The organism is Hoylesella loescheii DSM 19665 = JCM 12249 = ATCC 15930, assembly GCF_000378085.1.
In the GTDB taxonomy this organism is placed as follows: Bacteria; Bacteroidota; Bacteroidia; order Bacteroidales; family Bacteroidaceae; genus Prevotella; species Prevotella loescheii.
In genome coordinates this window covers 115,343-173,013 of sequence record NZ_KB899215.1, presented here as the reverse complement: position 1 = coordinate 173,013, position 57,671 = coordinate 115,343, and the positions used below count along the sequence as shown (strand labels likewise).

The window sequence follows — 57,671 nt, the reverse complement described above, 5'->3', positions numbered from 1 at the left end:
CACATCGGCAGCCAATTGCCCCGTAACCACCACGTTTTTGCAAGCTGGCACTTGCAGCAGTAGCGCATCAAGGTCGGTAGGCTCTACCACTTCGAGGTCTTTGTCGGCAGCCGTTCCCGTGGTACGATTTACAGCCGTTGCCGTGTCGTATAAGCCCACACCCTTTTCGGTAAGAAAGGTCCTTAACTCGTCTAGTTTGAAGGTTTTGTTGGGCTCATCCACGAAGTGGGTTTTGTCGGCAAAGAACACCAAGCCAAAAATGCGCCACATGTCGTTGATGAAGTTGGGGTAAAAGAAGTGCATAGACCACCGCTTTTGCGAAGGTGGAAAACTACCTAACATCAACAGTTTGCAGCCGTTGGGCAAGAAGGGTTTTAAAGGATGGCGTTCTATCATTGTCGTCTAACAAGATGTTTACCGCATCGAGGCATGAGATTCGCTCGCTATTCTGTCTGTTTCACCAGATAAACCACTACGGGAAGGTGGTCGCTAAACCCATCGAGCCACACACCACCAGCCGTCGTTCGCTTAGGCATCCCTTTGTACTTACCTTCCGTTTGGAAGAGATAGTCGCGCCTGAAAATCTGGTTTTTCCAATATTTAAGTGAGGTATAGTCTTTCGAGCCATTGGCGTTGAGCCAGTTTTTAGAGAGCAATATCTGATCGAACAAGTTCCACGAGCCCTGGAATTGCAACGTGCCCACGCCCTCTTTGGTCAGCACATTGTACCATGGATTGTACATGTCGCCCTCGGCAACCTCGTTGATGTTAGCCTTTCCGCGCAATGCCTCGCTCATGCTTTTGTCCATCGGGTCGTCGTTCATGTCGCCCATCACCAGCACTTTGCAATTCTTATCCTCGCGTTGAATGGAGTCGCGAATGGCCAAAACCTGCCTTGCGCCTTGTTCGCGATAGAAAGAGTCGCTAAACCTACTGGGTAAATGGCACACCACCACCGTTACATGTTCGCCTGCCAGCACGCCGCTCACCGTGAGAAAACCACGTGTGAAGAAGGCACTATCTTTCTCCAAGCTTTGCACGTAGGGAACAAGCTTAACGTTGCGTACTTCAAAAAGCGAAGGATTGTAGAGCAACGCACAGTCGATACCACGGCGGTCGGGTCCCTCTATATGGCAAAACTTATACCCACGAGTGGCTAATTCGGGCTGTGCAGTAAGGTCTGTCAGCACCTTAGCATTCTCCACTTCGGCCAATCCAATAATGGCGCAGCCCACTCCAGGCAGTACGTCGGTACCCATATCGGCCAAGGCGCGTGCCATATTGTGCAGTTTGTGGGTGTATTTCATGCCGTTCCACTTGTACGAGCCACTTGGCAGAAACTCGTAATCGCGCTTGCCCTCATCATGGCAAGTGTCAAAAAGGTTCTCTTGGTTGTAAAAGCCCACGGCATACACCGTGAATTTCTTTTGTGCCGTTACTGACAAGGCAACCACAAGCAAGGCCGCCAAGGCAAGCATCCTTCTAAAATAGCTCATGTTTTTGCGTAATGTTGTTGTTTCTTTTCTCGTTCCTCAAAAAGTGCGTTCTCTCACCATGACAATGCCCAAGCAAACTTGGCGTTGCTCATTCGCATTAACGAAAGCACTCTTAGGTTTCTTTCTTTTTAGTTTTCGCCCACCACTAGTACTGCCAATTGTTACAACAAGAAGGCTTAGCGAGCATTAAATAGTATGCAAATATCGTCATTTTATTTCAAAGACGAAAGCCATTGAGCATTTTTTTGGTCGTTAGGTGCAAGAGAAATCAAGCCTTTGTCGCCTTTATTTCGTTAACGCCATACCGCTTATATTATCATGGACACGCACGCGTATGCACAAGAACTACACACAAAACACCCTTATACTACTTTCTTATTCATCTCAATCAAAGGGATTAAACACAAGAAATCGCAGGAAAAATGTCAGACTTTGTACAGCATCTTACATTCTCTTAAACAGCCATTAAAGGGATATCAAACACCGCTTTAATAACTCTTGCTGTACCACATCTGGGGGGATATTGTTACACACTAAGATAACGTGAGTTGATTTAAACGACAAAACAACGAGGTATCCGCACATTAGAGAAAAACAAACTGACAAAATTACACCTTTCTCTCCCCACTTAATTAAGAAAAGTTACGCATGGTAAGATTTTCTTTTCAAAAAGTTTGGAACATTGCAGATGTTTTCATAAATTTGCCAAAACGAAACAAGTCTTTGTCTTTAAGTGAGACAATGCACTGATGTAATTAATTCAAAATAGGCGATAACCCACCATACAGCGCCAAGGCTCGGTAGCTCGGTAACAGGTTGGAACCATTTGCATATTTGCAAGCCCTTGCGTACTATCCGGAGAAGACACACCCCGAAAGCACCAAAAAATAAATCCAGTATGGCTATAACCTACATACAGGCTGAAACGTCTGAACCTGATTTGAAACCAGATAGTAGTAATTTTAAAAAGAAGAATTATGACCAAAAGGCTAATCTTATTCTTTGTAGGCGTATTCCTCACTGCGGGAATGGCGCTGGCGCAAACACATGTGGGAGGTGTGGTAGTTTCACTACCCGACAATGAGCCCGTGGTGGGAGCCTCGGTAAAAGTGGTAGGCACAACCACGGGTACCGTAACAGACATCGATGGAAAGTTCTCGATTTCTGTACCCACAAACGCTAAACTTGAATTCTCGTACATTGGCATGAAAAGCAAGGTGCTTACAGCAAAGGCTAACATGCGTGTTGAACTGGAAACCGAAGACAACACCATCGATGAAGTAATGGTGGTGGCATTCGGTACACAAAAGAAATCGGCTTTTACCGGTTCTGCGGCTGTGGTTTCCTCTAAAGATCTTTCAAAGCGTATCTCTACAAATGTCAGTAGCACGCTTGCAGGAACCGTTCCTGGATTTCAGATGCGTGAGGCGTCGGGAGAGCCTGGTGCTAGCAATGGAAAGATGAACATCCGCGGTATATCTTCACTTAAGGCAAAGACCGACCCCTTAATTATCGTGGATGGTGCCCCTTATGCCGGTTCATTAAGCAACATTCCCCAACAAGACATAGAAAGTGTTACTGTACTTAAAGATGCAGCAAGTGCCGCGCTTTATGGTGCACGTGGAGCATCGGGTGTAATACTTATTACCACCAAACGTGGAAACACCAGCGAAGCTATAGTTACGGTAGACATGAAATGGGGCAGCAACAGCAGGGCCATACAAGATTACGATGTTATAAAAGACCCAGGGCAATATTATGAAACCTACTATGGCATGTTGCGCAATAAGTACTATTACAACGATGGCATGAGCGCTAGCGATGCCCATACGAAGGCTAACACAGAGATGCTTTCCCAATTGGGTTACAACGTCTATACTGTACCAACGGGCGAACAACTCATTGGAGAAGACGGTAAGCTAAATCCCAAAGCCACACTTGGTCGCACTTATAAGGCTTCGAATGGAGAAACCTATCATATGACTCCCGACGACTGGACGAAAGAGGCTTACCGAAGTTCGTTCAGGCAAGATTATAATGTAAGCGTAAGTGGTGGTAACACTCGTTCGTCGTTCTTTGCCAGTGCTGGCTATCTGAAAGACAATGGCGTGATACTTTACTCCGACTACGAGCGTTATACAGCACGCCTGAAGGCAGACTATCAAGCAAAGAAATGGTTAAAGGTTGGTGGAAATATAGACTACGTACACTCCAGCAAGAACCAGAACCCTAAAATGGACGATCAGCTCAATTCCTCCAACTTGTTGTATTTTACGTCCATGATAGCACCAATTTATCCGCTCTACGTGCGTACCCTCGATGCCAACGGGAACCCTGTCATACGTACCGACAAGAATGGGAATCCACATTACGACTATGGTGTGCCAGGAAACAACTTCGTAGACAATGCGCCACGCGCGTTTTCCTCACAAGGCAACCCGCTTGGTGCTAACCGCTACAACCAAAAGAATTTTTTGGTAAACCAATTCAATGGAACATTCAACATAGATATTGTTTTCACCGAGTGGTTGAAATTCAATGCCACAAGCAACCTGAACTTTCAACATATAACCCGTTCTGAATATGACAACAGCCTGTATGGACCCAAGGTGAATGTAAACGGCGAGCTTACAAAGTACCAATATTATTATCTGCGCACCAACAATGTACAGACCCTAGATTTCCATAAGGTATTTGGCGATCACGATGTAGACGTGCTAGCTGGTCACGAGTATTACAACGACCAATTGCGTTACCTCAATGGAACGGCGACGGGTGGATTCTCGCCTAAAATATTGGAACTAGATGCTTTTGCTACCAAATCAGACAACAGATCTTATGCAGAGCGATACAATGTAGAGGGTTGGTTTAGCCGCATGCTTTACAGCTATAAGGATAAATACTATGGATCGCTGTCTTATCGTAGAGACGCATCGTCACGATTCAAGAAAGAAAACCGATGGGGCGACTTTTGGTCAATAGGAGGCGCTTGGAACATAGAGAAGGAAAGTTTCTTCAATATACCTTGGGTAAATCACCTTAAGTTGAAACTCTCACTGGGTCAGCAAGGTAACGATGCTTTGGGAGAGAACTGGTTCTATGCCGACCAATATAGGCTTTCTAAATCGTCGGATACAACTATGTCACCCTCATTCAGGATGCCAGGAAATCCTGATCTCACCTGGGAAACAACAACCAACCTGAATGTTGGTGTGGAGTTCTCGCTTTGGAAGAATCTCTTGTCGGGCAGTATAGACGTATACAGCAAGAAAATTTCAGACATGCTCTTTTGGCTTTCTCTCCCTGAATTTTCTGGAACACGCGGCTATTACGCCAATGTTGGCGACATGCGCAACAGCGGTTTAGAACTTTCACTTACCGCTACACCTATTCGTACACGCGATATCACTTGGAGCATTACAGCCATGCTAGCCCACAATACCACCAAGATATTGAAGTTGCCTCAACAGAAAACGCAAGACTATGGTGGATACGTAGACAATGGGACAGGCCACGAATGTTGGTACGAAGTAGGGAAACCTCTTTATAATATGCTGCTACCCGAGTATGCAGGCGTAAACGAACATGGACAAGCCTTGTATTATGTAGACACGGATGTGGCTGTTAAAGACCGAAGCTCGTTCCCAAACAAAAAGCGTAATGGTACTACAACAAAAATTTCTGAAGCCTCTTTCTACGAGCAAGGGTCAGTACTACCCAAGGCTTCGGGTGGATTTAGTACAACAGTCGAAGCGTATGGCTTCGATGCCACATTCACGTTTGACTATCAACTAGGCGGTAAAGTTTACGACAGCAGATACGCTTCCTTGATGAACCCTGTGGAAAGCCAACCAACTGGCTCTAACTTCCACAAAGACGTCCTCAAATCATGGACACCTAACAATACGTCTAGTAACATCCCGCGCTTCCAGTATGGAGAAGACTATTCAGCGAAAAGTTCTAACAGGTGGCTCACCAATGCCAGCTATCTAAACTTCCAGTCGTTCACCGTAGGATATACTCTACCAAGGACACTTACTGGACGCTATAAGATTTCTACGCTACGTGTATACGTTGCAGGAGAAAACCTCTATTTCTGGTCGGCTCGTAAGGGCTTCGATCCACGCTATTCATTCGATGGTAACAAGTCGGTAGGCGTTTATTCGCCCACGCGTAATATCACGGGTGGATTGCAAGTGACATTCTAAAACAAACCTAATTTCAAAAGAGAAAGTTTATGAAACATATAGCAATCAAACTAATGGCTGCCTTTTTGGCATGCAACGTGGTTTCGAGTTGTATTGAAGAGGTAGACCCCCAAAGCAACATTATAACTGGAGGACAAGCCTCTGATGCACCTGGCGCATTCGACAATTTTGTGGATGCAATAACCTCCAACCTCGTTGGGCAATTCCTTTATAGACCCAATAGCACCAATGTGACGGACGCTGGCTACCCTTGCTTTTTCTTGGAACGCGACGCACTGGGACAAGACATCGCCGTGGTGGGTAAAAACAACCATTACGACTCGTGGTATACCGTTAGCGAGAGATTAGGGCCAGGCTATGCAGTTTGCCAAATGCCTTGGACATATTATTCCAAATGGATAAAGAATTGCAACATTGTTGTGGGATTGGCGGGCGATAACCCCGATCCTTCCAGACGCATTGGAGCAGGTATAGCACATGCCATGAGGGCCATGTTTTACATGGATGTAGCGCGTATGTATGCTGCAGAACCCTATTCGCTTAATAAGAAGGCAGAAACACTACCTTTGGTTACAGAAAAGACAACGCAAGCAGAAACGTATAACAACCCACGTAAAAGCAACGAAGATATGTGGGCTTTCATCATCTCTGACTTAGACAAGGCTGAAGAACTGCTAAAAGGATATGTACGCAAAGATATCCTGAAGCCTGATGTAAGTGTGGTTTATGGACTTAAAGCACGTGCCTACCTAGAAACACAAGATTGGGCAAATGCAGAGAAATACGCCAAACTGGCACAAGAGAACTATACATTGATGAACGAGGCAGACTATACAAGTAAAGACCTTGGCTTCAACACACCCAATGGCGCCTGGATGTTTGGCGTTAAGTACAAAGAGGAAGATCCTAATATCCGTTTAAACGACGCAGACTCCTCTTGGGGATCGGTGATGATTAACGAAAGTTTGTCTGGATGCGGGTACGCTTCCAACTATGGTGGATTGATGAACATCGACCGACACTTGTTCGAAACTATCCCCACTACCGATTGGCGACGTAAGGTATTTATCGACTTCGCTTTAGACACTCTTAAAGAGGGTAAACAGATAGAAGCTTTACGGACGTATGCTTTCCAAGAAGATGTGGCTTATGCCAAACAACTGAAAACAAGTGCGAATGCAGCACAGCTTAATGTAGGTGGCATACAAGTGAAGTTTAGGACCATTGGGGGTGTAGAAGGCCGCGCCAACCAACACAAGGGATTTGCCGTGTGGGTACCACTGATGCGTGTGGAGGAGATGAAACTTATTGAAATCGAAGCTGCTGGCATGCAAGATCAAGGGCGAGGCATCACCCTGCTTACTGAGTTTGCCAAGACGCGCGACCCAAACTTCGTGTACGGCAAACACAATGAGGCATACGGAAACACATCTACCTCAGCTTTCCAGAATGAAGTGTGGTGGCAACGCCGAGTTGAACTGTGGGGTGAAGGCTTTGCAACTTTTGACGTAAAGCGACTCAACAAAGGTATCATACGTAGCTATCCCCATACCAATCATACGGCAGGCTATCGATGGAACACCACCACCTACCCCAAATGGATGAACCTGTACATCATCGATACAGAAAACAGGTATAACAGGGCTTGCACCAATAATGATATTCCTTCACATCCCAGTAAGGACTCGCAGGAATACCAGTTCTGATGCCAGCAGAAGTAAAGGCGAATTATTATTTATTGAAACGCGCCTAATATAATTATGTCATAAACTAAACGAAGTATATACAATGAAACAAAATATTATCAATTTTGCATGGGCATTGTTGGGTTTGGCTTTCATTACTGCATGTGTAGACGAGCAAGGCAGCGAACCAGGCAACGACGGTGCACCCGTAGCAACAATATACCAACTTGATGTCAATGCTCCACTAGACCCAGATAACGACTTGGTTTTGCGTGTAGCAACCAATAACCAAACACAAGCTGTGTACTACGCCAACATTCCTAAGGATGAATATGAAGCGAAATTTCAGCAAGGTGGCGAAGATGGCATTAAAGATTTTGTAACGAAAAATGGGACAAAGGTTGAAGGTTTGTCGGGTACTTCAACAGCAGACATTACAATTGAAGGAATGCAAGCAGACTATAAAGTAGCCATAGTGGCCACCGGTGCGGGCAAAAGTATGCTCAAAGTGATTGACTTTGCGGGTTTAGCATGGGTCGATGTAGCCACAGGTTCTTACACGTTTGCATTGTTAACTTTCAACAAAGAAAAAACTGTGCAAAACGTAGTGTTGCAAAAGTGCACTAACCGCGAAGGTCTTTATCGACTAAACAAGGTCTATGGCGGCAAGCTGTCAATCAAGTTCAATTTGCTAAATACAAAGAAAGACGACTACCAATTTGTTTCCGTTCCTGTACAAATGACCGTCAGAAACGGCATTTACATTCGCGACCTTGCCACAAAAGAGAACAATCAAGACATTGCTATAGACGAAAATCGCGGTTGTAAACTTTACGATAACAATAAGGTTACACTGGTTATGCAATATTACAGCAGTAAAAAGTCGTTTGGTGATGTAAGTGAAACGTTCGTCCCCAATCCATAACAAGATGTTCGTTTGCAACAATTGCTAGCTTACGACACATTTTAAAGTTAAATGTATAATGGGCCTATCGTAACCTCAACAAGAGAAAGCGCTAGGCCCATCTTACGCATGTTGGTTTGTCAATCAGTATTATTGACAGCCCCCATTTAATTGTTTATTTGCTAACGTTCGTTAGTAGAAATTCTTAACCTGCAGCATACGTTCACTACTTCCGCTCTTCGGTACATGAAGAACCGCGCTAACTATCTATCCAAAAACGCCATTTGAGATTTTTTCTTGATACAATGCACCTGGCAAATGAGAAACAAACAGCTACATACTAATAAGAGCGACTATCCATTCAATAGGTATCTTCCTATCTCTCTCAATATGAATGGTTCAAACATTATGCGAGTTCGGGATAAATCACAATCGGTATGCTTTCTGTCGCTTAGCACTAGGCGGCAAGATAGCCATTTTTTTACTTGTCCAATCTTGTTCAGATAGCATGGTTTCTTGTCCCAAACTCGCCAATTAGCCATTCCGTCGTTCGCATTTTCATCGTTCCGAGAATGCGCCTTCTAAGCTCTGATTATGCATTAATAGATTAATCGCCGTGTTAAATATGTTTTGGACGGTTGTTCCAATTGAATTGGAATGCTGTTCCAGTTGAATTGGAACACTGTTCCAACTTAGCTGGAACAGGAGTCCAACTTAGCTGTAACAAGGCGGGAACTGAAAAAGCTCACTACAAGAGCTTATCGGGTGAGGGGTAAAAGGTGGCGTTTAGAGGTAGGAAGGGTGAGTTGGTGGCGGTGATAGGCCGTGGAACGAACCGCCTAGATAGTACGAAGCTACCATCAAACGTTACGTGAATTGGGGATAAGATACGATGCTTTCTTGGGCAAGATTAACGCGAGTTTGGGGATAAGAGGAATTCGTTATATCAGCTACCGCGTAACAGTAGGGGTAATATAGATATTCGTTTTTTATCTAATCTTGCTCAAGAAAGCATTGTATCTTATCCCGAACTCGCGTAAACATTCAGTTACATAGCCTCTTTCTTCTTGAAGTTAAGTTGGTAACTAAACGACAGCAGCACGTAGCTTTTTATCACGGGGCGATAGGTTTCGCTAAATCCTGAAGCAGAGGCGTTGCGTTCAAGACTTTGCCGACGATTAAGGATGTCGTTCCAACTAAGGGTTAGCGTGGCCTGCTTGGCACGTAGAAAGCTCCAAGCCAACGACATATTCCACAGCCATTGGTCGGCATCGCTGCTGGTCATTGTACCTCGATGCAGGTAACAAGAAGCATCGGTGGATAGTTCGAGGTCGAAAGGTAGGTCGACCATAGCATTAACGCTTAGCGAAAAGTCGTGATTTTGCACGCGCGTTTGCGTCTGACTATTGTGCGAGAAGCGTGGTTGCCAACGCGTACCAAGTGTTATGTCGCCCCATTTGGGTACAAAACCGCAGAGCAAAAACAGATCTCCCTCACGTACCTTGGTCACACTTTTCTTCACTGCCACATCGTCTTCATCGCCATTAAGCGACACTTCGCGCCGCCATCCCATAGACATGTCCAGTCCCAAGTTCCATAAACCCAGTTGTTTATTCCATCCCAAATTGGCATTAAGACTATTATTGCCGTTGATGTTCACCTGTCGATAGTGGCGCGCACCCGACTGGCGGTCTAGCCGCATCTCTTCGGCAAAGTCGTTAAATGTGGTTTGGAAGTTGGCGCTTAGCGAAAGTCCCCATTGCTCATGTTCCCATTCTAGGCCAAACATGCTATTGAACGCGGGCTTAAGGTTGGGGTTTCCTTCTCGAACTGCCAAGGGGTCGGTGGTGTTTCGAAAAGCAAGTAACATCTCTGCACTGGGTTGCGAGGTGTAGCCTGAATACTCCAAGCGTACGCTCATGCCCTTTCCACGCCATCGAACATGTGCCATGGGCTTAAAGTCGGCGTGTCGCAAGGTAGTATCTCTTGCCTCACCATGGTATCGTTGATGAAATCGTTTGTGCTGCGGAAGAAACGTGACGCCACCGTTAGCGCTGAAATGCTCGCCATCGTAGTTGAATATCAGTCGCAATTCTTGTCCTAGCGATGTCAGACGGCTTTCATTACTAAGACTGTCTACCCACTGTCCATTGTTTATGGCCTTGTCGTAGGTGTCTTGCTTGCGGTAGTTCTTGGCCGCAACAACACCCCACCCTGCTTGTAATCGCATTTTCTTGCCCAATGGTTGCGTAAGAAGTGCGGTAAGCGATGTTTGTCTTGACTGCGTGGGAGATAGCTGTTCCAAATCTCGAAGCTGTAAAGAGTCGGTGCCCAGCTTGTTTTTCAATTGACGATAATGCGTTGTACTGTGCGTATTACTGTTACTCTCGGCATTGTTTGCATCCATCCGAGCCACAATACTCAGTGCCGTACCACCTTCTGAGAATGTGTGGGTGAAGTCGGCTGAGGCGTTAATGCTGGCCGAATGACTGCGCGAGATGGCATTTTCCTTGCCCAACGTCACGGTATCTATACGCGCACGCTTGTCGAACAGTTGTGTTTCTTGCGCATTTTCGCTTTTGCTGCCATACAGGTTGGTAGAAAAATTCACGTTAAGCTGACTGCGTTTAGACAGTTCGTAAGTAGAAGACAACCACAGCGAGCCGTTGGTGTTGCGCCCATGCATATCGCTTGTGGAGGCATCTGCCCGTGTTCCTGTCGTCAGATATTCTTCGCTGTAACTCGAACCTTGCATTTCCTGGTGGAAATTGATAAGCGAAACACTGCCGTTAAGCTTCAATCGTTTGCCTAGATGCTTGTTCCCGTCTACAGATAGCGAGTTGGTATAATTGCCGTTGCCAGCCGTAGTACTTTCCAAGTTGCTACTTGCCAAGCCCAACGATAGGTTTTCGCCGTTCGAACGTAGCCAATTAAGCAGTGCACTGTCGTTGCGTCGGCTCTGCGTACCATGTTCGGCCTTAACGTTTGTGGTAAGGGCACCGTTAAATTCTTCCTTAGTCTGAATGTCGAGCGTAAGTTCTTGCAGTCCGTCGGTAACGCCCGTGGCCTTTTCAAGGGTAGAAAGCAAATCGTAGATTTTAAGTTGCGATACGGCTTCGGCTGGTAAGGCGGCCAAGGCTCGCGCAATATTGTTGCCCATGAAGGTAGATCCGTTAAGGTTGATTTTAACTAGCGGCTTGCCATTATAGGTTAATCGCCCCGTCACGCGGTCGTAACGCATGCCCGGAACCTTACGTAACAAATATTCCAAACTACCTCCACGCTTGGTATGCAGTCCGCCCACATTGATGAACGTGGTATCGTTGCGCATCTGAATAAGCTTTCGGCGAGCCACCACAACCACCTCACCAAGGTCTTTTCCCTGGCGTAGCGTGTCGGGATCGTTCGCCAAATGGCGCGGTCCCATTGGCGTGGCGGCACTTGTTGGCAAAGTGGCAAGAGCCAACAAAGCACCCACTATATATATAAGGAGTAACCTTATGCGCATCTAGTTGTTTCTTGTTTTCTTCCATAAGGCCTGCAAGCAAGCCAAATGCAAAGGTAGCCTACACTTTCGGGCTGTGCAACTAAATGGCTTATTATTTTACATCCGCACCGCCATTAAGCCTTGTTTTAATACGATTAGCCAACTTATAACACCCGCATATCCATCGCCACAAGTCGCGCAACTGGCAAGGCAAACACCAAAATCAGTCTTAAAAACTCTCTTTTGACAGGCGAATTATGAATGGGGCATTATTGAAATTCGATTAAAAGCCGTACCTTTGTGCCGTAATTGAACAAGAATTTATTGTGGGAGAAAACAGTTTCGAGCTATTAGACAAGATTAGGTACCCTGAGGACTTGCGCAAACTAGACGTTGAACAGTTGCCGCAACTGTGCCAAGAGCTGCGCCAAGACATTATAGAAGAGGTGTCGGTAAACCCCGGACACTTTGCTTCGAGCCTGGGCGTGGTAGAACTTACCGTTGCCCTGCACTATGTCTACGACACGCCCGAAGACCGAATTGTATGGGATGTGGGCCATCAGGCATACGCCCATAAACTGCTAACGGGCAGACGGGAGCAGTTTTTCACCAACCGTAAGCTGGGTGGCATTCGTCCTTTTCCCACACCAATGGAAAGCCCTTACGACACGTTCACCTGCGGACATGCCTCAAATTCTATCTCGGCAGCATTAGGAATGGCCGTGGCAGCCAAGCTCGACGGCAACCAACAACGCCACGTTGTGGCCGTAATTGGCGATGGAGCCATGAGCGGTGGGTTGGCTTTCGAAGGCATTAACAACGTTTCGTCTACAGATAACGACCTGCTTATCGTGCTCAACGACAACGACATGAGTATCGACCGAGCCGTTGGAGGGATGGAGAAATACCTGTTGAACCTCGACACTAACGAAACCTATAATCACCTGCGCTTTAGGGCTGCACAATGGCTACACGCCAAAGGCTGGCTCGACGACGACCGCAAGAAAGGTATTTTGCGACTGAACAACGCCTTAAAGTCGGCCCTGAGCCATCAACAGAACATCTTTGAGGGCATGAACATTCGCTACTTCGGGCCATTCGACGGTCACGACGTAAAGGAAGTTGTGCGAAAGCTACGCCAACTCAAACTGATGCGCGGGCCAAAGCTACTCCATCTGCACACCGTTAAGGGCAAAGGCTACAAGCCTGCTGAAGAATCGGCCACCATTTGGCATGCTCCTGGTAAGTTCGACCCAGCAACGGGCGAACGACTTGTATGCAACAACTCGGGCGAACCACCCCGTTACCAAGACGTTTTTGGTGAAACGCTGGTCGAATTGGCACAAACCAACCCCAAGATAGTAGGCGTTACGCCAGCCATGCCCACAGGATGCTCGATGAATATCATGATGAAGGCCATGCCTAATCGTGCTTTCGACGTGGGTATAGCCGAAGGCCACGCCGTAACATTCTCTGCCGGTATGGCCAAAGATGGTCTCATGCCCTTCTGCAACATATACAGTTCGTTCTCGCAACGCGCCTACGACAACATCATTCACGATGCGGCGCTGCTCAATTTGCCCATGGTGCTGTGCCTAGACCGTGCCGGACTGGTTGGCGAAGATGGTCCTACGCACCACGGGGCGTTTGATATCGCTGCCCTACGTGCTGTTCCCAACCTCACGATAGCTTCGCCAATGAACGAGCACGAACTGCGCAACCTGATGTACACAGCCCAATTGCCGGGCAAGGGCACGTTCGTTATACGCTATCCACGTGGCAATGGCGTATGCACCGATTGGCGTTCGCCCTTTGAAGAGGTAGCCGTTGGCACGGGCCGATGCATTAGAGCGGGTACAGACGTAGCCGTGATAACGCTCGGTCCGATAGGTAACGATGTGGCTAAGCTACTCGACGACATGCAGGATACGAAGCACGTAGCCCATTACGACCTGCGTTTTGTAAAGCCACTAGACGAAAATCTGCTGCAAGAAATTGGCAGTAAGTTTAACAAGATAATAACTATCGAAGACGGTGTGCGCAACGGAGGCATGGGTTCGGCCGTGATGGAATGGATGGCCGACCATGGTTTCCGTCCCCAAATTGTGCGCATGGGCTTGCCCGATGCCTTCGTAGAACACGGCTCGGTGGCAGAACTACGCCAACTCGTAGGCCTCGATCCAGAGTCAATAAGAAAGGAGATAGAAGCATGAAAATCGTTATAGCGGGTGCTTGCGACATCGGAATTTACCTAGCCACGCTGCTATCGCACAGCCACGAGAACATCACCCTTATCGATGAAGACGAAGAACGACTGGGCAGGATGGATGCCGAGGCCGACCTGATGACGCTGCAAGCATCGCCTAGCAGCATAAAAACGCTCAAAGAAGCAAACGCAGGCGATGCCGATCTGTTTATCGCCGTAACCGCCGACCAGCATCTAAACCTTAACATCTGCATGATTGCTAAGGCGCTGGGAGCAAAAAAAACGGTGGCGAAGATTGACGACGTAGAGCTTACGGAGCCTGGGGTGGCCGAACTTTTCGAACGTCTGGGCGTTAGTTCGCTCATCGTTCCCGAGACGCTAGCAGCCACCGACATTATCAACGGACTGAAAATGTCGTGGGTTCGCCAACGTTGGGATGTGCACAATGGTGCGCTTGTGATGTTAGGCATCAAGTTGCGCGAGGGTTGCGAAATACTTAACCAACCCTTAAAACAGCTCTGCGGACCCGACGATCCTTACCACGTGGTGGCCATTAAACGCGGATACGAAACCATTATACCAGGCGGTAACGATGAGTTGAAACTCTACGACTTGGCTTACTTTATGACAACGCGCCAATATATTCCTTATATTCGCAAGATTGTAGGCAAAGAACATTATGTAGATGTTAAGAACGTGGTCTTCATGGGCGGAGGAAACACCTGCGTTAGGGCGGTGAAAAACATCCCCAGCTACATGGAAGCCAAGATCATTGAGAAAGACGAAGAACGCTGCGAAGAACTGAACGATCTGCTTGAAGAAGACAAGGCCTTGGTGATACATGGCGACGGGCGCGACATACAGCTGCTGAACGAAGAAGGAATTATGAACACCCAAGCCTTCGTGGCACTCACAAGCAACACCGAAACCAACATCTTGGCATGCCTAACGGCCAAACGACTGGGTGTGCGCAAAACCGTGGCCATGGTCGAAAACATGGACTACGTGAGCATGGCAGATAGCCTTGACATTGGCACCATCGTTAACAAGAAAGATATTGCGGCAAGTCACATCTACCAAATGATGCTTGATGCCGACGTGAGCAATGTGCGCTTTCTCACTATGGCCAATGCCGACGTGGCCGAGTTTACCGCCCAACCAGGGTCGAAAGTAACCAAGAAGCGCGTGTTCGAACTGGGTTTACCAAGGGGAGTAACCATTGGCGGATTGGTTCGCAAGGATGTAGGCATCCTTGTTTCGGGTGGAACACAGATTGAAGCAGGCGACAGCGTGATGGTGTTTTGCCACAACACCAACATGCAACAGCTAGGAAAGTTCTTTAATTAGCCATTAGGACACAAGCTTTAAGTTCGGGAAATGAAGATAAGCAGAACCCTTAAAGTTCTATATCTTGACCATCTTCCCAGCCGATTAAACACCCAAGCTTGCATGCTCGTCAACTTCTAAACTTGTTAACTCGTGAGCTTATGAACTAGCTTACTTTTGAAGTCGTAAACTCGTAAACATGTCAACTTGTGAACTTGTCAACTGAATGATTAACTATCGCACCATATATAAAGTCATCGGTTCGTTGCTTTTCATCGAGGCAGCGCTGATGTTGTCGTGCCTGGCGATGGCCATTTATTACGCCGAAGACGACATAATGGCCTTCCTCGTGTCTATCATCGCCACCTTATTCTTTGGTTTCGTGTTCCGTTTTATGGGTCGCAACTCCGACAACACTATGGGACGGCGCGATGCTTGCTTGGTGGTGAGCCTCTCGTGGGCCATTTTTAGTGCCATCGGCACCATGCCTTTCATGATAGGCGGCTACCTGCACAGCTTCACCGATGCCTATTTCGAAACCATGTCGGGTTTCACAACCACTGGCGCAACCATCATCGACGACGTTGAAGCCCTACCCCATGGCATCATATTTTGGCGTTCGCTCACACAGTGGATTGGCGGATTGGGTATCGTGTTCTTCACCATTGCCCTGCTGCCATCGCTCGTTGGTGGGTCGGTAAAAGTGTTCTCGGCCGAAGCCACAGGCCCTATCAAGAGCAAGTTGCACCCCAAACTAAGCACAAGCGCTAAGGCCATCTGGGCCGTTTACATAACGCTTTCGGTGGCTTGCACCCTTTGCTACAAGTTCTTGGGCATGGGATGGTTCGACAGTCTCAACTATTCCATGACCTCATTAGCCACAGGTGGTTTCTCTACCCACAATTCCAGCGTTGAGTTTTTCCACTCGCCAGCCATAGAATACGCTGTAACCTTCTTCTGTTTCATCTCGGGTGTGAACTTCACCCTACTCTATTTCACGGCCACAAAGTTAAAAATACGCCAGCTGTTCCGTAACTCCGAGTTCAAGCTCTACCTGTGGATGGTGCTGGTTTTCACAGCTTTCATCATGATAGAACTCATCATGCGCAACCAATACGAGTTGGAAAAAGCCTTCCGCGTAGCCATATTCCAAGTGGTTTCGTTCATTACCACCACGGGACTTTTCAGCGACGATGCCGCCCGTTGGCCACACGTAACATGGGTTATACTGGCCTTCTGCATGTTCATGGGCGCCTGTTCGGGTAGCACCAGTGGTGGTTTCAAGTGCATTCGTGGCGTGATGTTGCTCAAAGTGATACGCAACGAGTTCAAGCAATTGTTGCATCCCAACGCCATTTTGCCGTTAAAGATAGGTGGCGTTAACGTCTCCACACAAAAGCGCGTAACGCTATTGGCCTTCCTCACCGTAACGTTGGTGATGTGCCTGTTTTGCGCCTTCTCCATGATTGCTGCGGGAATAGACAACACCAATGCCATTACTATCACGCTAAGTGCATTAAGCAACGTTGGTCCAACGCTGGGAATAGAGATTGGACCAACCATGTCGTGGGCACAACTGCCTGGCTTTGCCAAGTGGCTTTGCTCTGTATTGATGCTCATGGGACGTTTGGAGATATTCACCGTATTGGTTATCTTCACCCCTGCATTCTGGAACGACAGATGATTTTTGATGAGTTAAGGAGTTATGAAGTTAAGGAGTTAAGCCAATACTCCTGTCGCTTATAGGCCAACATAATATAAAGAATGAAAATGGTTTATGGCAAATCCTAACAATATAAATTCTCATCTAACCCCAAAACTAAGGATAATGGCATGGACTTAACTCCATAACTCATCGACTTACAATACTCAATAACTCACAAACGCAAACATAAACTCACATAGGAACAAAGGGCAAACGATACAAAGGAGAAAGGAACAAAGGAGAAAATAACAAAGAAGAAAGAAACAAAGGTATTGACTTAACTCCATAACTCCTTAATTCCTTAACTCCATAATCCCATAACTCCTAAGACTCATAAACTAAAAAAACTCATAAACTCACATGCAACCATTAAAGTTTAAACCACTTTTAAAGCAAACCATTTGGGGCGGAAACAAGATCGTTCCCTTTAAGCATCTCGACTCAAACCTACAAAACGTGGGCGAAAGTTGGGAAATATCGGGTGTGCCAGGCGATGAAACCATCGTGGCAAATGGCGAATACGAAGGCAAAAACCTTAACGAAGTGTTGAAAGAACTGCAAGGAAAGTTGGTGGGCGAGAAGAACTATGCACGCTTCGGCAACGAGTTCCCACTGCTCATCAAGTTCATCGACGCCAACGACGACCTATCCATTCAGGTGCACCCCACCGACGAACTGGCACAGAAACGTGGCAAAAGTCGTGGCAAAACAGAGATGTGGTACTTGATGGAATCTGATCCCAAGGCTTATCTCAACTGCGGAATGAAAACCGCCATCACACCCCAACAATACAAAGAGATGGTGGCCAACAACACCATCTGCGATGCCATCAGCAACTATAACGTAAAGCGTGGCGATAGCTTCTTCATTCCCGCTGGTCGCATTCACAGCATCGGCAAGGGCTGCTTCATTCTCGAGATACAGCAAACATCCGACGTAACTTACCGCATCTACGACTTCAACCGCAAGGATAAGGATGGAAACACGCGCGAGCTGCATACCGAAGAGGCTGCCGAATGCATCAACTACATGGTGGAAGAAAACTATCGCACCAACTATGTGCCTGCAAAGAACGTGGGTGTGAACCTCGCCACCTGCCCATTCTTCACCACCAACCTCTACGATTTGGACCAACCGATGAACATCGACCTGTCGCAACTCGACAGTTTCGTTATTCTTATCTGCACAAACGGCAAGGGAACGATTACCGATAACGAGGGGAACACCGTGGGAATGCAAACAGGCGACTCGATACTTGTTCCTGCAACAACGCAGCATTTGAAGGTGGAAGGCACTATCGAGCTGATACAAACTTACGTTTAAGTTAGCATCTCGCACTTCAGTTTGTGAACTAGTCAACTGATAGAATTATCAAACAACAAAACGGTTGATAAGCCCTGGAATTGTGCTTTTTCAACTTTGGTTTTGTTACCGCTATGATGGAACCCTGTTACATGTTGTCTGGAACCTTGTTCCATGTCATCTGGAACAGGATTCCATCATAGCGGTAACAACAGTCCTGAACATTGTTAACTCGCCAATATTTTAAAACACGTGCTTTAATACCTTATCAAGCGTGTTTCAAAGGCTTAGGCATATACTTGTATTGAACCAACTACTACGCAGTAGCGTATGATCCCAAGCAGGTCTACCCGATAACAGAAAGGCGACAGGAACCGATATCGTGAAACGGGGAACACGAGGGAAAACATACTTATTAAATGATTATCCCAACAGACTTACACATCGTAACGGCCGCATTATCTTTGTGTTACGTGTGTGGTATTCATAATTTGGGCCGTAAGACGGCGATAAATGGATGGTTTAGCAAAGTTCTTCTACCTTTGGAGATTTGATAGAAATGAGAAAAAATATCATCCATTTATCAAAAAAACACCTATAACACTTTGCCGTTTATTTTACTTTCACTACTCTTGCACTCATGGGACAACATACCCCATAACCCTTAATTACTAAAACAACACGTGAAGACATGAAACACATTGTCGTTATCGCATTTTTGCTTTGCTGCTCCAGCCTACCCTTGGCTGCGCAAAGTTCCGACTTCCATGCAGGTCTAAGGCTTGGGGGAGGCATCAGTTCCAACTCAAACGTCGACCGCATACTGGTGAGCGAAGACCATTATTCCAACTATTCTTTCCGCAAGCGGGTGCTGTTTGTTCCGTGTGCCGAGCTGTTCTTCCTCTACAAACCGCAAGGAAATTTATGGGGCATCGAGGCAGGAATCGCCTATTACAACCGCACGGCACGCGTTCGATACGACGACAGGGACGAATTAAACTACACGCTTTCCACTCGGTATCACCATTTAGGAATAGCTGCCTACTTCAATCTTTATCCCTTCAAGGAGCGGAACACGCTGCACGTATCGCTTGGCGGACGCCTCGGGGCAAACCTATCACCTAAAAATCTAAGCTACGAGGGTAACCAAGAGGATGCGAAGTTTAAGAAATGGAAGTACCCGAGCGTGGAAGAGACGGAACGAGTGATGCAAAGCAAGCTTAGGGGACGTCCCGATGCAGCGCTTGGCGGTGGCGTGGGCTACGACCTTCTCTCTGGCTTCTGTATCGATCTACGCTTCCATTACAGTCTTGCCAGCACCATCAAGACCGAGACCAACGTCTTTAATTGGGTGGAATGTTCCAACCACAACTGGCAAGCAGAACTCTCTGTCGCGTATGTGATAGACATCAAGTGATGCACGAACTGAACCACTACATCACAAAAGGCAACCATGACAGTTTTATTTTTTTGCAAATGATCAAACATCTACTTGACCAACGGGAACAGACCAACCACTACGCGGTAGCTAGCGAAAGCAACGTTTTCGTCAAGCGGATGCCAATGCTCTAACAGATAAACGAACTTATAAACTCGTCAACTCGTTAACTTGCGAACAGGAAAAGAACATAAGTAACAATACATCTGTCTGCTTCGCGCGCGCGTACGCGTACCTTATTATATATAACCACCCTTCCTAATATGTACATGAACAACCCTAACCCCAATAACCGACGCAACATACGCCGCATTGCCGTTCTCTTGGCCATTGTCCTTGCCCTGCTGTTGTGCCTACGACTATGCAAACGCGAGACCACAGAAGACCCTACGCCCCCACCAACCCATCAGCAAACACTCTCACCAAAAGCCACTACGCAGCACAACAATAAGGACACGTGTGCCATAGCACAAGGCAAGGCTGGGCGACATGCAAAGCTAGGCGGAAGAAGAAAAGTGGGGAAGGTGCAACACCTAGACAAACCTGCGACACGTAAACCTAGAAAGAAAAATGTAACGGCAGACGAAAAAATCACCGCGGACGTGGAACCAACGACGCGCGAACAAACCGAACGTCCTACGGAACAGCAACCCAAACGACTGGACGAGTCACAACCCGAACCTTCATCAGAGCAAAAAACGGAGCCTCAAGACGAACTCCCAACTATTGAAAACGGGCCTGTCGTGAAGGAACGGAAAAACAAGTCTAAACGCGAGCCAATGAAACGGATCTCTGTTCGGTACAAGGGACATACCCAATCGCGCATCGGCATCAGGGCTGGTGCAGGCTACGCCAGTATCGGAAACCTTGGAGCGATGATTGAAGACGTAAACATCCGTCCACGCTACACGCTAGAAGAGCATGGTTCGGTCGTCCCTACGATAGGCCTCTTTGTGCTGTTGCGGCGCGATCGATTAGGTATCGAACTGGCAGCAGACTATACCTGGCTGGCCTCAACCCTGAAAGAGCATAAGCTAGCAGGCAACATCCACGAGGAAACGAACTTCCGTTACCATGTCCTCATCCCACAGGTGGCTGCACGTCTTTATCTCCTTGCCGACTTTTATATGGGTGCGGGTGTCGGGCTTGACCTACCCTTCAACCCCAATGGCATCGACTTCACGAGCGACCGACCAGCAATGTTCGCCTCGGCCGACGAACTAACGCAAGCGCACCTAAGGGAAACGCTGCGGGCAAAGTTACAGGTCATGCCCTTAGTAAAAGTGGGCTATTCGTCGTTTAAGAACGGTATCGAAGCCTATCTACAATACGGCTACGGACTGACCGACCTCATCAAGACCAACGATAATCCCTACGGCTACCATACGGCAAGGAACAACAGTCACCTGTTTTTGCTGACTGTGGGCTACACCATACCCATAAAGCCTGACCTGGAAAATCCCCGCTAATGTTCAATACCTATTTCATATATCGCCCTTCACTGCTTTTAACCAACCAAATAATCATGAAACAGACCATATACAGTATTGCGACAACAGTCGTATCCCTATCGTTTGTCCTGACATTCACTTCGCTTGGGGCGCAAGCACAGGTGCAAAACCAAGCATCGCAACATGCCCCAGGTGGCGTCACAGGCTATCTCAGGTGGGGTCTTGGAAACGATGCCACACCCGTATCGCTCAACTGCGGAAAGGGCATGACCTTCGTTGGTGTGGGTAAGGTGCGACAAGGTAGCGAGCAGCTGCTATGGAATGTGGGCACACAGGGTGGCAAAACACAGCTGGTGCAGACCACCGCCCGCACGGCCGATCTCACCCGTGACACTTTCATGAATTATATGGGGCGCGACACATTGCCACCCCTGCGCCTCTATGCCTACGTCACCTCGTCGGCAAACGGTATCCGTGGCACGCTCGCTGTGGGCGGTAAAACCAAAGAACGGTTGCCTGTGGGGATTCTGAAAGAAGGAATGGCAGAATACGCAGTGTACCCGCGCGCCCTCTCAGTTACGGAGCGCATGCGCGTGGAAAGTGCCATGGCCCTGCGCCATGGCGTCACATTGGGGCACTCATACTTCAATTCCAAAGGTGCAGTCATACGCAACTACTATCGGCTCAAGGGCTATAACCACCGCGTGGCGGGCATTATCGGCGACAGTACGTCGCGTCTACGCCAAACAATGGGTGAAAGTAGCGAGGGTGAAGCCGTAATCCGACTGTCTACAAGGACAATTGACGAGGGTGCAAGCTACCTCTGGGGAGATGATGCCAAGAGGCTCGCCTTCGCTGCAGACAGGGGAAACGGGAAATGGATGCAACGTCGATGGGCAGCCACGGCCACAGGAGCATCCGTAACGGGCATCACCCTGAAATTCGACACACGCAGCATACGCCAAATGGAACCGCTTGCCGAGGGCGAGAGCTATTATCTAGCCGTTGACAGAAGCGGAACGGGTAAGTTCCCCGCAGGGCAGGTTCGTTACTACAAGGCACAGATGGGACAGGGCGACAGTCTGACGTTCGCGGGCATAAACACCGACGTGGGCAAAAGTATCTTCACGCTGCGTGCCGCAGGCGACTTCTTCTCCACCATCAATATGGAACGGCCTCAATGCTCAACGGGAGCGAAGGGTGCACTGCGCGTACAACTTACGGGTGGCACGCCTCCATACCGCATAACGACCACCCTCGATGGCAAGTCGGCCTATACACAAACAACAGCAGACAGCGTCATAACCATACCATCGCTAGCCCAAGGCAAGTACGCCCTTACGATTCGCGACAACAGTGGCAAATGCCTCACCAACGAGATAACGGTTTGCAATGCTGACCTGCCTGATGTGCCTGAACTAGAGGATGTACACTTCGCACAAGGTGCGGAACGCGACTACCAGTTGGAGACGAAAGGTAACTACGCCTGCCGCTGGAAAAGCCCTGCTGGCAGATACCTGAACGGTCAGCGCGTAACGCTCGACGAGGATGGAGAATATACTGTTGAACTGACCAATGGCGACGGCTGCTCAACCTTACGCACACTGAACGTGACGACTACCACGAGCGATGGATTCGCACGCTATGAGGTATCACCCAACCCCACACGCGACGGTAACGTAAACGTACGTGTGGAACTGACAGAGGATGCCCCGCTCATATTGCGCCTTCACGCACCCGATGGTGCGCTGCTACAAATGGAGGAACACGACGCCGACAACTATCACACCACACGCCTGTATCTGCCAGTAGCTGGCACGTATGTGCTGGAAATGCGCAGCCGTGAGGCAAGGCGGAGCGTCAAAATAATAAGGAGATAACCTATAACCCACATACGGAACGACAAACCTGAAACGCACATGAAAAGACTTACACATATCACGCTGACAACCGTCATTATGCTACTGTCACTCGCATCCTGCGACGATGGCAGACGCACTTCACCTGCCATCGACGTACTAGGCGAAGAAACACCACACGCGACGAAACCCATAAGACAAGATACAAATAAAGACACGGTGACATCGACGCCCCAAAAAGGAACGGATGGAACAGTCGTAACACATACGATACAAGGTGCGGAAGCTAGCAAAGCCTTGTCGCGTCTGCGCAATTTCCGCCATCGCACAGTGAGCAAGTTATTTGCTCGTGACGTGGCCGACTCACTAAGCGTGGGTCGTGCCGAACTTCGAGTTCCGCGCGGAAGCATGGAACGTTCCAAGATGCTGAGCGTAACGCCACTAGATAAAGGTGAACTACCCCAGCTACCGGCAGGTATGGTGAACGTGACAGGCGATAGAAATACGAGCGTTTCTGTTTCGTTGAAAGATGGCGTAGCGGGCTATCGTCTCCTACCCCATGGCGAACACTTCGTACACGAACCTGCAACCATCACCGTTCCCTACGACAGCACGCTCATCCCAGAGGGTTACACGGCAGACGACATACACACCTATTACTACGACGAGCTGAAAGGCAGGTGGACAATGTTACGCCACAAAGCCCTAGATAAGGACAGGGAGGTGGTGATGGCTGAAACATCACACTTCACCGACGTAATCAACGGCATCATCAAAGTACCCGAGAGTCCCGAAACGCAGAACTATGTGCCCACAGGTATAAGCGAACTGAAAGCCGCCGATCCCGCAGCGGGCATAACCACGGTAAGTGCATCCACACCTAACCAAAACGGAACGGCATCGCTGGGTTACACCTTTGAACTACCTAAAGGGCGTGCTGGTATGCAACCTAGCGTGGGTCTACAATATAGTAGCGATGGTGGGTCATCGTATGTGGGCTACGGGTGGAGCCTACCCGTGCAGAGCGTGGACATCGAGACGCGCTGGGGCGTACCACGTTTCGACCCCAACAACGAGAGCGAGAGTTACTTGCTGATGGGCGCAAAGCTGGGCGACCGCACCTATCGCACAGCCGAACCGCCTGCACGAAAACCAAACAAGCGTTTCCACCCGCTGGTTGAGGGCGGTTTCGCGCGCATCATCCGCAGGGGCGATTCGCCCACGAACTATACGTGGGAAGTCACTGCCAAAGACGGCACCACATCTTATTTCGGCGGTATTGAGGGTAAGATAGTAGACAACGCCGTCATCAAAGACGGTGACGGCAACATCGTGCGATGGGCACTTTACCGAACGGTGGACACCCACGGCAACTTTGTTTCGTACACCTACGAGCATCGTGATAGTACCCTTTATCCCAAAGCCTACCGCTATACGGGACACGGCGACGAAGAGGGAGCATACGCCGTGAACTTCAAATATATTTCGGGGACGCGTAAGGATGCTGTGAAAAGTGGACGCCTGCGCATATTGCAAACCGACGACGCCTTGCTCGAACGCGTGGAGGTGAGTTTCAACGGTGAGCCCATACGCGGCTATGCGTTGCACCATCGCGAAGGACCGTTCGCCAAAACGCTGCTCGATAGCATCGTTCAGCTCGACGCCAAGGGTGCAAGGGTAGCCGCACAAGGCTTCGACTACTACGACGACGTCAAGGACGGGATGTTCTCTGTCAAGGAAGAAACATGGAAGAGCGAAAGCGAGGAAGGCAGCTTCTCCCATTTTAAAAAACGCTTCAACGGGGTAAGCGACGAACTTTCCATCCTCGGCGGGGCAAGCTCATCGGGCGGAAGTGGAGGCGGAGGATTCGGTATCGCCATCGGCCCCGTGTCCGTTGGAACATCGTACGAACTGAGCAAGAACAAGAGCTATGGGGAAGTGGCCTTCACCGACATCGACGGCGACGGGTTGCCCGACAAGGTGTTCAGGAACGCCGCTGGTGTGTGGTACAGACCGAACCTGTTCGGTAAGGACGGAAAGGGCGGATTCGGCGAACCCGTACCCCTCAGTGGCATAGGGAACTTCTCCGAGAGTTCCAGCACCACGCACAACTTCAGCGTGGACGTCGGGTTCGGTTTCGGACCTGTTAGCGTGGGCGGTTCCTATTGCCACACCATCCAGGACGACAAGATGAAGGTGTATATGCAGGACTTCAACGGCGATGGGCTGTTGGACATTGCCAACCGTGGCACAGTCTATTTTAACCGCATGGGTGCAGACGGGAAACCTTACTTCGAGCCGACGAGCGCAGGAACGGCCAACCCAATACGCACTTCCGACACACAATCCGTGGACAGCACGTTCATCCCCGATTACGGAAAAGTGAGGGCGGAACTGGAAAGAAAGTACCCTTTGCATGACATCGTGAGGGTGTGGCGGGCCCCGCTTACTGGGACGGTCTCTATAACGGGGAAAGTGGAAAAGCAGGCGTCGCAAGGTGACGGCGTAAGGATGAGCGTGCAAGCCGGGAACGCCGTGCTGTGGAAAGACTCCATCATGGGGGGGAGGTGTGCGCAGCCATACCCTGAGCTGCAAGGTGGTGGCTGGGCAACACGTCTACTTCCGCCTGCAGTCGCGCTATTCGGGTACGGCCGACAGTGTGAGGTGGAACCCCACGGTAAGATATACCGCCGTCAACTCGGGCATGGACAGCTATGCGGACGAGGACCTAACGGAATACTGTGCCTCGCGCGACCACATCGGTGGTGAAGCAGCCATGGCGCATTTGGCAGAGACGGGCAAGGTAACCGTACGAGCACCTTACCACAAGGGAAGGACGTCCGACGACGTGCGACTGGTAGTGGAGAAGGTCGTCTACAAGGACAAAGACAAGACGGTGACCCCGCTGTACGAACTGACACTAAAGGCCGACACAGCGACCGATGGCGTCGTGGAGTTCGAATGCGACGCCGTGGCGTCGGAAGGAGCCATGCTGCGGTTCTCCATGGAGACAACCAGCCCCATAGACTGGCGCAAGGTTTCCTGGAAACCAGCCTGCCACTATGCCGGCAGGGACAAGGACACGGTACTGGTGTCGCCAGCACGAAAGATGTTTGCCAAACTAGTGTCTCCTGCTACCGCGTGGAAAATCAAGCGTGATGTTCTCTGCCATGACTCTATAAAGGCTGGCATGGTCCTCAAACTCGTTCCCAAGTTCAATGCATACGCGAAAGAAAAATCCGACAGTGGTAAGGTTTTCCTTACAATCAAAGACACTTCGGGAAACCTGTTCCTACGAAAATCCTATCCCTTCTACCAGTATCTAGACATTAAGAAAGATACAATCATCATTAGGGACACCGCCTTCGTTGCACAACTGGCTGAAAGAGATCTCTACGTGACGTTCTCCTCCAATCATGAGATCTCAAATGTGATATCGGCAAGTATGGAAGCTATCCGCGGGAAATTTTCCAACGAATTCAAGGCGTCGGTGTTCTGCTGTTACGATTACGCCGATCTCGGCACACTTTACAGGGGATGGGGTCAGTTCGCCTACAATGGCAACGGAAAATGGGGTACGCACCCTATCGATGCCTCGGCCCTGAAGGTGGACAAGGACGAGTTCGGCAAACCCTCGGAGGACGACGACCCCGACCCCAAGAAACTGTACGGGAAAGTGACGCCTGTCAGCGGACGCCGCTTCTTCTCCCTAGGATACGACGTGAGGCGTGACCTCTACGTCAGCGTCACCGAAGGCGCATACGTGGGTCCTACTGTCCAATCTAGTTCTCGCATCGGCATGCAGGAGATAACGGTGGATAGCATTCCCTACGCAGCGGGCGGTACATCATTGCCCGCACCCGTACTGGAGACGTCGGCCGAGGGCGACGTGTTCTCGGCCAGTGGTAAGTTCACCAAAAATATACTGTCGGCCGGCATATCAGGAAGCAGGTCGGAACAAACCTCACGCACCACGCTGTCGTGCATGGACATTAACGGGGACGGCTATCCCGACTGGGTGCGTGAACGCAAAGAAGGGATGGACGTGCAGCTCACCACGCAAACTGGCGCACTGGGCGGAGGTCTATCAAGCCCTAATGTTGTCGTGCCAAAGTTCGGCGCGAAGTCGGGAACGGTAGGAATCGACGTCGGAGCGAAGCTCAAGGACGGGGACGCCGGCAACGGAAAGGCCGAATCGCCAACAATGGCGGAGCAGTGGAGCTTCAGCCGCAAGAGCCTCATCGCCGCGGTGCGCGCCAACGAGACCTCCTCGGGATCGGTGAGTGCAAGCGGAAACTACACGGGCGGGGAGACCGAAACCCTACGCGACTGGGCCGACCTCAACGGTGACGGGCTGCCCGACATGCTCGTGGGGAGCAACGTCTTCTACAACCTAGGCTATTCTTTCTCTACCGCCAAGGCAAGCGGATGCAACAATATAGGCACTTCACGCTCCACCACATGGGGCGCGGGAGGCGGCATAAGCATCCCCATCGCGGGAAAGGTAAACATCAGCTTCGGCTTCAATGGAACGCGCACCACTTCGGAAGGGACGAGTGCCATGAACGACATCAACGGTGACGGACTGCCCGACATCGTGAGGCAGGAGAATGACGGCAATCTTAGCGTGGCCTACAACACGGGCGTTATATTTCTTCCCAATGTACCGCTCGTACCAAACACTGAGCTCTCGAAAAGCGTCTCATCCTCGGTCTCCGCTTTCGCCAACGTGGGTGTGGCCATCTCCGCAGTGTTAGTAACCCTACTGCCACGAGGTATCGCCTCCAAGTCTGACGGCGTAAGCCGCAACGTCAACGCCTTGATGGACGTGGATGGTGATGGGCTACCCGACATCGTCAGCGCGGATGGGACAAATGTACTTAAGGTCCGTCGCAACCTCACTGGCCGCACCAACCTACTGCGCAGCGTCACCCTGCCTTTCGGCGGACACGTCCGCGTAGAGTACCGACAGACGCTACCCAGCTTCGCCATGCCCGGCCGTCGCTGGGTGATGTCGGCCGTGGAAACCTCGGGCGGATATGCCGAGAATGGGGCGACACGCATGCGCAACGAGTTCGCCTACGAGGGCGGCTACCGCGACAGGCGCGAGCGAGACTTCTTCGGGTTCGCCAAGGTCGTTACCCGACAGCTGGACACACAGAACGGCAATGCCACCTACCTTACGCAGGTGTCCGAGTACGGACACAACCGCGACCTGTACATGCACGACCTCGTCACCGCCGAAACGCTGTACGACGCGCAGGGCAACAAACTGCAAGGCACCCTCAACACCTACGAGACGGTACGGCAGCGCGACGACAGCACGAGCGTGTTCCCGGCACTCGTCTCCGTCAGGCAGACCGTTTACGACAACGCAGGGCAGGGCAGCATGAGCACCACCGTGCACAACACCTACGACGCCTACGGCAACCTGGCATCCTACGAGGAGACGGCCACCGACTACGAGTTGCGCGCGGACATCGCCTACCACGAACTGCGCGAAAGCCACATCGTGGCACTGCCGCGGCACATTGCCGTGAAGGACAAGGCGGGCAAGGTGTACCGCGAACGTTCGACGGAAGTGGACGGCAAGGGCGACATCACCCGCATCACCATGCACAACGGGCAGCTGCCCTCGGTGTACGACATGGCGTACGACGCCTACGGCAACCTGGCCGCGCTCACCAAGCCCGCCAACCACAAGGGTCAGCGCATGCGCTACGAATACGCCTACGACGGCGTGTTGCACCAGCTTGTTACGGGCGTGAAGGACGCCTACGGCTACGCCTCGTCCACCGACTACGACTGCCGTTGGGGTGCACCGCTGGAAACGCGCGACATCAACGGCAACCGCATGCGCTATGCCTATGACGACGTGGGGCGGCCCGTTACAATCGTCGGCCCAAAGGAACTGGCCGCAGGCAAGCCCTACACCGTACGTTTCGAGTACCACCCCGCAGGCCGTTGGGCGCGCACGCTGCACTACGCCCCCGAGGGAGACGTGGAGACGCGCACCTTCGCCGACAGCCTGATGCGCGCCGTACAGACCAAGCGCACGGGCGTGGTTTGGAAAGGCGGGGCGGCCCACAAGGTGTCGATAGTGAGCGGCCGCACCGTACAGGACGCCTTCGGGCGGACCCTCCGGGCGTACTGGCCCACCGAGGAAGGCTTCGGCAGCATGGGCCTATATAATAAAGGAGTGGGCGACCTACAAGCCGTCACCGAATACGATGCCTACGACCACCCCACCAAGGTTACGCTGCCCGACGGGGCTACCACGACGACGGCCTACGCCATCGTGGACCACGACGGCGAACCGATGCTCGAAACGCGCGTCACCGATGCGCTGGGCAGGCACGCCGAAAGCTACACCGACGAGAAGGGGCGCAACCGCGAGACGGTGCAGCACGCAGCAAGCGGCGACGTGCGGGTGAAGTACGGCTACGATGCCCTGGGGCAAGTGCTCACCGTGCATCACCCCAACGGCAAGACAACCACCTACCAATACGACCTGCTGGGGCATAAGCTGCGCGTGAACCATCCCGACGCGGGCGAAGTGTCCTGCACCTACGACGCCGCAGGCAACCTCCTCACCAAGCTCACGGCGGAACTGAAGAAGACCATCTCCGACAAGGCCTCCATCACCTACACCTACGACTACGAACGGCTAAGCGAGGTGCTCTATCCCAAGAACCTCTTCAACCGCGTCACCTACACCTACGGCAAGCCCGGCGCCAAGTACAACCGCGCGGGCAGGCTCGTGCTGGTGGAGGACGCCTCGGGAGGCGAGGCCTACTACTACGGCAACCAGGGCGAGGTGGTGAAGACGGTGCGCTCGGTGATGGTGAGTCAGGCCGACGTGCGCACCTACGTCCACGCTGCAACATACGACAGCCACAACCGCGTGCGCACCATCACCTATCCCGACGGGGAAGTGGTTACCTACGGCTACGACGCCGCGGGTCAGGTAACGAGCATCAGTTCTACCAAGCAGGGCAAGGAAGAGACTATCGTGGCGCAGGTGGGCTACGACAAGGACGGCCACACCATATACACGCGCATGGGCAACGGCACGGAAAGCACGTACGCCTACGACCGCCAACGCGAACGGTTGCAGGGCATGCTGCTCACGGCCAACGGAGACAGTATCATGCAAACGCAATATAAATACGACCCCGTAGACAATATTCTGGGCATTTCCAACGTTATTACGCCAAAGGCGCCGAAGAAACCGAAAGGGATCGGAGGGTTTGGCCGTACGGATGGTATGGACGGCTCCGATGCCGGCAAGGAAAAGAAGGAGAAACCGCTGGGCGGTGCGTTCAGCTATGCCTACGCCTACGACGAGCTTAACCGACTGGTGAAGGCCAGTGGTAAGGCCAAGGGCATAGGCTACGCCATGGACATGAGCTTCGGGCTGTTGGGCGAACCGCTCACCAAGGTGCAGCGCACCGACTCGGGTTCGGTTGCGGGCAGCTACGCGCTGTCCTACGAGTACGGCGACGCCGACCATCCCACCGCGCCCTCGCAGATTGGGCACGAACGTTACGCCTACGACGCCAACGGCAACCCCACGCTCGTTGAGGACGACAGCCTGAACACGGAGCGGCGCATGGCGTGGGACGAGGAGAACCGACTCATGGCCCTGTCGGACAACGGCAAGACCAGCCGCTACACCTACAACGCGGCGGGCGAGCGCATCGTGAAGAACCACGGCTACCTTGAGGGCGTGTACGTCAACGGCGCACCGCAAGGCCTCACATTCCACGAGACGGAGGACTACACCATCTACCCAGCTCCCATACTCAGCGTCACGCGCCAGCGTTTCACCAAGCACTATTTCATCGGCGACAGGCGCATAGCCTCCAAAATCGGTGCGGGCATATTCCAAAACGCCTACGGGCGCGGCGCGAACGTCGTCACGGCCGGGCAGAAAGACTACCAGATGCGTATTATGCAGATAGAAAGACAACGCGAGGACTACTACCGCAAGCTGGGCACGCCACCGGGAGTGCCCACGATGAAGGGTGCGACGGCCGAACCCGAGAACACGCACGAGGGCTACAACTCCATCACCGAGGAGCTGGGCGACCACTGCGTGCCCGACGGTTGGATTCAACGACCCAATCGCAACGCCGTGCGTGTGCGCTTCATTCCTGAGACCCGTTTCCAAGGCGGTGGCACACGAGCCACCGACGGCGGTTGCCGTACCATGCGCGGCCTGACGGACGTGGACATTGAGTGGGAGAAATGGAAAGGCAAGGTCGAAGCCGATTCCGGCTCGTCATCGGGCGGTGGAGAGAATCCACTCCCGTAATCAAGTATTTTTTACTCTCTAATTTTATTGGCGCAAGGCTTATTGGGAAACAGGACTTGCGCCTTTGATTGTTTTTATGATTAAAGTGATTAAGAAGATAGTGATATTCCCATATATTTCATCACTTTGCATGCTATTTGAGAATTATACGAAACTATATAATCCAACATCTATAGTAGAAAGAAACAGCAAAACAAAATTACAGCAATAACAAGAAAAGATGTCGCAGTCCATTACGCTTAATAGCCCATATATTGCTTAGAGCAAGATAAATTCTCATAACAACGAATATCTTGCTTACAGAAATTATATATAAAGGAAATATGACTGAACAGTATCTGTGGAACAACTTTTGCACTCATCTGCTTTGTTCACTTGTTTATAAAGACGCATTTTTATCAAAATTCAATCAAGCCCTGATTCTCTGCATCCTTTATACTTTGAATATGATTAAACAGTGTATTGAACTTTTCGTAAAACTTTGGTTTTATCATTCCTTTTTCACACTCTTTTTCTAGAATAGATTTCAGTCCATCCTTGTTTTTTATCGTATCAAGAGAACTAAATGAGAGTATATATTTACGGAAAAGAGTACATGTAAAATAGTCTTCCACATTAAAATTATCTGCATTTTTCTTTCCTTTCCAAACAGGATAGAATGAAAACCACACACCACTGCATTTGCGTGCTTTACCAAACTTCTTCAAATCCCATTCAGTTGCACCTTTAGCAGGGTTCTTTATAATCTTATGCATACTTCCTCGACCAGCTCTATCTCCATCAAGAAAACCGATAACCGTTTGTCCTTCTTTAGGTTTGAAAATAGAAGCAAAATCCTTCATGTGTGAAGCACCACCACAAGGAATATATTCAAACGATAAATCTGTATATTTACCTTGCTCATGGAAATGAGATAGCGCAGCTTTAATGAATGTTATATCCGTAGATCCTTCGACTAGTAATACGTCATCATGCGAAGCAAGGAATATATTTTGTCGTTGTGCAGTCCATATACCATCTGTAAGTCTATTTATCAAATCAACATTCTTCTTGTCAATAATATCAACTCTTCCATCGCTCTTTCGATCAAGCATAATGATACAATCAGGATTAAACTTTGCTGTAAGTGTCGGTGAATGTGAAGTAATCAAATTGCTGCGATGGTTCATACTATTGAACATCTCATTCAGCTCCGCTTTACGTGAAATGTGAATATGGCTGTCTGGCTCGTCCATTAGTACGAGGGTGCGCTCATCTGAAAGGGATTCGAGGATGAAGAGTACGACCATCATCTTCTTCTCGCCTTCACTCAAATAGCCAGCTTCAATACTGCCATTGTAGGTGATAGTAAGATTTCTAATAAGGTCACCAGCACCCATATATTTATGAAATAAATCGCGAGGTTCATCATCAAAAGGATTAAAAAATGATATGTCTGTAGATTGGTCACTTCCTATTTCTTCCTGACGATTAGCAACCGTCTGCACAAGTAGTTTCACTTGATTATCTCCCCATGTTTTGAAACGGTCTCGGTCGATAAGCATCTCTATTGTCACTGGATCTTCTGGCTTAATACCGATTTTGTTTGTAAGGAAGTCATCGAAAGCTGTATTTGTCTTTCTTGCACTTATCATACTCAGCAACACATATCGCCACATTGTACGATCAATATATACCATCTTCAGAATGTCATAAACCGTGTTTCGTTTGATACCTTCTATATATGTATTGTAAGGTTTCTTGTAGTAGTTTTCCCAAATGCGAGTATCTTCCCCACTATAGTTGCATATGACACGATTGGGGGATGCCATCTCTGATTCATTAACTACCATATTGTTCTTCTTATACTCTATTTGCCCAGTAGCAATATCATGGGATATGCGGTAATAATCATCGTCAAGTTTGTATAGAAGCACAAAACTGAATTCGAAAGTTTCCTTAAAAAGAAGAGAATAGAATACACTACTGAGGGCTTCAAGTATATTTGTCTTCCCTGTACCATTGTTTCCAATCAAGACATAAGTGTCGTTCTTTTCACTTAATGATAACTTTAGTCCCTCTAAATTGCGAAATTCCGATTTAATTTTTAATGATATGAATTTCATAGTCAGTTAAATATAAATTGATTAAACAAGACCTCACTACTTTTCAGTTGACTTTCAAGTTTTTGCTGCTTCTCTCTGATGTTTACAATATCAGCCATCAGCTTATGTTGTTCATTCAACGAAGGAAGAGCAATCTTTGTAGCCTCAAACACCTTCTGTGAGAGTCGCCTACGCCCAGTTGTTCCGCTACTTGAACTTCTGAACTGATTTAGAATCTGCTCATTGCGCAATACCATCTCTAAGTATTCTGGCATGACACGTTGAGTGTCAATATCGTAGACCATAAAGTCTGGTGTTACAATAGCACCATCCAATTCTTTATCGACCAAACCAAAGGCAGCACTCTTTCCGTCAATCTTTGATATGACAAACTCACCAGCATGAACCTGCGTTTGACGTTTAGTACCTATATTGGCTCCTTGCTCAACATCTCTGATCATGATACCTTTGTTGAAGAGTCTTACAGTCAATCGAGTATAATTCTTGTCTGGTTTTACTTCAATGATATTGGAACTAAGAACCATAATTTCACCCAATTTTACTGTTTTGTACAGCGGATTAAACTTTACTTTTTCCGTTTCAAAAAGGTGTCGTATGCTCCAGTTGGAGAGTTCAGAACGATGCACTATCTTTGTATATTGCATATTCTCCCCTGGTTGCCCTTCTATCCAAGAGCGAATCTCAGTAGCAGCTACAGGTAACTCTTTATTGTCAGAAGGGAGTCCTGTTGAAGAAATTCCTGCATCTTTTACACGGGTTACACTTAATAAATAGTCAGTATCTGGTAACTCATCCTCACGATATTTACGTATGAAGAGCAAACTTGGCTTAATGTTAGCTCCAGAAGAGAGGAATACATCTGCAGGAATGGAGGTAATATTTAATATGCGTGCTTTTTTTTCTATAAAATTTCTTACTTTATCCAATGCCCGATTGTCAAAAACACCTTCTGGTAACACGATGCCTGCAACTGCACTAGGCTTCAGTAGATTGATACAACGCTCAATAAACAAAATCTCGGTGCTAGTATTCGTAATTTGGTAAAGTTCTTTCAGTTTTTTACCACGAGTACCATCTTTATATATAGTGGAGGCATAAACTTTCATTTGCTCATATACTTTTTCTGTATATTCTCTTCCAAACATACTTTCAAATAGTAATTTTTCCTTTTCCGTTGGTACATCGGAATTGGTGACACGCATAGTCTTCTCTATATGAGCACCAAAAGGAGGATTTATAAGAATGGCATCAAATCTATTTTCAAAAACCCCACCAACATTCAACAAACCATCATGTAGATAAACCCCCACATGACCATCACCATGCATCACCATATTCATCTTCGCCGTACGTGCCATTCGTGCATTGGCATCTACACCATAAAAATAGTCATGGCAAAGGCGATAGTAACGACTCCCTTTCTGGTTTCTATCACATTCGCTAAGCAGTTGGGCAATTTGCTTTTGCTTCTGGCTTTCGGACATAATCTTATTTTCCACCACTTGATTCACCTTATTGTGAATATCTTTGTCAATTGCTGCCTGAACATGTTCAAAAGCCTTAATGAGAAATCCACCGCTGCCACAGCAAGGGTCACATACCCTCATTCCTTCTTTGATATCCAATATATCAACCATATAATCTACGATGGTACGAGGAGTGAAGAACTGTCCTAGTTCTCCACGGAAAGTCTTTCCGAGGAAAAGTTCAAAAACTATACCTTTGATATCGTCAGAGGTGTCATAAAGTTCAACTGTTCCCAATTCTTCTAATATCAGCAGAAAACTTTCTCTACGGATACGTATTCTGTCTTCTTCATCAAAAAGGCCATCAGCACTATAATTATGCTTCACTTTTGCAAAGAGATGCTGAATATAATCTTCTTTGGGATGTTCAGTAAGAAATACTTTCTCGTCCTTTAAGAATTTCTCCTTACTATATATCAACTCGTCCTTGGCATCGCGCTCATAGAGTATTTTAAGGAACAACACCTTGCTAATCTCGTCGAAAGCAGCCTCTGGTGAGAATTTGTCAATATTTCTAATGATATTGTGACAACGGCTTAAAGACTTCAAAAAAACATCTTTTGAGTATGCTCGCATCTTATTAACAAATAACTCAAGCGAGTTATCTGTTATGATATCTTCAGAATGAGGAAAATCACTGATGTGTTCTATCTTGAATGGACGCGCATTCTTGTCAATGTAAAATACCTTTGTTTCTTTTAGATTGTGAGCCACATAGAAAGTCATATTGTTCAGTGCAGCCTGTTTAAACTGGCCAAAATAGTCTTCTGCTTCAATCCTTATATGCTCTGTCCGACAGGCTACCAATACATATATGTTAGGAGTTCTTCCTTGAATTTTCTCCTCTTCGCTTCGCCAAATTGCAATATCAGCAACAGAATGACTAAATATGGATACATTCTTTGTCACCTGATTTTTGCTATAGCCATACGAATCCAAAAGTCGCTGATAGAAATTCTCTACTAGCTGACTCTTGCTAATTGTTAGAATACTTTTACCTGTCTTACGCTGATTGTCCATTCTTTATCGAGCTGTATTTATGATGGCATAATTATGGCAATTTAATCGCAAGTTAGAAAATAATAACGACCAAGCCAAATTTTCGACAAGATTTATTGTGCCTTTTGTTTTATTGTAGATTACGCGTAGAGTCAACCAGCAAGTGCAAAATTATTATATTCTTTTGTAGAACTCGCATTTTGGTGTTTGAAAATTTAGTTTTTGTCTTGGCCTTCTGTTTATTTTCTTCTGTATCATTGCAATTCTTTTGTCTGTGAAATCATCGAAGTTGGCTTGCTTTGGTATATACTGCCTAATGAGCTTGTTTGTATTTTCAACCGCTCCTTTCTGCCATGAGGCATAAGGGTCAGCAAAGTACACGATGACTCCCAAGCACTTGGTGATCAGCTTATGCGCCGCAAACTCAGGTCCATTATCCGTGGTAATGGTCTTGATGTGTTTCTTGTAGGGGAGTAGCAACCTGCAAACCTCGTTGCCTAATGGTTCGGACTTCTTGCCATACCACAGTTTTGTCATAAAGAGCATGTTTGTGAAACGCTCCACGACAGTGAGGATAGCATGGCTATAACGGTTACAATCAAGTCCATCTCGAAGTCCCCGAAGCGTTTTCCATTTGCATGTTCGGGACGTAGATGAATGCTAGTCCTCTCTGCAATGGGAAAAGCCTTGTGCTTTGGCCTGTGCCTATATTTGAGCTTGTGGAGCGTATGGCTGGCTAATTCCCCAGTCATATCGGCATGTATGATGTAGTAAATGCTCTGATGCGACACGCTGATACCCGCCTTCCTCAATGCCCCTGATATTTGTCGTGGAGACCATTGTTCCTCAATGATGATTTGTTTGATTCTCCCCATCAGTTCGGGGCAAGCGTCGCATTGCCCGTGGAACGCTTTCGACGCTCCATAGCCTTGTCATGCGCCTTGAACCAAATATACTTACCCGCTGGACTGCTGTTGCGCCTTAACTCACGAAAAAGCGTGGATTGACTGATGCCCACAATGCACGCTATCTCTTTTCTTTAGGCTTTTCTTTGGAGTAAGGCAAAATTTGCAACCTTTGCTCCGAGATTAGTTGTTTATACATATGCAATACAAAGATAATTAATCTCTGGGAGTCCTCAAAGGGGACTCCCTTTTTTGTATTGCTGGTACCGCTCTCTGGGGCTACGCGCCCCGGTCGCAAGGCAAACCCGCGGTGTTTTTCATTTTATTCCATTGAAAAACAAACGCAGTTTTTGCACTTCGATTTGGAAAGTACAGAATAAGCTCTCCAAGAATAAATAATTAAACTTTTAAGAAGAATCGACGCGCCAAAGTAGTTTACCCACATAACACCAACGACACTCCACGCTCGTGGAAGATGTGTAAAAAATAAGCTGATAGTTTACCATCACAAAAGTCATGCTAAAATCCAATGAAACAGCAAGGGCCCTGCCATTAAGTCAGCACATCGAGAGTGGAACAAATTTACCCGCCTTTGCATAAAGTCGTAGTATTCTCTATCCCATTTCTAGAAATATCATCAATACGCGAGTTCGGGATAAAAACACAATCGTTATGCCTTCTGTTGCGTATCACTAGTTTGCGAGAAAGTCATTTCTTTACCTGTCGAATCTTGTTCAGAGGGCATGGTTTCTTATCCCAAACTCGCCAATCAACCCTTCCGTCGTTTGCATTTTCATCGTTTTGGGAATGCGCTTTCTAAGCCCTGATTATGCATTATTACATTAACCGCCATGTTACATGTATTTTGGATGGCTGTTCCATGTTATCTGGAATGCCGTTCCAGTTGAATTGGAACCCTGTTCCAACTTAGCTGGAACAGGAGTCCAACTTAGCTGTAACAAAGCGAGAGCTGAAAAAGCTCACTACAAGAGCTTATTGGGTGGGGAATGAAAGGTGGCGCTTGGAGGGCGGAAAACTGAGTTGTTGTTGGTGACAGACTGTGGAACGAGCCACCTAGATAGTGCCAAGCTACCATCAAACGTTACGTGAATTCAGGAGAAGATACGATGCTTTTTTGAGCAAGATTAGATAAAAAACAAATAGCTATCTCGCCAACTAGCGCTACGCGATAGTTGACATAGCGAACATTTTTTATCCCGAACTCGCCTATCATTAATATGGTAGCCCCGACAAGACGTCAATATCAGAACTAATGAAAGCAAGTTAAGATTTCCAAAACAATTAAAGACCTTCTAAGCCACATTGTGCACGCCCATTAACATCTTTGTTCTTGGTATTTTATAGTATGAAACCTACACTTTGTAAAAAACAAACAAAAAGTTTGGAGCGATTACGAAGAAAGATTAACTTTGCAACTGAACGACAGCTGTCAACCCAAAGTGCCTTTGGAGAAACGCAGATAACCTTACAAGGAAAACTATTCCTGAGAATGAACAAAAAGGAACATTAAAAAGGAACCCGACAATGAAAATTAACATTGCATTAATCATCTTATTCTCACAAATCCACTTCATGGGGGTTAGTGCGCAAAAGGTAACATATATTCACTTTATACATGGTCCACTTATGGGGAATAAAGAGAATGATTATGTCGCAATTGAAATGAGTTCAAAAAGTAAAGATACTATATTCTATGAAGCAGGGAAGAAACATAAACGAAAGCCACAAAACCAGTATTCTAGATACTTCTACACACTGGAAAAGGATACCATTATAAGTTATTCTCGTTCATCTTATAATGTCTCTGTTAAAGATGAGAAAGGAGAGGTCAAATATGGTAGGCTGCCATTGGATTATATGCTACATGTCGAGTTTGCAGATGGAACAAATCGAAATTTTTTGATATGTCCATTATACCCCATTGACAATAAAAACTTGCATGGTCGTGACTTATACTGGAATAATCTGCGCATGTTGTTAAAAACATGCTTCCCAAAAACTGAATAGAATCCATTAGGCATAATCATAAGGGAAAATCGTATGATGCTCCAGACCCATGTACGACAAAACGAAAAAAGAAAAGATGATGAAGTTCTCATACATAATTATAACATTGTTTGTTGTGGTTGGTTGCAAAACAAAGGTAAGAAATGAATGTATTGCTAAGGATCCTATTGCCGCAACATATTATAGGGGACACTACGAATCTCTTGATACGGTGTCTTTTGTAGATATGAAACAAATGCTTGATAGAAAATGCCAAATGAAACGATTAGCTTAGATTCCACTTTGTTCCGTAACTTTAAAAGCTTTATAAAAAAGTTTCTAGGGACAGGCTATCGGCTGATGATGCACGCTTTTATCCAAAACCTCATAAAGATGAAATTACGATGGGTATTCCTGTTCAACTACATGCTTCACAAGATCAAGCGGATAAATCATTACGTTATACAATTTATCAGATATTGTGGAGGACAATTTGCTTTCTGGGAAAATAATACTATCATCTTGATTAAGAGGATATTCTACTAAAAAATAAATAAGATGAGGAATATATTAGCTACAACTTTGATCTCTATCCTTTTGTACTCTTGTTATAAATCGAGGGAAAAGAAAGAAGTACATGTCCGGTTGAAAGAAGAAGTCTACAACCTTGTAGCTTCATACATAGATAGTCATCCGCAGTATAATACATATATCCTTACTGAGGCTATGGAACAAACCATGTCTGGAATAAAGACCTCAGGTTATTTTCTGGGGCCTGGCTATCAAGGGTTGCTTACCTCCGAAAAAAGTACAACGTATTTAGATATAAATAATTGTCGCATCTACATAATCTCCAACTTGTCTTCCTTATATGAACTCGACAATGATGCACCTATATGGAAAAATACAAATCCTACTGACAGTGTAGTGTTAGATGGGGTAGTCATGTACGACCTTGTTTATAATTTCCTACACAATGGCCTATTCATCTATTACTCAAATTCCGAAATGAAAATCATGGAACGACCAGATACTTTTTTCACACCCTACATTAAAAGTAATGTTGTCTTTGAAAATAAAAAATGAGAGAAACTGGGGACGAGACACAACCTTGCGGAAAGACTTGCGTTGGTGGATGACACATCGGGAGGCGAGGCGCATATATCAATTGTGCATCATCGGAAATCACCTCCCTCAAACGAAAGATAACACCATCTATTCCTCCCGATTATCACCATGACGAAGAACCGATTCACCAAACATTATTTCATCGGCGAGAAGTGCGTAACAAGTTAACTCCGTGTAGGCAAGTTCAACAATGTCTACGGAATCTGCGGCGATAATGTTACGGCAGGTCAAAAAGACTATGCCAATCGCATAATGCATATAGAAAAGCAGGTTGATGTGTGTTACAAGTCGCCATGCACGCCACTGGGAGTACCTACGATGAAGGGTACTACTGCAGACGCTGGTATGGAAATGAAATAAATAAGGATATAAAGTATGAATTAAATAGTAAAAAAGTAGAAGACCTGATAAAGAAGTTGCTCCCAATAAGGTAGAGCATGAGATAATCAGACGTTCACTAGATTTAATAAGAAGCTAAGATATGAAAATAAAATTAATTTTTCTATTTCTAGTATGTAGCATAGGGTATTCATCAGCACAGATAAAGCGAGAACCTTCGTTTTGGACAGTGATTGTTCCTGACAGCATCGCTACACTATTAGATAAAGGGTATGATCGCGAATTTGTAAATGCAAGTGCTAACGTGACCAATCTATTGGACCCAAAGAAGAAAATCCTGACTGACGGAATATATGCGTTCAAAGGACAAGGTCCACATTTCCCTCGGAAACTTTTTATCTATCATGATAAAAAGTTGTTCATATTCAAGAGTAAGGGTGCATTTAACCCCATTGGAGTTATACAAGAATACGCAACATATTTATCTCACAATAATTTGTCCTCTGAAGATGCAATAAGATACCTAAAGGCTATATGCGAGCATTTAAATGATGAATTTGGAGAGACTTATGGAGGACTAATTAAATAGAGGTTATTGTCTGTTTTACATTCGAGTAGAAACGGCATTAAACGCCCTCATGCAAACCTACCATAAGAAGAAGGACACATACAAGTTTTGATTCCGCCAACCGCACCCCCACGCTCGTGGAGGACGACAGCCGAACCCGAGAACACGGGAGTGGGCTATAACACCATTATCAAGGAACTATAAAGGTTTCCCATATTATGGTGGACACACGTATTACTGGAAGTTATGTTTATTATGTACTTTATGATAAAAATGCTATCAATAAGTATGAAGTTCATCACTTTGGCCGTAAGATGGCGATAGGTGCATGGCTTGACAAAGGTAGAATACTTAGTGAATTTGATAGGAATGAGAAAAACATCATCCATTTATCAAAAAACACTCAAAATACTTTGCCGTTTATTGGACTTATACTACATTTGCATTTGTGAGGAGATATCCTCCCTATAACCCAATACCAGATGTAAAGTGTATCACACTCTTGCCCATACCACAAGACTTAGATGCCTACCGATATAAATAAAATCAAAGAAAGACCTATTAAAACGTCACATCGTCATATACATGAGAATCATTATTTTTATCGCAATACTCATGATTTGTGCTCTTAACACTCTAGCTCAGAAAATGGACATACGATTGAGTAATCATACATTTCCTTTAAATGATAGTATTTCTTTCTCAATCCGTAATACAGACTCTTTAGATGTGTTTTTCAATGTACAACTAGAAAAGAAAGATAAAGGAGCAAAGTATGTATTATATACAGAAGATGTGTTTAGTCATGCGTATGGCAAAAGCATCGTATTATGCCTAAAACCAAGCGAACAATCCAAACTTAGCTTTAAATTAAGAAGTCAAGTTCTTTTTTATATGAGAGACCACAAAGTTCAAAGCAAAACGACTAATAAACTTAATAAAAAAGGGGAGTTCCGCTTTAAGGTATATTGTGGCTTTAATTATAAAGATATGGACACTGTTATTTATTCAGATAGTTTTATTATACAATAAACAATAGGACGTATGATTGTGTATAAATGTTCATGAGCGAAAATAATACCACACTTATGTTTTGTTTAACGATTAGGATTTTAATACCTCCTTTTAAATTTATACTATACAGCTAATGTATATACAAAAGAAGATATATTATATCGGCTGTTAACAATCTTAGTTCTCTAACTTGAATGTAAAAATGAATATTAGAAATATAAAGTTATGTATCGTGGCAATCGCACTCCTTGTCTGTGTGTGGTTTATCATCGTACCCAGACTGAAATTATACGAGGCTAAAAGGAATGCACGTATATTAATAGAGAAAATAGAGTGGTATCATAGAATTCATAATTGTTACCCTAAGACAATAGATGCAATTGGCTTAAAACTTATGCATGAAAATGAAGAATTTAAGTGGCATGGGTTTATATACATGTATACACAAATTAGTGAAAGCGAATTTGAATTGAATTTAAGTTTAGATTCTCGCAGATATGTTTATTACTCAATCGCCAACGAGTGGTATAAAAATAATTCTTCCTCTGCAATTAATGAACTCAAAAAGAAACTCTATGAAGAAATCTTACTAAAAGAGAAAAATGGAGAAGTCGATTCTGTTATGATAGAAGATATTACAAAATCAAAACGAGATAGTTTTCTCAAACAGGAACGAATTAATTCGGATAATGTTTACTTCGTGAGAAGATATTATCGCAATAAACGAATAGCAGGAAAAGGATATGCAATTATATATAAAGAGGGAAAGAAAATAGATATAAAGAATGTTGGTATATGGACAGTATTTACAGTTGACGGCAGAAGCTTTCATGTTGCATATAGAGAAGACAATAAAAGAGGCACCGTTATAGAATATATAGATGTAAATTTTAATCTTTAAGAACATGGAAGGAGTGTTCCCAAGCCATCACCCACAGTTCGACGCCTACCTACCCTACGGTGAGCTATTCATGAACGTACACCTATCCGCAGAGGAGATGCCGTATAAGCTCAACGGCAAGAAACTCGACGAGGAGACGAGGTTATATTACTATGGGGCGAGATATACCTTCCTTTATGTAACGTACCATGATAGCCGGCATAGGTATTTCCCTGAAACATCGGAAAGTACAATAGGTGAAGTAAAGACCGTTATTATGCAGGCGTTAGATATTTCATGGGATAATGTCCCCGAAGACTTCCAACATTCTCAGGCAAGCTATGCTCAACAAAAATTAAACGATGCTCAATTGTCCGCTTCAGAACGTACAGAGTATGTTAACCACTTAAATAAAGTGTTATCTGGTATTGCTACATTCTCCGTAAATAAGGGGAGGGTCGACTTGAACCATTTTAAAGCGGGAATTAGTAAATTTGAGGTAAGAGGGCACAAGACAGAAAGAAAATTAGGTAAAAAACAAAAATAGCATAAAACAGAATGAAAAAAGAAACCATTTTTATAATTACGCTTCTACTCTTCTTATCTCAAAGCGAGAGTGGCATGAGAGCAGCTTCAATTTCTCATGATACATTGAAGGTTGTTGACTACGTTTCTCTTCTAACGGGCGATAGCATAAAATACTGGGACGATGAAAGTCCATGGGGAGGTGGTTATGTCTTCCAAAAGAAGGATCAAAGATTTTGGCAATATGACGAGAACAGATGTTTCTTCATTGTTTGCCCACAAGATTGCTATCCAAGATACTTTTTAATAGATGGCGACACTTTGATTGTTTCTTATATCCCTTCCAAGGAAAGGCCTGAGTGTTTATATCTTGTAGAAAAGATATTGAAACTGACAGAAGACACGCTCATCGTACAAGTAATAGACAAATGGGACGAATTCTTACCGGCTACATACATAAAGAGCAAGGACCAATCTTCACCATTAAAGAACCCGCCCAACCTATATAACAGGAGGGTGCCAGAGCCTGATGTATCAAAAGATAAGCTTTCGTGCATGATAGATTCTATCTACAATGTGCTTAGCCCAATGAATGCATTCCCAGACTCGGTGGATGTAACGATAAAGGTTCGCGTAAACAAGTCGGGGAAAGTAGTAAAGATCAAGTACAAAGAAACTCCTCCTGACTCAATAACTTATCACGCGTTCTATTCCGCCTTTTTGTTACTCGTAAAAAATATCCCATTCAAGCCAGGAAGAGACGTTGAGACTAAAGAAACATTCGAAATGGAGGTTTTATTACCCTTCACAATCCATGTATCAAAAAAGTGGTTTAAAAGAAAACATCGAAAGTTGCGACGACGTAAAGAGCAATGAAACCAATCTGTAGTTAGAAGCTTGCTTCTGAGACCCCTGATCAGAAAATTCAGAATGCACAGCAACAATATATGATAAATCACCAAAACCTTCCATTTTCATTTTAATCGTAATATGATGTCAAGTAAATTTATATTCATCACTTTAAGCATTTGCGCTCTTTCGCTGACAGGCTGCCGGGATATTCCTGCAGATAAAGCAGATCTGCTGGGAGACGACTATCGCTTATTTCAAGGTACAATTGCCTGGGATTTAGCTAAGGATGTGGAAGATCAAAATGTACAAGAAATTAAGAGGCAAGTGAAAAAACTAAAAGTGCCTGTTGACTACAAGGAAACGAAATTTGGAGGAACACTCCTGATGCTAGCAGTTCGCACGAACAAGTATCGTTCCGTAAAGACCTTATTATCCTTAGGTGCGAATCCCAATACCCCAAACGACACTGTACGCAATTTTGGGAGAAATGCAGTAATCTTTGCTTCGATGCATAATTGGGCTTCTGCCGATATACTACGATTGCTGTTGGAAAACGGTGGCAACCCCAATTCAGTAGAATGTGGAGTGCAGGAAGACGGCTTTGGAAACTTCAACCCTGCATGTAATTCAGCCTTATTCTATGCAGTCTTTGCAAGCTTCGAAAAGGTAAAGATACTTATTGAGGCGGGAGCAGACGTGAACCTCGAAACAAGCGCGACGGATGTAGGAGCAATGTATGCAGCATTTGCACATCAAAGAATGGACATACTACTATATTTACTGGAGCACGGAGCGGATTATCATCGTAAATTTGAAAGGGTTAATCTTGACGACCCCAACTATCCCACCTTCAAGGTAAGCGTCCTCTATGAATTGCGGCTTCAAGCCTTCCCGCTCGATTCCAAGATGTACCAAGAAAAACTAAAAGTGATCGCATTTTTGAAGAAACGTGGATTGGATTATTGGAAATATCCATGTCCCGATGGAACAATAGAGATCATTAAGAGAGAAATGGAGTTTGAGGACGAACATCAACTACAATATTATCTAAAGAAATACTGACGGAGAAATATTCTAGGCTTAGCTGGTATGTATATTGTGTTAAGAATCCTATCAGACATTTTGTTCCTGATAGCAAGCAAGTCTTCACAAACAATAGAGTCATTGAAAGAGGCGGTCTATACTATTTGGATGATCATATTATTGGCAAAAAACCACTAGAGAAAAATCATATAGAAATTGACAAATGTTAGGTTCAACAAGTGCAGCGGAGTCCACTGTTGATTTTATTGGAAGAAAGTTCTTGCTCCAACAGGGAAACCTACTGCAAAAATAGCGCAATTACAGTAAAATGCTTATAGTGTAAACCTAAGAACCGTAAATTATAAAGAGCCGGCTGCTCACATTGAACAAACAATTATAAACCTTAAACATGAAATTAAAAAATAGATATTCATTTGATGATGAAATTGCAGAGAAATTCTGTTATGACAATGTCAATAAGTGCATTCAAATATATTTTTCTGGCTATTTTGATTTCATAGTAAACAAGCACCTAGAGTCAAAATGCAAATTTGTTATTAGTAATTGGAAACGAGCAAAAAGTAAGATCGTTGATAGAGAAGAGTATAGCTCTCTTGAGAGTAATTTAGGTATTATTAGTCTAATTCTAGATGCGGAAGAAGATGGAGATAATTTAAAATTAATTGTCAACACTATAGAAGACAAGTATATTGAACTATGTTTCTTTTCAGTTGAAACTTTTATTTTATGCTTCTAAACATATCTCGGAGTCTTGCCGTACTCATCACGAAGCACAACGGACAACCGTCATCCGCATGCAGAATCAGCACAAAGTACATGAAGGACATGAAAAGTATGATACAGAAGAACTGGCTATTGAGGGGGCAGCAGAGAACTGAACAACAGAATAGAGAAAGTACTCAACATGACTACAGTTTCAACGGAATGGCCAACTTTAACTAAAAACAAGAAGAAATGAGAAGAAGCGTTTTATTATTATTTCTATGGGCTTTGGTTCTTGTTGCAAATGTCAGTTGCACTAGTAAGTCCAAAGAAAGAGCGGAATTCCAAGATTCTATCGTTGTTTTCTTTAGACCCGTATATAGTTCTAAAATAGTTAGCACAAAAGAATTAATCATGATGTCAACTAAAGCACCTATCTACGATACGTTATTTGTTGAAAGTAGGGATTATAATTCAATAAAGAGCTTTGTAGAAAATAAGAAAGAAATAAGATCCGACATAAAGGGCATTCCAGAAGTGTACCTTAAAACAAAAAGTGGAATTGTGTTTTTGACGCAGTTTAACCCGCTAGCAGTGGATATTGATGGGAGACCTATTGCTATCACGATAGAGATGGCCTATCGAATAAATACATGTAGTAAAATGTATAACTACTACACGAAGGAAGAAATTTCCTGGGATACACTTTTTAGAAAGTACTGCCTTCCCAAAGATTATCACTATTACTATGATAAGTATTATCAAGAGTTTAAGAATAATGGGCCAAAATTAGATTCAATATTTATTGCAAAAAAACGCGGAATAAAGCTATGGTTAATCGAAAGAGAGAATAATAGCAAATGATACTAATACATTTAAAGTTCCATCCCTGACGCCCTAGTGTGCACCCATCCTCAGCATAACGCGCCAACGTTTCACCAAGCACTACTTCATAGGCGAAAGACACGTAATCTCCAAAATCAGTGTGTGCATATTCCAGAACGCCTATGGCGACGGCACAAACATCGTCACGAGACAGAAAGTCTACCAAATGCGTATAATGCAGATTGAAAGACAACGAGAAGACCACTATGCCAACATAAAATACGATGGCATCCTTCTAGGAAAGGCATAACACCATCCGCTAAAACTTGGACAAACCGATGAGTATCAACCTGTCGCAACTTCACTGTTTTGTTATCCACATCTGCGCTGGCAGTAAGGGAACGATTACCGACAACGATGGAAACACCGTGGAAATGCAAACAAGCGACTCGATACTTATTCCTGCTACAACACGGCATTTGAAGGTGGAAGGCGTTATTGAGCTGGTATAATTCTACGTTTAAGTTAACATCGCAGACTTCAACTTGTCAACTCGGTAACTGATAGAATTATCAAACAACAGAACAGCTGATGAACCCTGGAATTATGCTTTTCAACTTTGGTTTTATTACCGCTAAGACGTAACCTGTTACACATGACATACATGAATTCTAGTTTGTCACCATCTAGACGGTTCATTACATAGACTATCGCCGCCAATAACTTACCCTTTCTACCTCCAAACGCCATCTTTCATTCCCCACCCTATGAGCTCGTGTAGTGAACTTTTTAAGCTCTCGCTTTGAAAAAGATAAGATGTAGCCCTGTTCCAGATAAGTTGGAACAGTGTTCCATATCATCTGGAACAGCATTCCAGGTAACATGGAACAGCCGTCCAAAACACATATAATACGACGATTAATCTAATAATGCATTATAAGGTCTTAGGAGGCGCATTTTCGGAACTAAGAAAATGCGAAAGAGGGAATGGTTAATTGGCGAGTCCGGGATAAATTCCCATTAGGTACTAGACTAGATGGTTGTATGCCGATAAATGTAGGGTTAGACAAAGGCAGAAGTCCTTTAGGGATTTGATGGACATAAGAAAAAATATCATCCACTTATCAAAAAAACACTCAAAATGCATTGCTGTTTATTTTACTTTTACTACATTTGCATTAGTGACAACACATCTACGCTATAACCCAATACCAGATGTAAAGTGTGTCACACTCTTGCCAATACCACAAGACTAAGACACCTACCGATATAACAATCAAAGAAAGGCCTATATTATGAACGAATTAAGGTTTGTTTAAGTGTTTACATCAAATATGGAAGGTTCTTCAAAGACTGCGCGAAGTACCTTCTTGGAAGAACACGACGCCAAAAGTCAAAGTGTATTATAAAGATTTGGAGTGGCATAACAATGAATACAAAAAGAATCATAAATAGCACCCTTTTAAGTTTATCCTTATTAAGTTCATCTTGCACAAACTCAACACCACAGTTAGATGCATACTTATATAGGGTATTTGACAACTACTCATTGTGCATGATAAAGGGAGAATGTCCGTTTCCTAAGGGTGGCAGTAGGTATATGCGGTTCGAATATGTAGTAAAGAATGAAACTTCCGACACTGTGTTCTTGCCAATAAGCATTGTACATGGTTGGAATAGTTATCACTCATGCGTAATGATAAGGGATAAAATACGCTCATTCGATGTTGTTTTAGGCCAAACCTTGTCAAGAGGGGAAAAGGATGCCGTATTAGCAAAGAGAGGTTCTACTGTTATTACTATAACTTTATATCGCAATGCATTGGGTAGTATAGGTGTTAAACCTCACGACTTTCCATCTAAAGTCGTACAAAATTTTAATTTCTCCTTCTCATCCGACAGGAGAGATTCAACTCATTTTATAATTCCACAAATCAACTTTCACAACACAAACAATAAAGACAAAAATGATTTATACAATGGGGGCTGGAGAACAAGGCTATATTGGGATGTACAATATGATAGCACGTACAATATATTCTATTGTTTCCATAAGCCAGGGGTAAGAATACCTGTTGTAGAAGTACAACAATAATAAGCTGAATATTATGCAATTTAGCAGTTACTTTTATGTTTCACCGAAAAATGGCAATGTTTTTTTTCTATGACACAACAAATGATTCTGTAATCAAAATAGAGGATTGGAGGAAGAGTGTTCAGAAAAAACTAAGCAGAAATCAGAATGTATACAAATAACTTGGGAGGCAATGAAATGAAAAAGTACCTTTATTTATTTCTCTTTATTCTATGTTCCTCATGTAGTAATAATTTCAATAAAGTTGACGATGTTGTTATTTCTTATTGGAATACCCATAAAACAGAAAAGAATATAGTTATTGATTTCTCAAAATGCTTTGATTTTGAATGGGATACCTTGTGTTTTTATTCTTCAGGGTGTAGCCTTGAGGAAATTAATCATGATTTAGGATTTCAATTAACAGAATATACGGACTTAGCTGATAGAATGATTTTCTTGAGCCATGGTAAATTGGCGTATCTTGCAGGCTGGTGGTATGACCCCGAGAAACCAAAGGGAATTACAATTGCCACTAAAAAGAATATTTTTAAAGTTAGCTACCACAAGGCGAAGTTCAATATCAAAAGAGAGGGAAATATTTTTATATTATATCCTATATGATGTAAGTGATTCTCGTAGGACAAAACCCATAAAAAATGAAATGCCATTCAATAATACACTTTCAATTATCATATTTCTTTTAACTTGGGGAAAGAAAGTAAATAGCAAACATGCTATTAATGACTCTATCGCTGCGATGTATTAAAAAATCGACATGAATTATTTAACAGTACCATTATCTGAATCAGAAAAAGATAAGATATTTGCCAAGTGATAATGTTGGTGCAGAGTTTGGTCCGAATTATTTTAATCCTGATGGTAAGCTCCCTCTCGGAGAACAATTCCAGAACTATATGGAAAGACGACAGACTGCGCCCAATAATCAGATTCTACTTTCAGAAGACCCCAAAACCCTTCAAGTACCAATAAGACAACAATTCCAGTTTTCACGAAAACAAAACATAATAATGACAACAAAAAGAATATATATAATAGCTAGTACTATCATACTAAGTATACTTTTATTCTTCTTTGTAAAAGGTAAGAGAGAGAGGGACTTAACTCGAAGAGGAGAGAACGTCATAGAAAGAATAGAGTTTTTTAGAATGAAGCATCACCGTTTACCCAAAAATTTAAATGAGATAGGCGTTATAGAAGAAGAGAATTCAAATGCACTTTATTATGATGTAAGAAATGATACAAGTTATACAGTTTCATTTATGATGTCCATAGATTATAATAAGACATATTATTCAGACACAAAAAAATGGGAAAATGGGTATCGGGAAATTAAGTAAAAGTCAAGACGTCTTCATTATGAAAAAGCTCATATTCGTGTATATAAGCATATTTTGTGTAGTGCTTAGTATGCTATCCTGTAAGAAAAATTATATCGAAATGACAATTGCAGGTAGAAATCATAGATACTGGTTGAAGAAGTCACACGCCACGAAGTCGCAAGTCTACTATTACTTTGATAGACAGGGGCGATGGTACATATATGATAGGGCATATAAAGCTAGTGTCCTAACAAAATATGACGGAGGGGACATCATGCTCATTGAAAAATGTTCATTAATAAATGATACAACAATAAACATAGGGGGAATGGAGTATTGCATAAGAGAATGTAACGACACTTTGTTAGTAATTAAGAACTCAATGTTCACAGACACATTGATATGTTTAAAATCTCTACCGTTGGTTCGGTAATGGTGACACATGTTGGTATGCGCACCATGACCTATCCCGACAGGGAGGTGACGTGACCTACGCCAACGGCAAGCTTAACCTGTTGATACGCACTGGGCGCAAAGCCAAAGACGTGGGCTACGCTATGGGCATGAGTTTCGTTAAAATTAGAGAGGGGCAAGTGCAGCATAACCGATACAATCGTCTAAAGTTAGAAAATAATAAATCTAAAGTAAATTACCATGAATAATTGTAGGTTACAATTTCTTTTGCGTAAAAACACAGGAAAAAGGTATATGGCGGAGTATTTAACGGAATTATCAAAACTTATCACTAATAATAAGTTCAAAATATTAAATCTTGAAGATTCTGATGTTATATCAAAAAGTATCATAGATAATCATGAAAAGCTCCTGCCTAAAATGGATTATTGGGAATGTAGAAATATACTATTTACTAAAAAAGAAATACTTAAAGGTTTTATCACAAAGATTCAATTAATATACTCTGATCCAGTTTATATGTCAATTGGGTATTCCAATATGTGTGGGCTTGTCATGATAAAGCGAATAAGTTTCTTCAATTCTGATTTTGAATTTAACGATGAACATAGTGGGTTAATTGTACTTTATGATAAAAATGCTATCAATAAATTAGTTATAGACTTCTATGAAGAAGAATGTATGTTTTATTATGATTTACAGTTGTTTGGTGAGCAATGGCTGAAATGCAGGGAATAATATGTCACATCTTTCCTCGTTTTTGTCTGTGAAGAGTACTGAATAAGTTGACAGTTTACCATCCCAAAAGTCATACTAAGAACCAGCCACAACTGATAAGTACGGAAATTTATTGACTGTCTTTGTTATTAAAGACTCATTACGTTGACGATCATTTCGATCGTACTTGGTTTTATACATATATTGTTTTCTCGTTTATTTTCCTAAAAACAAGTTGTTATACTGCTATTTGGCAAATTAATCACTAAAACGCTTTGTCGTTTATTGGACTTTAACTAATTTTGTAATTATGGGAAACATACCCTATAACCCTTAATCACTAAAAACAACACGCGAAGACATGAAACACTTTACCATTTTAGCACGTTGTACTATATTTCGTTGGTAATTTTCTACCAAAAACAAAAGGGATTAAGACGTACGCAGTTATTCTTCCACTACAACTGATGGCTGGACATGGTGTTGATTACATAGAACAAACAAGATAAATGAAAAAATTATATACAGTTTGCATTCTTATGACATTCTTTTTCTTAATGTCTTGTAATGAAAATCATGATTTTTCACTTGATGAGAATCGGCAACTTCTGATCGTGCATAACTTTTTGCATTTAGAAATAGAATCAGACTGCCTCGATCCTAGTGAGTGCCATCTATTCTTTATCACAAAGAAAAATGAATTTGACACAAAAAGTTGTGACACAATAAACTTTAAAAATATATCATCTACATTGTGTTTGGAAAAAATGAACCGTTATGGTATTACTAAAAACCTTCGGAGAATTAAATTTCGTCCTAATACAAGATATGTTGTTATCCATTCTGGAATGGGCGCTCAAGTGTATATCAAAGAATATTTCTGGGCAGATTCAAAGGGAAAGTTAAGAAGATGCCTAAATCCCGATAGGTAATTTGTACAAGTACAAGGATTTGTGCAATTCTTAAACCATGGGAGTAATCCTGATAACTCAACAAATGGAGGAATAAAAAAGATGAGAAAGATTAGGTGTTTGGTGTTATTTGCATTGCAAGGCATTGCCTGTTACTTAAATGCCCAGTCAATGGAAGGATGTTTAAAAATAGATTCAGTCCTGACTGAATATGATACAGGTAGTTCAGTATCCTTCCATTTCAGCAATAGCTGTGAAGAGAATATTTATATCTCAATATCCTTAGAAAAAAGAGTAGATGGCAGGTGGTGTATATTCGCCCAAGATATTTTCCATGTTCCATACACTTATAAGGTGCAAAATATTATCGTATTAAAAGGGTGTGAGGTGAATCAGAAAGAAGAATGGGAAATTAAGAATATCAGGTATAAGAGAAAAGATGAAAACATATATAGGTTTAAATACAACATCGGTAGAAAGCCTGATAGATTATCCTATACCGAGTATTCAAATATGTTTCATATAAATAAAAATGTAGAGAAAAGACATGGGAAGCAGTAAACCTGCTGATAAGATGATTTCCCCACAAACGACAATCGAAGAAATGTAAAAGGAGATAATATGATTAACAAAACATTCAGTTTCACCATATTGATTATGAGTTTACTCTTTTCCTCTTGTTATCATCAACATACAAGAAAAGATTGGGTTATAGATTCAAAGACTAACGTCTATGTCTATAGAATTACGAATGGCGAACCTCATTATGGTATAGTTACAGCTATATCATTAGAACATGAGAATCTATACTTCTATTCTCACGATAGCCTATTAATGAATTATAATGACCTGAAACAAAAAAATAGAAAAGAAATCTATGACAACGAGATTAAAAACTTGCTCTACTATCTAACTATAAAAAAACTAGCTAAGGTAGAGAATTCAGATGGTAATCATTGTGACTGCACAACAAAGAACAATTATGTCATTAGAATCCTTAAACAGGGGAAAGAAGAATATCATATATTCCCTGAAGTATTGAAATGCGATCAAGAATCTGGATTAAAATTCATTGAAGAATTACGAAATGCTTTTGAAAGGATCCCAGCGAATGATAGAAATAACGATGAATTAAACTTAGAAGGACATTAGAGTTAGCTACTCACAAACGGTTACGGTTCGATAGACAAAAAGGATTACACCTACACCTGCGACAATTCGATACGAAGGATATTACCTCAAACAAGCCCAACACCTCCTACCTACACTCCACCCACTATATAACGAAGTCGCGCTTTGCCAAACAAAGATAGCGAGCAACCAAAGTCCAACACCTTCTTCCTAACCCCACCCTATTTCTCTTCTGTCCTCCTTTTTCTACTAAAAAACAATAAACAAGGAAGCAAAGGCACGCTATGAACAATTATTTTTGTAATTTTGTATATTGTGTAAATGATGCTTGGCAAAGGGTGTTGCAGCCTCGTTTTCGACCTTACAAGGCTAACATGCTATAAGACGGGAACCATAACAAATACACATCCAACACGTCAACTTCATAACAAACACACTAAAATACCATAATGGACAGAACCTTCCACCAACGCCTTTCCCCCGCAACCAGCTGCGGCATACTTGCTTTCGGCTTGCTTGCACTATACATGTTTTGGATAAAAAGCGTGCTGGCTGGTTGTTTATTGGCCATCGTGGTGGTAGTAATAATAGAACGGATTGTACACACCACCTACATATTTCGCAACAACGGTGAAGAGGAGATGCTGTATATCGACAATGGCCGCTTCTCAAAAACAAGACAGATACGCGTTAACGACATCGTTTTGTGCCGTAAGATGTCTACGGGCTTCGGTCTTTCACAATATGTATTGTTGCAATGCGGACACAAACGACTAGTGAGCGTGCAACCCGATAACGCCGATGCCTTTATCGCCGAGGTAAAGAAACGGCAAGTAACACCCAAATGATGAAATTAAAAAACAAATATGCCCTCGTCTTTTTACTGGCTTGGCTAATGGCCCTGCCAATGATGGGACAAGTGGAAAAAGACGTTACCGACGACGATGATGAAACCGTGGCAGCGACCGACACGCTGTCTACCGACTCGCTTTCGGTCGATACCCTAACAACAGACAGCCTGTTGCCGTGGCCGCAATCGGTGAAAGCACGTATAGACAGACTGCTACAAGCCGACATGCTACGTACTTCGCAACTTGGATTGATGGTTTACGACCTCGATGCCGACTCGGCCATATACCGCTTCAACGAATACCAAACGATGCGCCCTGCTTCTACCATGAAGGTGATAACAGCTATTGCAGCCCTGGACAAGCTAGGCGGATCGCACCAATTCAAAACGGAACTATGCTATACTGGTAGTATTGAGAACCGAACACTTACGGGTAACGTGTATTGTGTTGGTGGTTTCGACCCCCGTTTCAATGCCGACGATATGCACGCCTTTGTAGAAAGTCTGCAAAAGATGGGTGTAGATACCATCCGCGGTACGCTCTATGCCGACAAGTCGATGAAAACCACTGACCTTTTGGGCAAAGGCTGGTGCTGGGACGATGACAACCCCGTGCTCTCGGCACTAGTATACACCCGAAAAGACGTGTTTATGGACCGCTTTATGCAAGAACTTCGTAAAGCTGGTATTGTGCTAGACGCCTTCACTGCCACTGGTCAACGTCCACAAGACGCCACTTGCATCTGTACGCGCTTTCACACTATGGACCAAATACTGATGCGTATGATGAAAGAAAGCGACAACCTTTACGCTGAAGCGATGTTCTACCAGATTGCCGCTGCCACAGGAAATAAGCCTGCTACTGCCAAAAATGCGGCACAAGTGGTGAAAAGGCTCATCAGCAAACTTGGCTTAAACGCTGCAGCCTATAAGGTGGCCGACGGTTCAGGGCTGTCGCTCTACAACTATGTTTCGGCCGAATTGGAGGTTGCTATGCTTCGCTACGCTTTCCGCAACGATAACATTTACCTGCACCTTTCACCCTCATTGCCCATCGCAGGCATAGACGGGACACTCAAGTCGCGCATGAAAGGGGTCTTTACTCGTGGTAATGTACGTGCCAAGACTGGTAGTGTTACGGGCGTATTCTCACTTGCAGGCTATTGCACAGCTGCCAATGGGCATCGCCTTTGCTTTGCCATCATCAACCAAGGCGTAATGCATGGCCGAAACGCACGTGCTTTCCAAGATAGGGTTTGCACGGCCTTATGCCAACCCTAACCCCACAACATCCCTTATAAACCAACCTCTAAAACCATTATATCAATGGAATCGATAAAAAACTACGTAGAACAATTCATCCGTCTAACAGGCATTTCGGGCAACGCCGTACCCATTGTGCGCCACGTGCTATTAGTGCTTGTCACCATTTTGCTGGCTTGGGCCGCGGGCGCGCTTTGTCGCAAGATACTCATTCCCGTGGTGCACCGCATAACCAGTAAGACAAAAGGCAACTGGGACGAAACCCTCTTCAACGACAACGTACTGAAAACGGCAAGTCGCATCGTGCCAGCCATCGTTGTTTCGTGGCTCTTGCCCATGGTGTTTTTCCAATATGCCATTGTGCACACTGCCTTAGAGAAACTCACAGCCATATATATCGTGGTGATGTCGGTAAAACTTTTCATTGCCCTCATCAACTCGCTCACCCAGCTTAAGCTGTCTTCTAGCCCTGCCGTTCGCCAGTATATCCGCACTTTTTGTGGCGTATTGAAAGTTATTGTTATCTTTATTACAGTAATAGTGGTGGTGGCTATCCTCTTCAACAAGAACCCCATGTCGCTCATTGCAGGACTCGGAGCTACCTCGGCCATACTCATGCTGGTATTTAAAGACACCATCGAAGGACTGGTTGCAGGTATTAGGCTCACCAGCAACGACATGGTGAGGAAGGGCGATTGGATAACGGTGCCTTCAACACCTGCCGATGGCGTTGTAGAAGACATCAGTCTTACCACCGTGAAAGTGCGGAATTTCGACGACACGACCGTCACGGTGCCACCATTGGCACTGGTTAGTGGGTCGTTTCAAAACTGGCGAAGCATGCAAAAGGGTGCGGGTAGACGTGTTAAACGCCTGCTTTATATAGATTTTAGGAGCGTTAAGCTAGCAGACGAAACACTTAAAAACTCGCTACTTTCGGATAAGTTGATTACCGAAGAACAAATGCAAGGCCAACAAGTAAACATCGCCCTCTTCCGCTTGTTCATCGAACAATACCTAAACAACCGTACTGAGGTAAACGAAAAACAAACACTGATGGTGCGACAGATGGAAGCCACGCCAAGCGGATTACCCATAGAGTTCTATTTTTTCATCAAGAATTCACCCGACATACACTACGAACACACCCTGGCCGACATCATGGAACACATCTATGCCTATACCCATGCATTCGGCCTAACTATCTATCAGCAATACCCCGAACAATAAATGGTGGCGAAGAGCTATCTTCACCACCCATACATATCAACATTAAAACTAATATCAATCACATCACTTATGAAGAAAACACTACTCGCGGCATTGCTATTGCTCGCCGCAAACACCACACTGGCACAGAAAACGGAGCAAGAAAAACAGCTACACGAGATGGACAGCACTGCCCGCATGCTTATCGCAGATGGCAAATTCGATAAAGCTGTCGATGCTTTCACTGCCTATACGGCAAAGGTAAAGGGCCTTCGAGGGGAGGCCGACACCACTTATATTGAAGGATTGGTCTTCCTTGGTAAGGCTTACCTTAGAGCCAAACGCATCAATAAGGCCGTTGAAACGGCACAAAAGGTTGTAGACTTATACGGCAAACACTTCAGCACCAAAGACAAGCGATATGCTTGGTACTTAGATAATCTTTCGCTGTATCTAACTTCTAATGGGAAAAGTAAGGAGGCTTTGGTACACAGCAAGAAGGCTTTGAAGATCTATGAATCACTTTACACCAACGACAGAGACATGGCCGTGATACTTATTCATGCTGCCGAGAACTCGTTCCACGCAGGCGAGAAGGCCGAAGCCATCAAGTATCAGTTGCGCGCATTGTCCATATACAAAGATCTCTTTGGGCAACACTCTGAAGAATACACTGATGAGGCCGAATATCTTATCACCTATTACGAGGGCAACAACCAAGAGGATAAGGCAAAAAGTCTGCGCGATGAAGTGGAAAAGCTGAAAGAAGAGGCCAAGAAAGGTTATGGCGACATACCCGAATTGCCAAAACTTGAAACGGCAGAAGATTGCCGAAAACATACCAAAGACGTTGAGAGGTGCTGCCAATACTACCTTTCGCATCGGCTCACAGCCCACGACATGGACGATGCAGCTAAGTTTATCATGGCCTGGGCGGTACCTTCAGACTTGGTTAC

At 45.0% G+C, this 57,671-nt stretch carries 36 protein-coding genes and 3 pseudogenes (2 of these 39 running past the window's edge); 33 read left to right on the top strand and 6 right to left on the bottom strand.

Features of this window, described 5'->3' with window-relative positions; all coding sequences use genetic code 11:
• Together F453_RS0108250 and F453_RS0108245 are read right to left on the bottom strand one after the other, a co-directional pair.
• Nucleotides 1-396 carry the 5' portion of a uracil-DNA glycosylase family protein gene (locus F453_RS0108250; RefSeq protein ID WP_018967594.1) on the bottom strand. It extends 180 nt beyond the left edge of the window, so the window shows 396 of its 576 coding nt (coding positions 1-396); its start codon is at nucleotides 394-396; the stop codon falls past the left edge of the window.
• A 47-nt stretch (nucleotides 397-443) separates the two neighbouring features.
• Nucleotides 444-1,496 (bottom strand): endonuclease/exonuclease/phosphatase family protein, encoded by a 1,053-nt coding sequence (locus F453_RS0108245; protein WP_026292521.1) that lies wholly within the window; start codon nucleotides 1,494-1,496, stop codon nucleotides 444-446.
• Nucleotides 1,497-2,473: 977 nt separating this feature from the next.
• On the opposite strand from F453_RS0108245, the gene F453_RS0108240 reads away from it, so the two are divergent.
• The 3 genes from F453_RS0108240 (at nucleotide 2,474) to F453_RS0108230 (ending at nucleotide 8,314) form a co-directional block, all read left to right on the top strand.
• Entirely contained in the window at nucleotides 2,474-5,704 is a 3,231-nt protein-coding gene (locus tag F453_RS0108240; RefSeq protein ID WP_026292520.1) for a SusC/RagA family TonB-linked outer membrane protein, read from the top strand.
• Between the two features lie 29 nt (nucleotides 5,705-5,733).
• On the top strand, nucleotides 5,734-7,410 hold the full coding sequence (locus F453_RS0108235; RefSeq protein ID WP_009235120.1) for a RagB/SusD family nutrient uptake outer membrane protein: 1,677 nt from the start codon (nucleotides 5,734-5,736) through the stop codon (nucleotides 7,408-7,410).
• An 82-nt stretch (nucleotides 7,411-7,492) separates the two neighbouring features.
• Nucleotides 7,493-8,314, top strand: a complete 822-nt coding sequence (locus F453_RS0108230) for a hypothetical protein (RefSeq protein ID WP_018967592.1) — start codon at nucleotides 7,493-7,495, stop codon at nucleotides 8,312-8,314.
• Nucleotides 8,315-9,341: 1,027 nt separating this feature from the next.
• Here F453_RS0108230 and F453_RS0108225 read toward each other — a convergent pair.
• Complete coding sequence (locus tag F453_RS0108225) at nucleotides 9,342-11,801, bottom strand: outer membrane beta-barrel protein (RefSeq protein ID WP_018967591.1); 2,460 nt, start codon at nucleotides 11,799-11,801, stop codon at nucleotides 9,342-9,344.
• Between the two features lie 305 nt (nucleotides 11,802-12,106).
• Here F453_RS0108225 and dxs point away from each other — a divergent pair, with 305 nt between their 5' ends.
• From dxs to F453_RS14590, 9 genes are all read left to right on the top strand, one after another.
• A complete protein-coding gene (gene dxs, locus F453_RS0108220) occupies nucleotides 12,107-13,993 on the top strand; it encodes a 1-deoxy-D-xylulose-5-phosphate synthase (protein WP_018967590.1) in 1,887 nt (628 codons plus the stop codon).
• Nucleotides 13,990-15,333: a Trk system potassium transporter TrkA gene (gene trkA, locus F453_RS0108215; RefSeq protein ID WP_018967589.1), complete on the top strand. Its 1,344-nt coding sequence runs from the start codon at nucleotides 13,990-13,992 to the stop codon at nucleotides 15,331-15,333. The genes dxs and trkA overlap by 4 nt, the downstream gene beginning before the upstream one ends.
• Before the next feature lie 205 nt (nucleotides 15,334-15,538).
• The gene (locus tag F453_RS0108210) at nucleotides 15,539-16,996 is read left to right on the top strand and encodes a TrkH family potassium uptake protein (protein ID WP_009163224.1); all 1,458 of its coding nucleotides are present in this window, start codon (nucleotides 15,539-15,541) and stop codon (nucleotides 16,994-16,996) included.
• A 381-nt stretch (nucleotides 16,997-17,377) separates the two neighbouring features.
• Nucleotides 17,378-18,340, top strand: a complete 963-nt coding sequence (locus tag F453_RS0108205; RefSeq protein WP_018967588.1) for a type I phosphomannose isomerase catalytic subunit — start codon at nucleotides 17,378-17,380, stop codon at nucleotides 18,338-18,340.
• 670 nt (nucleotides 18,341-19,010) lie between these two features.
• Nucleotides 19,011-19,736, top strand: coding sequence for a porin family protein (locus F453_RS0108200; protein WP_025789965.1), 726 nt, complete (start codon nucleotides 19,011-19,013; stop codon nucleotides 19,734-19,736).
• Between the two features lie 284 nt (nucleotides 19,737-20,020).
• Nucleotides 20,021-21,226: a hypothetical protein gene (locus F453_RS0108190; RefSeq protein ID WP_018967585.1), complete on the top strand. Its 1,206-nt coding sequence runs from the start codon at nucleotides 20,021-20,023 to the stop codon at nucleotides 21,224-21,226.
• A gap of 56 nt (nucleotides 21,227-21,282) precedes the next feature.
• Nucleotides 21,283-23,088, top strand: a complete 1,806-nt coding sequence (locus F453_RS0108185; RefSeq protein ID WP_033404236.1) for a DUF8202 domain-containing protein — start codon at nucleotides 21,283-21,285, stop codon at nucleotides 23,086-23,088.
• A gap of 39 nt (nucleotides 23,089-23,127) precedes the next feature.
• Entirely contained in the window at nucleotides 23,128-25,836 is a 2,709-nt protein-coding gene (locus F453_RS16215) for a SpvB/TcaC N-terminal domain-containing protein (RefSeq protein ID WP_081767928.1), read from the top strand.
• The gene (locus F453_RS14590) at nucleotides 25,772-31,384 is read left to right on the top strand and encodes a toxin TcdB middle/N-terminal domain-containing protein (RefSeq protein WP_052328493.1); all 5,613 of its coding nucleotides are present in this window, start codon (nucleotides 25,772-25,774) and stop codon (nucleotides 31,382-31,384) included. Before F453_RS16215 ends, F453_RS14590 begins: the two co-directional genes overlap by 65 nt.
• 398 nt (nucleotides 31,385-31,782) lie before the next feature.
• Here the strand turns inward: F453_RS14590 and F453_RS0108175 are convergent, their stop codons facing one another.
• The 3 genes and pseudogenes from F453_RS0108175 to F453_RS16535 all read right to left on the bottom strand — a co-directional run bounded on the left by F453_RS0108175 (nucleotide 31,783) and on the right by F453_RS16535 (nucleotide 37,118).
• Entirely contained in the window at nucleotides 31,783-33,489 is a 1,707-nt protein-coding gene (locus tag F453_RS0108175; RefSeq protein ID WP_018967583.1) for an ATP-dependent nuclease, read from the bottom strand.
• Between the two features lie 2 nt (nucleotides 33,490-33,491).
• Nucleotides 33,492-36,035 (bottom strand): N-6 DNA methylase, encoded by a 2,544-nt coding sequence (locus tag F453_RS0108170; protein WP_018967582.1) that lies wholly within the window; start codon nucleotides 36,033-36,035, stop codon nucleotides 33,492-33,494.
• Between the two features lie 131 nt (nucleotides 36,036-36,166).
• A pseudogene (locus F453_RS16535) lies at nucleotides 36,167-37,118 on the bottom strand (IS30 family transposase).
• 627 nt (nucleotides 37,119-37,745) lie between these two features.
• On the opposite strand from F453_RS16535, the pseudogene F453_RS16210 reads away from it, so the two are divergent.
• From F453_RS16210 to F453_RS0108015, 21 genes and pseudogenes are all read left to right on the top strand, one after another.
• A pseudogene (locus F453_RS16210) lies at nucleotides 37,746-37,973 on the top strand (hypothetical protein).
• A 491-nt stretch (nucleotides 37,974-38,464) separates the two neighbouring features.
• Nucleotides 38,465-38,947 carry a hypothetical protein gene (locus F453_RS0108155; RefSeq protein WP_033404227.1) on the top strand — a complete coding sequence of 161 codons (483 nt, stop codon included), beginning with the start codon at nucleotides 38,465-38,467 and terminating at the stop codon, nucleotides 38,945-38,947.
• Between the two features lie 537 nt (nucleotides 38,948-39,484).
• Nucleotides 39,485-40,012, top strand: coding sequence for a hypothetical protein (locus F453_RS0108140; RefSeq protein ID WP_018967577.1), 528 nt, complete (start codon nucleotides 39,485-39,487; stop codon nucleotides 40,010-40,012).
• Between the two features lie 523 nt (nucleotides 40,013-40,535).
• Nucleotides 40,536-40,982, top strand: coding sequence for a hypothetical protein (locus F453_RS16205; RefSeq protein ID WP_018967575.1), 447 nt, complete (start codon nucleotides 40,536-40,538; stop codon nucleotides 40,980-40,982).
• A 564-nt stretch (nucleotides 40,983-41,546) separates the two neighbouring features.
• Nucleotides 41,547-41,993, top strand: coding sequence for a hypothetical protein (locus F453_RS0108120; protein WP_018967573.1), 447 nt, complete (start codon nucleotides 41,547-41,549; stop codon nucleotides 41,991-41,993).
• Between the two features lie 376 nt (nucleotides 41,994-42,369).
• The gene (locus F453_RS0108115) at nucleotides 42,370-42,876 is read left to right on the top strand and encodes a hypothetical protein (RefSeq protein ID WP_154659394.1); all 507 of its coding nucleotides are present in this window, start codon (nucleotides 42,370-42,372) and stop codon (nucleotides 42,874-42,876) included.
• A gap of 34 nt (nucleotides 42,877-42,910) precedes the next feature.
• Nucleotides 42,911-43,042 (top strand): annotated as a pseudogene (locus F453_RS16495) (RHS repeat domain-containing protein); the annotation flags it as partial.
• Nucleotides 43,043-43,413: 371 nt separating this feature from the next.
• Nucleotides 43,414-44,256, top strand: a complete 843-nt coding sequence (locus tag F453_RS0108105; protein WP_018967570.1) for a hypothetical protein — start codon at nucleotides 43,414-43,416, stop codon at nucleotides 44,254-44,256.
• A 114-nt stretch (nucleotides 44,257-44,370) separates the two neighbouring features.
• Nucleotides 44,371-45,294 carry an ankyrin repeat domain-containing protein gene (locus tag F453_RS0108100; RefSeq protein WP_018967569.1) on the top strand — a complete coding sequence of 308 codons (924 nt, stop codon included), beginning with the start codon at nucleotides 44,371-44,373 and terminating at the stop codon, nucleotides 45,292-45,294.
• A gap of 370 nt (nucleotides 45,295-45,664) precedes the next feature.
• Nucleotides 45,665-46,012: a hypothetical protein gene (locus F453_RS0108095; protein ID WP_018967568.1), complete on the top strand. Its 348-nt coding sequence runs from the start codon at nucleotides 45,665-45,667 to the stop codon at nucleotides 46,010-46,012.
• Between the two features lie 218 nt (nucleotides 46,013-46,230).
• Nucleotides 46,231-46,842 carry a hypothetical protein gene (locus F453_RS0108085; protein ID WP_018967566.1) on the top strand — a complete coding sequence of 204 codons (612 nt, stop codon included), beginning with the start codon at nucleotides 46,231-46,233 and terminating at the stop codon, nucleotides 46,840-46,842.
• Nucleotides 46,843-47,141: 299 nt separating this feature from the next.
• Nucleotides 47,142-47,315 carry a cupin domain-containing protein gene (locus tag F453_RS0108075; RefSeq protein ID WP_018967565.1) on the top strand — a complete coding sequence of 58 codons (174 nt, stop codon included), beginning with the start codon at nucleotides 47,142-47,144 and terminating at the stop codon, nucleotides 47,313-47,315.
• A gap of 1,730 nt (nucleotides 47,316-49,045) precedes the next feature.
• Nucleotides 49,046-49,501: a hypothetical protein gene (locus tag F453_RS0108065; RefSeq protein WP_018967562.1), complete on the top strand. Its 456-nt coding sequence runs from the start codon at nucleotides 49,046-49,048 to the stop codon at nucleotides 49,499-49,501.
• Between the two features lie 203 nt (nucleotides 49,502-49,704).
• Nucleotides 49,705-50,238, top strand: coding sequence for a hypothetical protein (locus F453_RS16190; protein WP_018967561.1), 534 nt, complete (start codon nucleotides 49,705-49,707; stop codon nucleotides 50,236-50,238).
• Between the two features lie 690 nt (nucleotides 50,239-50,928).
• The gene (locus tag F453_RS0108050; RefSeq protein WP_018967558.1) at nucleotides 50,929-51,372 is read left to right on the top strand and encodes a hypothetical protein; all 444 of its coding nucleotides are present in this window, start codon (nucleotides 50,929-50,931) and stop codon (nucleotides 51,370-51,372) included.
• A 992-nt stretch (nucleotides 51,373-52,364) separates the two neighbouring features.
• The gene (locus tag F453_RS0108040) at nucleotides 52,365-52,823 is read left to right on the top strand and encodes a hypothetical protein (RefSeq protein ID WP_033404231.1); all 459 of its coding nucleotides are present in this window, start codon (nucleotides 52,365-52,367) and stop codon (nucleotides 52,821-52,823) included.
• A 60-nt stretch (nucleotides 52,824-52,883) separates the two neighbouring features.
• On the top strand, nucleotides 52,884-53,414 hold the full coding sequence (locus F453_RS0108035) for a hypothetical protein (RefSeq protein WP_148295806.1): 531 nt from the start codon (nucleotides 52,884-52,886) through the stop codon (nucleotides 53,412-53,414).
• Nucleotides 53,415-53,842: 428 nt separating this feature from the next.
• Nucleotides 53,843-54,241 carry a PH domain-containing protein gene (locus tag F453_RS0108030; RefSeq protein WP_018967554.1) on the top strand — a complete coding sequence of 133 codons (399 nt, stop codon included), beginning with the start codon at nucleotides 53,843-53,845 and terminating at the stop codon, nucleotides 54,239-54,241.
• Nucleotides 54,238-55,524, top strand: a complete 1,287-nt coding sequence (gene dacB, locus F453_RS0108025) for a D-alanyl-D-alanine carboxypeptidase/D-alanyl-D-alanine endopeptidase (protein ID WP_018967553.1) — start codon at nucleotides 54,238-54,240, stop codon at nucleotides 55,522-55,524. The genes F453_RS0108030 and dacB overlap by 4 nt, the downstream gene beginning before the upstream one ends.
• A 45-nt stretch (nucleotides 55,525-55,569) precedes the next feature.
• A complete protein-coding gene (locus tag F453_RS0108020) occupies nucleotides 55,570-56,736 on the top strand; it encodes a mechanosensitive ion channel family protein (RefSeq protein WP_018967552.1) in 1,167 nt (388 codons plus the stop codon).
• A 69-nt stretch (nucleotides 56,737-56,805) separates the two neighbouring features.
• Nucleotides 56,806-57,671, top strand: partial view of a tetratricopeptide repeat protein gene (locus tag F453_RS0108015; protein WP_018967551.1) — the 5' portion only. It continues 307 nt past the right edge of the window; 866 of the gene's 1,173 nt are visible here — the first part of the coding sequence; it begins with the start codon at nucleotides 56,806-56,808; its stop codon lies off the right edge, out of view.

What these genes read in the sequence shown, in the direction of transcription:
- F453_RS0108210 (WP_009163224.1), top strand. Translation starts at nt 15,539, where the DNA reads ATGATTAACTATCGCACCATATATAAAGTCATCGGTTCGTTGCTTTTC.
- F453_RS0108075 (WP_018967565.1), top strand. Translation starts at nt 47,142, where the DNA reads ATGAGTATCAACCTGTCGCAACTTCACTGTTTTGTTATCCACATCTGC.
- F453_RS0108115 (WP_154659394.1), top strand. Translation starts at nt 42,370, where the DNA reads ATGCATGAAAATGAAGAATTTAAGTGGCATGGGTTTATATACATGTAT.
- F453_RS0108050 (WP_018967558.1), top strand. Translation starts at nt 50,929, where the DNA reads ATGGCGGAGTATTTAACGGAATTATCAAAACTTATCACTAATAATAAG.
- F453_RS0108200 (WP_025789965.1), top strand. Translation starts at nt 19,011, where the DNA reads ATGAAACACATTGTCGTTATCGCATTTTTGCTTTGCTGCTCCAGCCTA.
- F453_RS0108020 (WP_018967552.1), top strand. Translation starts at nt 55,570, where the DNA reads ATGGAATCGATAAAAAACTACGTAGAACAATTCATCCGTCTAACAGGC.
- F453_RS0108030 (WP_018967554.1), top strand. Translation starts at nt 53,843, where the DNA reads ATGGACAGAACCTTCCACCAACGCCTTTCCCCCGCAACCAGCTGCGGC.
- F453_RS16215 (WP_081767928.1), top strand. Translation starts at nt 23,128, where the DNA reads ATGAAAAGACTTACACATATCACGCTGACAACCGTCATTATGCTACTG.
- F453_RS0108230 (WP_018967592.1), top strand. Translation starts at nt 7,493, where the DNA reads ATGAAACAAAATATTATCAATTTTGCATGGGCATTGTTGGGTTTGGCT.
- F453_RS0108105 (WP_018967570.1), top strand. Translation starts at nt 43,414, where the DNA reads ATGAAAAAAGAAACCATTTTTATAATTACGCTTCTACTCTTCTTATCT.
- F453_RS0108155 (WP_033404227.1), top strand. Translation starts at nt 38,465, where the DNA reads ATGAAAATTAACATTGCATTAATCATCTTATTCTCACAAATCCACTTC.
- F453_RS0108035 (WP_148295806.1), top strand. Translation starts at nt 52,884, where the DNA reads ATGATTAACAAAACATTCAGTTTCACCATATTGATTATGAGTTTACTC.
- F453_RS0108170 (WP_018967582.1), bottom strand. Translation starts at nt 36,035, where the DNA reads ATGGACAATCAGCGTAAGACAGGTAAAAGTATTCTAACAATTAGCAAG.
- F453_RS0108235 (WP_009235120.1), top strand. Translation starts at nt 5,734, where the DNA reads ATGAAACATATAGCAATCAAACTAATGGCTGCCTTTTTGGCATGCAAC.
- F453_RS0108140 (WP_018967577.1), top strand. Translation starts at nt 39,485, where the DNA reads ATGAGGAATATATTAGCTACAACTTTGATCTCTATCCTTTTGTACTCT.
- F453_RS0108240 (WP_026292520.1), top strand. Translation starts at nt 2,474, where the DNA reads ATGACCAAAAGGCTAATCTTATTCTTTGTAGGCGTATTCCTCACTGCG.
- F453_RS0108175 (WP_018967583.1), bottom strand. Translation starts at nt 33,489, where the DNA reads ATGAAATTCATATCATTAAAAATTAAATCGGAATTTCGCAATTTAGAG.
- F453_RS0108085 (WP_018967566.1), top strand. Translation starts at nt 46,231, where the DNA reads ATGAGAAGAAGCGTTTTATTATTATTTCTATGGGCTTTGGTTCTTGTT.
- F453_RS0108225 (WP_018967591.1), bottom strand. Translation starts at nt 11,801, where the DNA reads ATGCGCATAAGGTTACTCCTTATATATATAGTGGGTGCTTTGTTGGCT.
- F453_RS16205 (WP_018967575.1), top strand. Translation starts at nt 40,536, where the DNA reads ATGAAAATAAAATTAATTTTTCTATTTCTAGTATGTAGCATAGGGTAT.
- F453_RS0108040 (WP_033404231.1), top strand. Translation starts at nt 52,365, where the DNA reads ATGAGAAAGATTAGGTGTTTGGTGTTATTTGCATTGCAAGGCATTGCC.
- trkA (WP_018967589.1), top strand. Translation starts at nt 13,990, where the DNA reads ATGAAAATCGTTATAGCGGGTGCTTGCGACATCGGAATTTACCTAGCC.
- F453_RS0108185 (WP_033404236.1), top strand. Translation starts at nt 21,283, where the DNA reads ATGAAACAGACCATATACAGTATTGCGACAACAGTCGTATCCCTATCG.
- F453_RS0108190 (WP_018967585.1), top strand. Translation starts at nt 20,021, where the DNA reads ATGTACATGAACAACCCTAACCCCAATAACCGACGCAACATACGCCGC.
- F453_RS0108120 (WP_018967573.1), top strand. Translation starts at nt 41,547, where the DNA reads ATGAGAATCATTATTTTTATCGCAATACTCATGATTTGTGCTCTTAAC.
- dacB (WP_018967553.1), top strand. Translation starts at nt 54,238, where the DNA reads ATGATGAAATTAAAAAACAAATATGCCCTCGTCTTTTTACTGGCTTGG.
- F453_RS0108100 (WP_018967569.1), top strand. Translation starts at nt 44,371, where the DNA reads ATGATGTCAAGTAAATTTATATTCATCACTTTAAGCATTTGCGCTCTT.
- F453_RS0108205 (WP_018967588.1), top strand. Translation starts at nt 17,378, where the DNA reads ATGCAACCATTAAAGTTTAAACCACTTTTAAAGCAAACCATTTGGGGC.
- F453_RS0108065 (WP_018967562.1), top strand. Translation starts at nt 49,046, where the DNA reads ATGTATACAAATAACTTGGGAGGCAATGAAATGAAAAAGTACCTTTAT.
- F453_RS14590 (WP_052328493.1), top strand. Translation starts at nt 25,772, where the DNA reads ATGGACAGCTATGCGGACGAGGACCTAACGGAATACTGTGCCTCGCGC.
- F453_RS0108245 (WP_026292521.1), bottom strand. Translation starts at nt 1,496, where the DNA reads ATGAGCTATTTTAGAAGGATGCTTGCCTTGGCGGCCTTGCTTGTGGTT.
- F453_RS0108095 (WP_018967568.1), top strand. Translation starts at nt 45,665, where the DNA reads ATGAAATTAAAAAATAGATATTCATTTGATGATGAAATTGCAGAGAAA.